We start from the raw sequence: 55392 nt of genomic DNA, 5'->3' as shown, positions 1-55392 counted from the left end.
CGACGGCCTGGCCGACGCCCTTGAGGGCGAAGTCCTGCGCGGTCTGGCCCAGGTTCTTCACGTCGCTGTCGAGCGAGCCGACGACCTCGTTGAACTTCGCGGTCAGGGTGGCCTGGGCCTCCTTGGCCTGCTGCTTCGCCCGCTCGCCCACGGCCTTGGGGTCGGTCTTCTTCAGCTTCTCGAGACGCTCGGGGGCCTCGGTGATGAACTGCCCGATCTTCTCCGCGGCGATGTCCGCGGCGCCGGCGGCGGCGTAGGCCGTGTCGGTGGCGGCGGTGAGGACGTCCTGCTTGGTGATGGCCATGGCGATGGATCTCCCGGATCAGCTGGAGGGTTTGCTGGCTTCGTCCGTCGAGAGCCCGTTCTCCTTGCGGAAGGACTCGTAGATCTGCAGCAGCACCTGCTTCTGCTGCTCGTTGATCGAGGGGTCGGCGAGGATCACACTGCGGACCTCCGCCTCGTCCCGGTCCCGCTCATCGAGGATCCCGGCCTGCACGTACAAGGTCTCGGCGGAGATCCGCAGCGCCTTCGCGAGCTGCTGCAGGATCTCGGCGCTCGGCTTGCGCAGGCCGCGCTCGATCTGGCTGAGATACGGGTTGGACACTCCGGCGGCATCGGCGAGCTGCCGCAAGGTGAGCTGCGCGTTGCGCCGCTGCTCGCGCAGATACTCGCCGAGGTTGCCGACGTTGAGTGATGCCATGCCCTCGATGCTGCCGCACGTTGCTAACTTTTGCAAGCACCTGCTTGCAAAAGTGCGCGCCGGGGGTGCGGGGCGGGCCCGCCGACGGGTCCGCCGACGGGCTGGCCGGGGAGCCTGATCTTGCCTGGTGGTGGGCTGTTACGCTGCCCGGCGATCGCGGAACCGGCCGCGGACTGGCCGGGGGTCGGCGACAACGAGAAGGAGCAGTCGCTGATCACCGTGCTGATCCTGAAGATGACGGCCGAGCGCAGTAAGGCGCGGGCCGTCCCGGCCGGGGCCTTCATGCCCCGCGTCCCACTCACCACGAACGCCCAACCGGCGGCGCGCGTCCGAGCTTTCGCGGCCCTCGCTCACGATGCCCGGCAGGGCAGGATCCTGCCCCGGGCCCGCCTGTCCCGCGCACGCACCGCCCCCGGAGCCGCCTCATGAGCGACCGCACCCGCGAGGAGCCCCCACCGATACCCGAGGCGCCGCCTGCGGCGGATGACGCCCCGGACCCGACGGCGTCGGTCGACGATTCCCCGCAGCCAACTGCCGACGCTGCGCCTCCGGCTGATGAGGCCTCAAACCCTGATGAGGGCTCAGAGGCGGCGGCGCCGGAGGGCGCTCCCGCGCCGTCCGCGGCTGAGGCGGGGGCGGAGGCTGAGGAGACGGCTGAGGAGGGGGCTGTTCCGGAGCGGGCCGAGGCCGTAGAGCCGTCTGCGGAGGCTTCGGCGGATGATGCTCCGGATCCGACGGCGACGGTTGACGATGCGCCGGAGCCGTCTGCGTCGACGGACGTTCCGGAGCGGGCTGCCGACGCTGAGCCTCCGGCTGATGAGGCGCCGGAGCCGCTGACTGATGCTTCCGGGTCGGCCGATGATGCCCCGGATCCGGCTGCGGACGGTCCGGAGTCGGCTGAGGCCGGCGCGGAGGCTGAGGAGGAGGCTGTTCCGGAGCGGGCCGAGGCCGCAGAGTCGTCTGCGGAGGCTTCGGCGGATGATGCTCCGGATCCGACGGCGACAGCCGATGACGCTTCGGAGCAGGCGGCACCGGCCGACGAGACCTCGGAGTCGGCTGATGAGGCGCGGGAGTCGCCTGAGGACGTTTCGGAGGATGACGCTCCGGACCCGGCGGCGTCGGTTGACGATGCTCCGGAACCGAAGGCGCAAGACGCTCAGGACCTCACCGCGTCGGCTGAGAGCGAGGCCGAGTCGGCCGAAGCGTCCAAGGCCGAGGCTCCGCGGGTGGCTGAGGATGAAGCCGAACAGTACGACAACCAGGCGCTACGCGACGGCCCCCACTACCAGGAGGAGCTCGACAACCAGTTGGCGGCACGCGGCCTGGACGCCTCCGAGCACGACAAGCTCCGGCTCAGCCGGACCAACGAGCTGAGCGACGCGCAGGCCCGCGAGGTCGTCGGGGTCCGTGACACGATCAAGCTCGACGAGGGTCGTATGGTGACTAAGGTAATCCCACCCGAAACCATGCAGGCCTACCTGAAAAACGCCACAAAGCTCGGCAAATACGACTTCAACCCCGGCGAGTTCCGCGGCTGCATCGCGCGCGGCTGTGACACCGCCGACCTGCGTAGCATGGATCAACTGCGTGATGGGCTTGCGCTTGACGATGGCGGGGCCGGCTGGAGCGCCGTCCCTCAGGGTGCGTCCGAGGCGTACCAGCTGCGCTTCCCGGCACCGCACGACATACGTGCCGCCCCGTCCTTCGGTGCTGTCGGCGACCAAGGGCGGGCCAACCACGTCGCCGACATGGCCGGCCTGGGTGAGGGACAGGTCATGGGAGACCCGTTCCTTGGCACCGGCTATACCGGCGGGGGTGTCCCGGAGTGGACCGCCGAGCCCACCGGCCTCCCCCATCATGCTGAAATCTGGCGTATGCACGCTGACGGTACCGAAGGGGCCATCGGTTTCTTCGACAAGAACGAAGGGCTGTGGAAAAAGATATGACTGACGCTGGGGTTTCCCCCTTCCCGGTCAAGGGCGAGGTCGCCGTCTTCCACGGGGAGCTCTACCCGGCCCGTGCCGCCGTTGGGTTTTGGCCGTGTGTCGAGCTGCTGCCCGAGCCCGGGCGCCCCGCACCCGAAGGGGTCGCGCCGCGTGAGGCCGCCAACGGTTCGGTGGGGTATCCGGTTGCGCCGGAGCGCCTGGAAGCCTGGTATGCCGTGACGTGGACGTTCCGCTGGCGCGGCGAGCTCTTCGAGTGCACCGCCGCCACGCCCACCACGCTCGAGGGCGACTACCTCGGCTCCGACGAACACTTCGCCAATGAGCATCTCAAGCGTCTGTTCACCGACTACTACGGCGTCTTCCTGCGCGACGAGGTCACCGATCTGGCGGAGCACCATGAGGATCTGCTGCAGCCGCTGCACGCCCTGGTGCGGCGTCTGGACGAGGCTGACCATTTCCGCCCCAAGACCTACGCGGTCCACCGCGGCCGGACGTATCCGGCCGCTGACGAAGCCGACGCGTCGGGCCTCATCGCTCTGACCACCGGGGACGACCGGCCCGAGGATCTCATCGCCGATCCCCGGGACCCGGGCGGCGAGCGCTTCCTGGCGGCCCCGGAGCAGTTGGACGCCTGGTACCGGACCCACTGGACTTTCCGGTCGGAGGGCGAACCCTTCGACGTCCTCGGGACGGTGGACGGCATGCTCAAGGCTGTCTACACCGGCGGTAGCTGGGGCTTCGCGAACAGCCGGCAGCTGACCCCGGAGAAGGGCCCCGACGGAGCGCCCAGGTTCACGGTCAAGGTGGACCTCGACGGCGTCACCGACCTCGAACAGCACCGCACCGACCTACTGGCCGACAAGTAGCGCGAACGCTCCGGCGCTATGCCGCCGGAGCCACCGCGGCCGCCGCTGCCGCTGTCTCCTCAGCCTCCGCCTCCAGCAAGGCGATCCGCTCCTTGCCCCAGGCGTTCAGCGGGGCCAGGGCCGCGTTCAGGGCGCGGCCGCGCTCGGTCAGCGAGTACTCCACCTTCGGCGGCACCTGGTCGTAGACCTCGCGGTGGACGATGCCGTCGGCTTCCATTTCGCGGAGCTGCTGGGCCAGCACCTTCTCGCTGATGCCCGGCAGCAGCCGCTTGGTCTCGCCGAAGCGTCGCGCGCCGGAGTCCAGCGCCCACAGAACGAGCACCTTCCACTTGCCGTCGATGACGTCGATGGCGGCGTCGATCCCGCACTGGTACGGACGTTGCATCTTCCATCCTCCCCTGTCGATCCGGCCGTTCCGGCTGTCCGGCCGCCCTTCAGGCTAAGCGGCGCGCCGCGGCCGTGATTCCCGAATCAACCCCATCCGGGGGTATCTCACGGGCGTTCGCCGGGAGGAGGGTGATGGAGCGCGCCCGCTCGGCACGACATGCCTGCCACCGGCCCCAACGGGGGTAGGGCCGGGGGCAGGAGTTCGTGTGTGCGGCGCCGGTCAGGCGCCGTACGGGCGGGCGGCGCGCGCCTCCCGCAGGGACAGGGCCCACCAGGTCAGCTGGTCCAGCATGACCTTCGCGGCGCCGGCGGCCTGCTCGCCCGCCTCCGCGTCCAGGTGCCGGCCGTCGGCGTCGAACTTGCCCCAGGGGCTGTGGAGGCTGACCTGCTCGCGGATGGGCACGGCGTGCAGCTCGGTGAAGACCGGGCGCAGGTGCTCGACCGCGCGCAGGCCGCCGGCCAGGCCGCCGTACGAGACGAAGGCGACGGGCTTGGCGCGCCACTGCGTGTAGTGCCAGTCGATGAGGGTCTTCAGGGACGCCGGGTAGCTGTGGTTGTACTCGGGCGTGAGGACGACGTACGCGTCGGCCTGCTCCAGCCGGGGCGTCACCTCGGCGAGCGCCGCGGCGTCCTCGGCGTTCGGCTCGCTGCTGAGCGTGGCCGGCAGCGGGTGGAGGGCCAGGTCGATGAGGTCGACCTCCATGCCGCCGTGGCGGGCGGCCTGCTCGGTGAACCACTTGGCGGCGGTGGAGCCGAAGCGGCCTTCGCGGGTGGAACCGACGATGACGGCGAGGCGGTAGGTGCTCTCGGACACGATGGGACCTTCTGGGAGTCGTGGGCGGTGGAAGGCGGGTGGTGGGAGTGGTGGTTGGCCCACGAGCCGTTCCGTTGAGGGAAGTCTGGAACCTCAACGCAGCTTGAGGTCAAGGGCGATGAGGCCCGCCGAGCGGTTTGCCGGGTAAGTCCCCTTTTGAATGTCACCTTCCGTCGGAACGCCGCCATCCGGCCAGAGAGGGAGCACTCGAATCAGAGAGGGAGAACTCAGAAGATGTCGGCGCACCAGGGCCGCCGCCCCGTGCGCAGCAGCGCGTCCGCCCGGCCCGCCGCACCGGGCCGCTCCTCCGCCACCCGGCCGAGCGCCGCGAGCCGCACGGCCGACTCGCCGCCCAGGAAGAGGCTGCCCAGCACGGCGGCCGGCAGCGTCAGGTCGGCCGGCCGCGTCGTACGGGTGCAGGTGGCGCCGTCGGGCCCGGCGTCCAGCAGGAAGCGGCCGGCGGCCGGACCGGACGAGCCGGACCGGCCGCCCCCGACCGAGCCGGACGAGGGGCCGGGGCCCGCCGGGTCCGTGACGTCCAGGACGAGCGAGCCGCCCACGGCGTACGTGCGCGACCGCAGCAACGCCGGTACGTCCAGCGGCCGCAGCCACAGCAGGTCCGCGTCCATGACCACGCGCGCGGCCCGCGGGTCCGGGAGCAGGTCCGGCAGGAGGTCGTCCGGCGCGCGGTAGCCGGTGCGCACGCTGGTGATCCAGTCCACGGACAGCAGGAACAGCCACAGCGCGCGCTCGGCGGCGGGGGAGACCGCTACGAGATCCAGCACGGTCGCCGTCTGGTGCGGCAGCTTGGCCTCCCACCTGTCGTCCGCGGTGAAGACGAGCAGGCCGTCGACGGTGCCCTCCGCCGACCGGTGGACCACGGCGAACGGCTCGGTCCAGGGAGCGTCGTCCATCGGGAGCGCGCCGGTGTTCCGCCGCCACCACACGTCCGTGCGGTCGACGAGGCCGTGGCGTACGGCCCGGACCCGCTCGTACAGTGCGGGGCCGAGCTCGCGCAGCTCGGAGACGTCCACGTAGTCGACGCGCCCGCCGTCGCCCGGGCCCGCGTGCCGCGGGTCCACGCCCGAGCGGGCCACGTCCACCTCCCACTCGGTCACCCGGGTGGCCGGGCCGAAGCCGAAGCGGCCGTAGATCGGGTACTCGGCGGCGATCAGCGTCGCCGCGGCGTCACCGCGCTCCGCGGCTTCCCGCAGGTCGCGGTCGATCATGCGGCTGAGCAGGCCGCGGCGGCGGTGCGTGGCCGAGACGCTCACGTTGCTGACGGCGTTCGCGGTCACCGACGCGCCGCCGGGGACGCTGATCCGCTGCGTGAAGCTGCGGTACGTGGCCACGCAGCGGCCGGCGTCGAACGCGCCCTGGGCGCGCGAGAGGTCCATGAGCTCGCGGCGGAACGCCAGCTCCGTCCTGCCCGGGGTGGGCGGCAGGACGTAGCCGGTGCGCCGGGCGCGCACCCAGTTGGGCAGGTCGTCTTCGGTGATCGTGCGGACGTCGAGGTTCATGGCCGCGACGCTAGGCGCGCGACCGCCGCGCCCGCATATGGATTTCCGCAGGCCGCAGGCCGCAGGGCCCGCCGCGGCACGCGCGGAGGGGGCTGCGGCACGCGAGGAAGATGCCGCGTCACGCCAGGAGGTCGTCCACCTGCGCTTCCCCCTCGCGGTACCGGCGGGCGATCTCGGCGCTGCAGTCGTCCGCCGTCCGCTGCAGCTGCTGGCGCCGCACCGACACCTGCCGCTCGTACGCGGCCAGGCGGTCCATGGCCGCGTGCAGCTCGCCGTCCGTCCGAGCGCCCAGGTCCGACAGCTCCACCTCCGACAGCATGTCCTCGGCCAGCCGCCGGTACTCCTCGCTGTGCGGCGTGCCCACGGTCACGTGGCGGGCGGACGAGCGGTGGTCCGAGGGGGCGTCCGCGAGGATCTCCGACAGCCGGTCCACGACGAGCCGGGCCATGACCGGGGAACCCGGCGAGGAACGGCGCGCCAGCTCGGCCCGGAGGATGTCGATCCGGCCCTGGAGCAGCCGCCGCACGTAGCTGAGGTCCGCCTCGTCCCGCTGCGCGTCCCGGCGCAGGGCGCGCAGCTCCACCAGGCTCAGCTCGCCGAGGCCGCGGCCGGGGACGTCCGCCTGCCGGCCGGAGCGCTGGCTCGGCGGCCGGGGCTGCAGGCTGTCGGCTGCCTTGAGCATGGGGCCGTCCTCAATGGGTGTGGTCATGCGCGTCTTCCGTTTCCCCTCGGGCGGTGTGCGGCTGCGGTGTGCGACCGCATCACATGTGCCCGCACAAGGCACCGCCTGCACGCATCGTGCCACTGGGTGAGGCCCGGGCGCAGGGTCTCCGCACCCGAACGGCCCTGGATGGACGCAAGGCATCATGGTCCGTATGCGTGCAGTGGTGCAGAGGGTGGACGGGGCGCGGGTCGTCGTCGACGGCGAGACCGTCGGAGAGATCATCGGACAGGGGCTGTGCGTCCTCGTCGGGGTGACGCACGACGACACCCCGGCGAAGGCGGAGCAGCTCGCCCGGAAGCTGTGGTCCGTACGGATCCTCGAGGACGAGAAGTCGTGTTCGGATGTGGGGGCGCCGCTGCTCGTGATCTCGCAGTTCACTCTCTACGGTGACGCCCGGAAGGGGCGGCGGCCGACGTGGAACGCGGCGGCCCCCGGCGGGGTGGCGGAGCCGTTGGTCGACGCCGTCGTCGCGCACCTTCGCGCGCTCGGCGCGCAGGTGGAGACGGGCCGCTTCGGCGCGGACATGAAGGTGTCCTTGACGAACAACGGCCCGTTCACGGTGCTGGTCGAGGTCTGAGGCGGTCTCGGCACCGCCGGGCAGGTCGTGGACGGTTTCGCGCCGCTGCGGCGGAGGGGAATTCCCCTGACCCGGCCCCGGGGACCCTGAACCGCCGCCGTGGCGATCAGCCACCGCGGCGCAGCCCGGCGGTGCCGGACCGGGCTCAGGCCGTACGCCTGCGAACCCCGCCGGACGGCGCTACGGCTCGACCACGACCTCCTGCGTCGCCGCCGTCTTCTCGCCCACCAGGAGCGCCGCGTCCACCGGGACGTTCCGCTTGACCAGGGCCAGGGCGATCGGGCCCAACTCGTGGTGGCGGGCCGAGGTCGTCACGAAGCCCAGCTGGCGGCCCTCCGGGCCGTCGGAGGCCAGCCGCACGGCGGAACCGTGGGGCGGCAGGGACACCTCGCTGCCGTCGAGGTGGAGGAAGACCAGCCGCCGCGGCGGCTTCCCCAGGTTGTGGACGCGGGCCACGGTCTCCTGGCCGCGGTAGCAGCCCTTCTGGAGGTGGACGGCGACGCCGATCAGGCCGAGCTCGTGCGGAATGGTCCGGTGGTCGGTCTCCAGGCCGAGCCGGGGGCGGTGCGCCTCCACGCGGAGCGCCTCGTGGGCGAGGACGCCCGCGGCGGGGCCGTGCGCCGCCGCGAACGGCTCCAGCAGCGCGCGCGGCAGGAAGAGGTCCCGTCCGTGCGCCGTCTCGCGCGCCAGGGCGCCCTCGGGTGCTTCCGCGATCGAACCCGCGGGCAGGTACACCACGGCGTAGTCGTCCGTACGGTCGGCGACCTCGACCTGGTAGAAGAACTTCATGCTCTCCAGGTACGCGATGAGCTCGCCCTGGGTCCCGGGCTCGACGTGGGCCCAGACGGTCTCCCCGTCGTCCACGAGGTACAGCGCGTGCTCGATGTGGCCGTGGGCGGAGAGGACCAGCGCTTCCGTGGCCTGCCCGGGGGGCAGGTCGCTGACGTGCTGGGTGAGCAGGAGGTGCAGCCAGCTCAGCCGGTCGGGCCCGGTGACGGTGACGACCCCGCGGTGCGAGAGGTCGACGAAACCGGACCCTCCGGCGAGCGCGCGCTGCTCGCGGAAGAGATCGCCGTAGTGCGCGGCGACCCCTTCGTCGGGGGCTTCGGCGGCGACGGCGCCGGGCAGCGACAGCAGCGGGCTGGCTTTCGATTCACGCGGCATGCGGTCAAGCCTACGGCGCGGCCGGCGGCTCCTTCGAGGCGAGCCCGGCGGTGCACTCCCGGCACCGGCCGAAGATCGCGAAGTGCTTCATGTCGGTCTCGAAGCCGAACTCCGCGCGGAGCCGGTCGGTGAACTCCGCGGCCACGGACAGGTCGGCCTCGACGACGCCCGTGCAGTCCCGGCAGACCAGGTGTATGTGGTGGTGCCGGTCGGCGAGGTGGTAGGTCGGGGCGCCGTGCCCGAGGTGGGCGTGGCTGACCAGGCCCAGCTCCTCCAGCAGCTCCAGGGTCCGGTAGACCGTGGAGATGTTCACGCCGCCGGCCGTGCGCCGGACCTCGGTGAGAATGTCGTCCGGCGTCGCGTGCTCCAGCCGGTCGACCGCCTCCAGGACGAGCTGGCGCTGCGGCGTCAGCCGGTATCCGCGCCTACGGAGGTTGCTCTGCCAGTCGGTGTCCACCACCCCACCAGTCTAGGCAGCGTCACCGTTCCCGGACCCCCCTTGGTCACTGCTCCCGGACCCCCTTGAGATAGCGGGCGAGCGCGGCGATGGCGGCGGGGTTGCGGGGGCTCTCGACGAGGTCGACGTAGTCGAGGACGAAGATGCGGTCGTTCTTGACGGCCGAGACGTCCGCGAGCGGCGGGAACGACTTCAGGAACTGCTTCTTCTGCTCGGCCGTCACGTCGCCGTAGTTGTTGATGACGATGACGTCGGGGTTGCGCTCGACGACGGTCTCCCAGCCCACCGAGGGCCAGGTGTCCTTCACGTCCTTCATCACGTGGTCGCCGCCGGCCTTGGTGATGATGTCGTGCGGGCCGGCGAAGGCGCCGGAGGTGACCGCCTTGTCGCGGCCGTCGTCGTAGAGGAAGACCGTGGGCCGCGCGCCGTCCTCCGGCACGCCCGCCTGAGCCTCGGCGACCTTCTTCTTGAAGTCCGCGACGAGCTTCGCCGCCCGGTCCTCCACGTCGAAGACCTTCCCGAGCGTGGTGAGGTCCGTGTAGAGGGCCTCCAGGGGCGGCATGACGCCGCGCGCCTTGCCCGCGCCGCCGTTGCGGCAGGACTCGGTGAGGACGTACGAGCCGACGCCGAGCTTCTTCAGCGCGTCGGGCGTGAAGCCCCGGCCCTCGGCGAAGCCGTAGTTCCAGCCGGCGAAGACCAGGTCGGCCTTCGCGTCCAGCACGAGCTCCTTGGTGATCTCCTTCTTGGACAGCCACTTCACCTTCTCGTAGCCGTCCTTCCACGGCACGGACTCGCGGTCGGCGCGGTAGTCCGGGGCCACGTAGCCGGCCATGCGGTCCTCCAGGCCGAGCGCGAACATGATCTCGGCGATGCCGACGTCGTTGGTGACGACGCGCTGCGGCGCCTTGTCGTACGTCGTCTTCACCCCGCAGTTCTCGATGGTCACGGGGTAGTGGCCGGAGGCTTTCCTTCCGGAGGCCTTCCCGTCGGCGTCGGCGTCGGCGTCCGCGCGCTCGGCGACCTTCGCCCCGCAGCCGGTGGCCAGGGCGAGGACGGCGAGGAGGGCGACGGCGGTACGGGCGGTGCGCAGGGCAGCCATGCGGGGTCCTTACGAAGTGGGCAGGCGGTCGAACAGCAGGCGCGTCGCGCCGGTCTCCGGGTGCGGCACGCGGTGCGCCCGCACGCCGAACACGCCGGCGAGCAGCTCGGCGGTCAGCACCTCGTCCGGCGGCCCGGACGCGACGATGCGCCCGCCGCGGATGACGTACAGCTCGTCGCAGTGCGTGGCGGCCAGGTCGATGTCGTGCAGGGCGGCCAGGACCGTCAGGCCCGCGTCCCGCACCAGCGCCAGCACCTCCAGCTGCTGGGCGATGTCCAGGTGGTTGGTGGGCTCGTCCAGGACCAGCACCTTCGGCTCCTGGGCCAGCGCACGGGCGATCAGCACGCGCTGCTTCTCGCCGCCGGACAGCGTGGGGAAGCCGCGCCCGGCCAGGTGGCCCGCGCCGACGCGCTCCAGCGCGGCCGCGCACACCTCGGTGTCGCGGGCCGTGACCCGGGTGCCGGAGCGCTGGTGCGGCAGCCGGCCCATGGCGACGACCTCGCCCGCCGTGAAGTCGAACTCGCTCGCCGACTCCTGCGGCAGGGCCGCCAGCCTGCGGGCGCCCTCCCGGGCGCCCAGGGCGTGGAAGTCGTCGCCGTCCAGGCGGACGGTGCCGGCGGCGGGCCGCAGCGCGCGGTAGACGCAGCGCAGGAGCGTGGACTTGCCGCTGCCGTTGGGGCCGATGAGGCCCACGAACCGGCCGCTTCCGGCGCGCAGGCGGATGTCCGACACCAGCCGGGCGCCCGCGATCTCGACCGACAGGTCCTCGATGTCCACCTGCATCAGGCGCCTCCGAAGGCGTGTCCGGGGGTGTATCCGAGGGTGCGGGCGTCCATCCGCATCAGGCACCCCCGAAGCTGTACCGGCGCCGCCGCATCAGCAGCACGAAGCAGGGCACGCCGATGAGGGCGGTCAGGACGCCGACGGGCAGCTCCACGGGCGCCAGCACCAGCCGGGAGGCGATGTCGACCCACACCAGCAGCACGGCGCCCAGCAGCGGGGCGACGGCCAGCACGCGCCGGTGGTCGGCGCCGACGAGCATCCGGGTGACGTGCGGGACCATCAGGCCGACGAAGCCGATCGCGCCGCTGACGGCGACGACGGCGCCGGTCACGGCCGCCGCCAGGACGAACAGCCCGCGGCGCATCCGGTCCGGGTCCACGCCCAGCGCGGCGGCCGTCTCGTCGCCCATGGCCAGCGCGTTGAGGCTGCGCGCCGACCACAGCAGCGCGCCGATGCCGGCCAGCACGACCGCGGCGGCGACCGGCAGGGACGCCCAGGTGGCGCCGCCCAGGCTGCCGAGCAGCCACATCATGGCCGAGCGGGCGGCCTCGCCGCGCTCCGCCGTGAAGATCATCAGGGTGGTGACGGCGGAGAACCCGTAGTACATCGCCGAGCCGGTGAGGACCAGCCGCAGCGGCGTCAGGCCCTGCGGGGTGCGCGCCGCCAGGTAGACCAGCACCATCGCGGCGAGCGCCGAGACGAACGCCGCCCCGGACAGCGCCCAGACCCCCAGCGAGGCCAGCGCGCCGAACAGCAGGACGGCGTTCGCGCCGATCGCGGCGCCCGAGGAGATGCCCAGCACGAACGGGTCGGCGAGGGCGTTGCGGACCATGGCCTGCACGGCCACGCCGACGGCGGAGAGCCCCGCGCCGACGACGGCGGCCAGCAGGGCGCGCGGGAAGCGCAGCTCCCACACGATGGTGTACGCGGAGACCTCGCCGGGCGAGATCGTCCCGCCGGTGAGCCCCGCCCGCAGGAAGCGCAGCGTCTCGGTCCACGTGACGCCCGCGGCGCCGAGGCCCGTGCCGCACAGCACGGACACGAGGAGCGCGGCCGTCAGGACGGCCAGCAGGGGCGGCAGCCGCAGCCGCGGTGCGCCCGGCGGGCGGCTCGGGGCGGACGGGCCGGCCGCCCCGGGGGCGCGGGGCGGGGGAAGGGTGGTGGCCACGCGGTACGCCTTCGCGTCGGGCCGTGTCTCTCTGCGCACCCGCACCGGCGGCCACCGGTGTAGGTACCAAGGAGTGTCCCGGCGCGGCGCTGCCGCGGGGCCCTCCCCTCGCAGTCCACGGCGAGTTGTGCGGGGAGCGTGCGCGCCGTGGGCGATCGGGCTTACGGAAAAGGCCCCGAAGGGCCTTTCCGCCTACCGTTGCGGGTCAGCGCCGGACTTCGACCGGCTTCCCCCACGGGGCGCTGTGGAGCGGTGGAGCGGGCGGCTCAGCCGGTGTAGGGCGTGCCGTCCGGGTTGTAGAAGGCGACGCCGTCGGGAGCGTCCTCCGGCAGGCTCGCGGCCCACTCCTGGAGGCTCTTCTGGTCGGCGATCTTCTTCAGGTGCGCCGACATGTAGGGGCGCAGCGGCACCTCGGGGGTGGCCTTCTCGCCGACCCACATCAGGTCGCCCTTGACGTAGCCGTACAGGCGCTTGCCGCCGCTGTACGGGCCGGAGGCGCCGGTGCGCGCGACCGCGTCCGTGGCCAGGTCGATCTGCGGCTTCTGGTCGGCCAGCTCGCCGTACCAGACCTCCGCGACGCCCGCGTCGCGGATCATGACGATCTCGACCTTGCGGTCCTTGTCGATCCGCCAGTAGCCGCTCTCGGTCTCCAGCGGGCGCACCATCTTGCCCTCGCCGTCGAGCACCCAGCTGTGCGACGTGTACTCCAGGAAGTCACGGCCGTCGTGGCTGAAGACGACCTCCTGCCCGAAGTTGCACTTCTCGGCACCCGGGAAGTCGGCGACGCCCGCACCTTCCCACTTACCGAGGAGGAAGGCGAGGGGGACGAGGTCCGGGTGGAGGTCGGACGGAATCTCGATCATGGGCTCAGACGATCTGTGCGAGGACGGGTAACTGGTCGGGTCAGCGCTGGCCCTGGTACAGCTTCTTCCAGGTCAGACCGGCGAACGCGAGAACGCCGACGGCGACCAGGACGAGCAGGGTGGTGAAGACTGCCTCAAGCACGAGCGCGCTCCTCGTCGGGAGTGAGGGTGTGTACGGACCGCTGACGAGTCTAGTCGGCCCCGATCCGCACGGCGCTGTGAGGTGGATCGTGGCCGCCCGCCCTTGCGGTGGCGGGGCTAGAGTGCCTGGCATGGCCAAGAAGCTGGTGATCAAGGTGACGGCGGGCGCGGACGCCCCCGAGCGGTGCTCTCAGGCGTTCACGGTGGCGGCCGTCGCCGTCGCGAGCGGGGTCGAGGTCTCGCTGTGGCTGACCGGCGAGTCCTCGTGGTTCGCGCTGCCGGGGCGGGCGGCGGAGTTCGAGCTGCCGCACGCGGCGCCCCTGCCGGACCTCATCGAGGGCATCAAGGCCGGGGGCGGGATGATCACGGTGTGCACGCAGTGCGCGGCGCGCCGCGACATCGAGGAGAAGGACCTGATCGAGGGCGCGCGGATCGCCGGCGCGCAGGTCTTCGTCAGCGAGGCCATGGCGGACGGCGTGCAGGCGCTCGTGTACTGAGGCGTGCCGTTACGGGGCGGGCTAGTACTTCTTCTTGCCGTCGAGCTCGTCCCACCACTCGTCCGACTTGGGGTCGCCGGAGGGGTCGTCCCACCAGCGGTCGTCGGGCCCCCGCCGGTTGGCGACGATGGCGGCGACGGGCGGGATGACCATGGCGAAGAGGCACATGCCCACCGCCGCGGGCACGGACCACAGGCGCACGACGGCCCACGCCAGGACGAACAGTCCGATGCAGACGCCCATCATGGCGAAGTACAGATGACGCCGCCGCGCGTACACAGCTCCACGGTACGGCGGCGGCACGGAGGGCCGCACCCCCCAAGGCGTCCAACCCGGGGTGCGGCCCTCCGGCCGTCGGCGGCGTCCTGCGACGCATGTCTTCAGACGGGACGGCGACTGTCTTCAGACGGGGACGGCGACCTCAGACGGCGATGGCGACCTCGGCCAGGCCGCCCTGCTGCACCACGACCTTGCGGTCGGCGGTCGCGCCGGGCACCAGCGCGCGCACCGTCCACGTGCCCTCCGCCGCGTAGAAGCGGAACTGCCCGGTCGCGGACGTGGGCACCTCGGCGGTGAACTCGTTGGTCTCGTTCAGCAGGCGCACGTAACCGGTGACGGGCTCGCCGTCGCGGGTCACCGAACCCTGGATCGTGGTCTCACCGGGCTTGGCGGACCGGGCGTCGGGGCCGCCGGCCTTTGCTCCACACATAAGCGTTCCTTCTGTTGCCTGTTGCAGGGATGCCTGTTGCAGGGGGAGGCGGGGTCAGTTCGCGCCGAGCTCGATCGGCACGCCGACGAGGGAGCCGTACTCGGTCCAGGAGCCGTCGTAGTTCCTGACGTTCCGCCGGCCGAGGAGCTCGTGCAGGACGAACCAGGTGTGCGCGGAGCGCTCGCCGATGCGGCAGTAGGCGATGGTGTCCTTCGACAGGTCCACGCCCGCGCCCTCGTAGAGCGCCTTCAGCTCCTCGTCGGACTTGAAGGTGCCGTCGTCGTTGGCCGACTTCGACCACGGGATGTTGCGCGCGGTCGGCACGTGGCCGGGGCGCTGCGACTGCTCCTGGGGGAGGTGCGCCGGGGCGAGCAGCTTGCCGCTGAACTCGTCGGGGGAGCGGACGTCGACGAGGTTGAGCTCGCCGATCGCGGCCACGACGTCGTCGCGGAAGGCGCGGATGGAGGCGTCCTGCGGCTGGGCGCGGTACTCGGTGCGGGGGCGCTGCGGCACCTCGGCGACCAGGTCGCGGGAGTCGAGCTCCCACTTCTTGCGGCCGCCGTCGAGGAGCTTCACGTCCCGGTGGCCGTAGAGCTTGAAGTACCAGTAGGCGTACGCGGCGAACCAGTTGTTGTTGCCGCCGTAGAGGACGACGGTGTCGTCGTTCGCGATGCCCTTCGCGGAGAGGAGCTCCTCGAAGCCGGCCTGGTCCACGAAGTCGCGGCGGACGGGGTCCTGGAGGTCCGTCTTCCAGTCGATGCGGACGGCGGTCTTGATGTGGTTCTTGTCGTACGCGGACGTGTCCTCGTCGACCTCGACGATGACGGTCTTCGGGTCACCTGCGTCGATGCGGGCCTGTACCCAGTCGGCGTCCACCAGGACGTCACTGCGGCTCATGCTGTTCTCCTCCGGGGCAGTTGCGGATGTGCGCAAGCGCTTGCTGGGCGCGCGGCGATGGGGAGCGCGCGGCGCTGCGCAGCGGGTGGGATGGGAGACGAGACGGGGGAGAGGCTTCCCGTAAGGGAGAAGGGGAACGCTTCCCGTCAGACATGACGACAGAGCATGGCGGCGACGCGGCACAGGTCGACTGCCCGCCGCTTCGTGAGGTCCGCCTGGTGCTTCACTGAATCGCCCTTCGACATGCTGTTGCCGGCACTCGGTCCGGCTGGGGGTCCGGGGGTTATCCCCCGGAGTGATGCAGCATGCCCACGATCGTAGGGACGGGGAGTTGGCGTGTCACCGGAGTGTTGGATAGTGAGACGGGATCTTCCGGATATTGGGATGCGAGGGGGTGGGGTGGCGGCCGGGCACTGCCCTTGAGTGCCGGCGCCGTGGGGAAGTCTGCCCTCCGGACAGCCCCGTCTCGATGCGTGGACGTCCTGCCGGGTCAGCCGGCCAGGTTGATGTTCGAGCCGGTCAGCGTGATGTCGACGCCGTCCTGCGTCGCCACGACCTTGTCCAGCTTCAGGCCCTTCGGCAGGCCGCTGATGCGCCGGTCGAAGTCCGTCTTCTGCCGGATCGCGCGCTCCAGGCCGGGGAAGGCCTTGGCCTCCTCGGGGATCTGGTCCGCCCGCACCCGTACGGTGTCGCCGTTCACGACCGTGACCGTGGAGATGACGCTGCGCTCGATGGGCATCCCCGCGAGCTGCACCTTGCCGGTGACCTTGACCTGGCTCTTGCCGGCAGTGCCCTGACCGCCGAAACCGACCTTCACGGTCGGGTCGTTGGTGGCCTTGGTGAGGTCGTCGTACGAGAGGTGCGCCGTGCCCGTCGCCCTGGTCGCGACGGCGGAGCTGAAGCTGCTGTCGATCTTCACGTCCTGCAGCTTGGCGTCGAAGCCCGACACCCGGATCGACTGCCCGCCGGAGCTCGCGGTCGCGCCGTCCAGCTTGACCTCGACCTCCTCCAGGGTGGAGTCGGCGATCTGCGTGAGGAAGGGGAATCCCTTGATGGAGACCTCGGGCGTGCCCGTCAGCCCCTGACTGCTGCGGATCTTCTCGGCGGCCTGGTCCTCGGCGAAGTACACCGCCAGGCGGTCGGCGCCCACGAAGAGGGCCCCCAATATCACCGCGATGATCAGGGTGATGCGTATCGCGCGCATGCGGTTTCTCCAGCTCCCCCGGGTCCCGGTCAGGCCCCTGCACTGACCTTGCAATGCCATGGAGCCTAACCGGACCACCGGGAGGGGCGGGAAGAACGAGCGGCGGCGGCTCAGCCGAGGACGCGGCCCAGGACGTAGACCGCGGGGGCCGCGGCCGCCAGGGGCAGGGCCACGCCCGCCGTCATGTGCACGAACCGCGACGGGTAGTCGTAGCTCGCGACGCGCAGGCCGATCAGCGCGCAGGCGCCGGCGGCGAGGCCCAGCAGGGCGGCGGAGGTGCCCAGGTCCGTCAGGCCGGCGGTGGCGAGGCCCGAGCCCGCTGCCGCGAGCAGCGCCACGACGGGCGCGGCCAGGGACGGCAGCGGCAGTGCGCGCGCCAGCGCGGTCACGGCCACGGCGCTCGCGCCGACCACGACGGCGTCGGAGGACGCGGCCAGGTGCCCGGCCGCGAGGACCGCGAGGGCTGAGGAGGCGGCGGCCGCCGTCAGGCCGTACAGCCGCTCGTCGGGCGAGGCGTGGCTGCGCAGCTGCAGGACGATGACCAGCAGGATCCACACGCCGAGGGTGCCGATGACGACGGTCGGCGCCTGCGAGCGGTCGGTGGCCAGCATGCCGATGTCGGCGGCCACGCCGCCGAGGAAGGCGAGCGCGATGCCCTGCCGGGCGGGCCACATGCCGTTGAGCCGGAACCAGCCCGCGGCCGTCACCGCCTGCAGCAGCACCAGCGGCACCGCCAGCGCGAACTGGCCGAGCGGCGCCGTGAGCGCGAGCAGCGCGGCGAGCGCCGCCGTCACCAGGGCGGGCTTGAGGCCCGGCGAGAGGATCTGCGCCCGGCCTTCGGCCTTCGCCTTCTCGGCGGCCGTCATCGGGCGCTCGCTGCCGCCGCCCCGGCCGTCGCCATCGCCGTTGCCGGGCTCGGCGAGGGGTGCGGGCTCGTGCACCGGCGCGGGCACGACCGCGGCCGCCGCGCGCGGCACGACGTCGGACGCGGCCGGGCGCTCCTCGGGCAGCGGGCTGCCGGCGGACCAGGACGTGCCGTGGGAGCGGTCCTCCGCCTGCGGTACGGGCGGCTGCTGCCACGTGCCCGTGTCCCACGTCGGCGTCTGCCAGGTCTGCGTGACCGGCTCGTCGTGCGCGGAGAAGCCCTGCCCGCCGTTGGTCGGCCACTGGTACTGCTGCGGCTGAGGCTGCTGGTGCTGCGGCTGGTGCTGCTGGGCGTACGCGTCGTAGGCGCCGTACGAGTCACCGTACGAGCCGTGTCCCTGCGACGGGGCCTGCGGCTGCTGCGCCTGCTGCTGAGGCTGATGCTGCTGCTGATGTTGCGCGTGCTGCTGGTGCTGGTGCTGCGCGTGCTGCTGCTGGTCGTACGAGCCGTACGCCCCGTCCTGCTGCCCGTAGGACTGCGCGTCATAGCGCTGTGTCCGGGCGTCGTAGGCGTCGTACGAGTCGTACGGGTCCTGCGGGTCGTACGTATGGTGCGGCTGATTGCTCATGCTGCCGGGGTCACCCTCCTGCGAAGGGCGGGAGCACCTCTACGGTGCCGCCCTCGGCCAGTTGGACCGTTGCGTGGTCACGGGTGCCGACCGGGGCGCCGTCCACGAGGAACGAGCAGCGCGTCAGCACCCGGGCGAAGTCGGGGCGCTCCGCGTGCCGGCGGCGGGCCGCCTCCAGCGCCTGCGCGAGCGTCCGCGCAGCGTACGGCTCCTCCGCCGTGCCGGCGGCGGCCTTCGCCGCGGCCCAGTACCGGATGGTGCCCACCGGGCCCGGCTGCCCCGGCTGCCCCGGCAGGGCCGGTTTGACCGGGTGTGCCGGTTGTGTCGTCGCCACGGCGACCCCTTTCCTTCTTCTGCCGCCTCCCATGATGACGGGTGCCGCACGAGCGGAACGCCGCCCGTGCAAATACGGAGGCCGCACGGCGAGGCGCTCGCTTAGGCTGCCGAGTGTGCTGGTCCGACTATCACGGGCATATCTGAGGCCCTACTCCACTTCGATCGCGCTGATCGTGCTGCTGCAGCTCGTCCAGACGCTTGCCACGCTCTACCTACCCTCCCTCAACGCCGACATCGTCGACAACGGTGTCGTGAAGGGTGACACCGGCTACATCCTGTCCCTCGGTGGCGGGATGCTCGCGGTCACCCTGGCCCAGATCGTCTGCGCGATCGGTGCGACGTACTTCGGCGCCCGGACCGCGATGGCGGTCGGGCGCGATCTGCGCGCCGCCGTCTTCGACCGCGTGCAGTCCTTCTCCGCGCGCGAGATGGGGCACTTCGGTGCGCCCTCGCTGATCACCCGCACCACGAACGACGTGCAGCAGATCCAGCTGCTCGTCCTGATGGCGTTCACGCTGATGGTGTCCGCGCCGATCATGTGCGTGGGCGGCATCCTGATGGCGCTCGACCAGGACGTGCCGCTGTCCGCCCTGCTGCTCGTCATCGTGCCCGTCCTCGGCGTGATCGTCTCGCTGATCATCTGGCGGATGCGGCCGATCTTCCGCGGTGTGCAGGACCGCATCGACACCGTCAACCGGGTGCTGCGCGAGCAGATCACCGGCATCCGCGTCATCCGCGCCTTCGTCCGCGACACCCACGAGCGGGAACGTTTCGACGGTGCGAACGCCGAGCTCATGGACGTCTCGCTGAAGGCCGGCCGGCTGATGTCGCTGATGTTCCCGTCCGTGATGCTGGTGGTGAACCTCTCCTCCATCGCCGTGCTCTGGTTCGGCGGTCACCGCATCGAGAGCGGCGACATGGAGATCGGCGCGCTGACGGCCTTCCTCAGCTACCTGATGCAGATCCTGATGGCCGTCATGATGGCCACCTTCATGTTCATGATGGTGCCGCGCGCCGAGGTCTGCGCCGAGCGCGTCCAGGAGGTCCTCGCCACCGACTCCAGCGTGGTGCCGCCGGCGAACCCGGTCACCGCGCTGCGCGGCGGCGGGCACCTGGAGCTCAGCGGTGTCGAGTTCCGCTACCCGGGCGCGGAGGAGCCGGTCCTCAAGGACATCTCGCTCGTGGCCCGGCCCGGTGAGATCACGGCCGTCATCGGCTCCACCGGCAGCGGCAAGTCCACGCTGCTGGGGCTGATCCCGAGGCTCTTCGACGCGACCGCCGGAACGGTCACCGTCGGGGGCGTCGACGTCCGCGAGCTCGACCCCGCCCGCTCCGCCGAGGCCGTCGGGCTCGTCCCGCAGAAGCCCTACCTCTTCTCCGGGACCATCGCCTCCAACCTCCGCTACGGGCGCCCCGACGCGACCGACGAGGAGCTGTGGGCGGCGCTGGAGACCGCGCAGGCCCGCGACTTCGTCGAGGGCATGGACGGCGGCCTGGAGGCGCCGATCGCGCAGGGCGGCACCAACGTCTCCGGCGGGCAGCGGCAGCGCCTCGCCATAGCCCGCGCCCTGGTCCGCAAGCCGGACATCTATCTCTTCGACGACTCCTTCTCCGCCCTCGACTACGCCACCGACGCCCGGCTGCGGGCCGCGCTGGCCCGCGAGACGGGGAACGCCACGGTCGTCATCGTCGCCCAGCGCGTCTCCACGATTCGCGACGCCGACCGCATCGTCGTCCTGGACGAGGGCCGCGTCGTCGGCACCGGCACCCACGGCGAGCTGATGGCCGGCAACGAGACCTACCGGGAGATCGTGCTCTCCCAGCTCACCGAGGAGGAGGCGGCGTGACGACCCCGGAGAAACCGGCTTCCCCGGGCGGGGAGGCGGCCGCGGGCGGCGGGCCCGCGGGCGGCAAGCCCGGCGCACCGACCCCCGGCGCACCCGCTCGCCGCGGGCCCGCCCCCGCCACCGGCATCGCCCGCTTCATGGGCGGTCAGCCCACCGAGCGGTCCATGGACTTCGCCGGGTCCGCCAAGCGGCTGCTCGGCACCCTCAGACCCGAGCGGTCCCTGATCACCGTCGCGCTCGTCCTGTGCGTCGCGAGCGTCACCCTGTCGGTCCTCGGACCGAAGATCCTCGGCCGGGCCACCGACCTGATCTTCGCGGGGGTCATAGGCAACAAGTTCCCCGACGGCATCACCAAGGCCGAGGCCGTCGAGCAGATGCGGCGGCAGGGCAACGGCACCGTCGCCGACCTGCTCGGCTCCGTCGACTTCACCCCCGGCCGGGGCATCGACTTCGACGCCGTGGGCGAAGTGCTGCTGTGGGTCCTGCTGATCTACGTCGGCGCGTCCCTGTTCGGGCTCGTCCAGGCGCGGATCGCCACCACCGTCGTGCAGCGCGCCGTCTTCCGGCTGCGCCGCCGCGTCGAGGAGAAGCTCGGCCGGCTGCCGCTCAGCTACTTCGACAAGCAGCCGCGCGGCGAGGTCCTCTCCCGTGCCACGAACGACATCGACAACATCGCCCAGACGCTCCAGCAGACCATGAGCCAGATCGTCACCTCGCTGCTGACGATCGCCGGCGTGCTGGCCGTCATGTTCTGGATCTCCTGGCTGCTCGCCCTGGTGGCGCTGGTCACCGTCCCGGTGTCCGTCGTCGTCGCCACGAAGATCGGCAAGCGGGCGCAGCCGCAGTTCGTCGCCCAGTGGAAGACCACCGGCAAGCTCAACGCCCACATCGAAGAGATGTACACCGGGCACGCGCTGGTGAAGGTCTTCGGCCGCGAGAAGGAGTCCGCGGAGATCTTCCGCAAGGAGAACGAGGACCTCTTCCAGGCCGGCTTCAAGGCCCAGTTCATCTCGGGCGTCATCCAGCCCGCGATGATGTTCATCGGCAACCTCAACTACGTGCTCGTCGCCGTCGTCGGCGGCCTGCGGGTCGCCTCCGGCGCGCTGTCCATCGGTGACGTGCAGGCCTTCGTGCAGTACTCGCGCCAGTTCAGCCAGCCGCTCACCCAGGTGGCCTCCATGGCCAACCTCGTGCAGTCCGGCGTCGCCTCCGCCGAGCGCGTCTTCGAGCTGCTCGACGCCGAGGAGCAGTCCGCCGACCCGGCGGACGCCCCGAAGCCGGACCGGGTGCGCGGCGAGGTCGCCTTCGAGCAGGTCTCCTTCCGCTACGAGCCCGACAAGCCCCTCATCGAGGACCTGTCGCTGACCGTGCGGCCCGGCCAGACCGTGGCCATCGTCGGCCCCACCGGCGCCGGCAAGACCACGCTGGTCAACCTGCTCATGCGGTTCTACGAGGTGGGCGGCGGCCGCATCACCCTCGACGGGACCGACATCGCCGCCATGTCGCGCGAGGAGCTCCGCTCCCACATCGGCATGGTGCTCCAGGACACCTGGCTCTTCGGCGGCACGATCGCGGACAACATCGCCTACGGGGCGCCCGCCGGCACCTCCATGGAGAAGATCGTCGCGGCGGCGAAGGCCACGCACGTCGACCGCTTCGTGCGGACCCTTCCCGACGGCTACGACACCGTCATCGACGACGAGGGCTCCAACGTCAGCGTCGGCGAGAAGCAGCTCATCACCATCGCGCGGGCGTTCCTGGCCGAGCCGGAGATCCTCGTCCTCGACGAGGCGACCAGCTCCGTCGACACCCGTACGGAGGTCCTCATCCAGCAGGCGATGGGCCGCCTGCGCACGGGCCGCACGAGCTTCGTGATCGCGCACCGGCTCTCCACGATCCGGGACGCGGACGTCATCCTCGTGATGGAGTCCGGCCGGATCGTGGAACAGGGCACGCACGACGCGCTGCTGGAGGCGGGGGGCGCGTACGCGCGCCTCTACGAGGCGCAGTTTGCTGAACCGGTGGTCGAAGCCTGAGCGGTTCCGGCACCGCCGGACGCCGCCGCGGTGGTTGCGCGCCGCGGCGGCGGTCGTGAGAGGCGGAGCCTCTCGGAATCTTTTCCGCCGCCGCGGCGCTCAGCCGCGACGGAGGAGACCGGCGGTGCCGGGCCGGCCGCAGGTCCGGCTAAGCCCGCCGACCCGCAGGGTCAGTCGCGGGTGCACACCCAGTGGGCGATCCGTTCCAGCAGCTCAGCCCGCGCAGCGGACTCCGCATGGCCGAAGCCCCGTTCGATCCACAGTTCCGTGGACCGCGGATCGCCCGCGCCCGCGAGGGCGTACGGGTGGTCGAGCGGGAAGTACGCGTCCCGGTCGCCGTGCACGATCAGCAGCGGCCGGGGCGCGATCAGCGGGACGGCCTCGACGGGGGAGAGCGGGACGGGGTCCCAGTCCTCCGCCTGGACCCGCGTCCCCAGCCCGTAGCGCGCGATCAGCCGCCCCGCGGGGCGTGAGATCGCCCAGTGCAGACGCCGCATGGGTGCGGTACCGCGGTAGTACCAGCGTGCGGGCGCACTGACGGCCACGACCGTGTCGGAATGTGCGTCCGTGCGCCCTCCGTGCTCCCCGTGCCCGGCAGCCCCCTCGCGGCCGTAGAGCGCGGCGTGCCGCAGGGCCACCGAGCCGCCCATCGAAAAGCCGACGGTGGCCACGCGCTCGTGTCCGAGGGAGCGTGCCCAGCGCACGGCCGCGGCCAGGTCCAGGACCTCGCGGTCGCCGACGGAGGAGCGGCCGCCGGAGCCTCCGTGGCCCCGGAAGGAGAACGTGATCACGGCCGCACGCTGGGCGAACACCCGCGCCGCCCGGCGCAGGCCGGGCCGGTCGAGGGCGCCGGTGAAGCCGTGCGCGAGCACCACCGCGGGGGTGTCCGGCGGGGGGATCCGCGAGCCCGCGCGGGGTTCGTAGGCCGCTTCCACCCGGACTCCGTCGGCTGTCAAGAGCGCGATGCGATGACCACTCGAAGTGATCGACGGAACACAAGGTCGTGCAAAATCGTCCGGACCTCGGAAAGTCATGTGGGTTATTCTGCTGGGCAGAGAGGATCCGGGCAGAGTAGCCCCCGGGTCCTTTTGTGCATTCATGAGCTGAACACGTGCTGAACTCGTGCCCTCGACAGGCGCAAGGGACACACGCAACCGTACGAAGCAGTGCCGCACTCTCCCCCAGAGCAAGGCCTGGGTGGTACCCCTTCGCAGGGACCGAGGAGGAACCGACGTCATGGGCGAGCGAAGCGCGCGGGTCCGCGAGGACCGTACGACCAGTGAGGCGGGTGGCAGCCGATGAGTTCCCTGCTGCTCCTGACCAATGCCCTCCAGCCCTCCACGGAGGTCCTGCCGGCGCTCGGCCTCCTCCTCCACAGCGTGCGGGTGGCTCCCGCCGAGGGCCCGGCCCTGGTGGACACCCCCGGGGCCGACGTCATACTGATCGACGGCCGCCGCGACCTTCCGCACGTGCGCAGCCTCTGCCAGCTGCTGCGCTCCACGGGCCCGGGCTGCCCGCTGATCCTCGTCGTCACCGAGGGCGGCCTCGCGGCCGTCACCGCCGACTGGGGCGTGGACGACGTCCTCCTCGACACCGCGGGCCCCGCCGAGGTCGAGGCGCGGCTGCGGCTGGCGATGGGCCGCCAGCAGATCTCGACGGACGACAGCCCGATGGAGATCCGCACGGGCGACCTCTCCGTGGACGAGGCCACGTACAGCGCGAAGCTCAAGGGCCGGGTGCTGGACCTCACGTTCAAGGAGTTCGAGCTGCTGAAGTACCTCGCCCAGCATCCGGGGCGGGTCTTCACCCGGGCCCAGCTGCTGCAGGAGGTCTGGGGCTACGACTACTTCGGCGGTACGCGCACGGTGGACGTGCACGTGCGGCGGCTGCGGGCGAAGCTCGGGCCCGAGCACGAGTCCCTCATCGGCACCGTCCGTAATGTCGGCTATCGGTTCGTGGTGCCGGAGAAGATCGACAACCCCGGGGAGGGCAAGCCCAAGGACTCCGCCAAGGCGCAGCGGGCGAAGGAGCCGGAGGCCGCGGAGAGCGGGGCCGCTCGCCCGGCCGAGCGGTGAGTGGACCCGCGTAGACTGCCGCGCGTGGCCAAGGTGACGCGGGACGATGTGGCGAGACTGGCGGGGACGTCGACCGCGGTGGTCAGCTACGTCATCAACAACGGGCCGAGGCCGGTGGCCCCGGCCACGCGGGAGCGCGTGCTGGCCGCGATCAAGGAGCTGGGGTACCGGCCGGACCGGGTCGCCCAGGCGATGGCGTCCCGCCGCACGGACCTCATAGGCCTGATCGTCCCGGACGCCCGCCAGCCGTTCTTCGCCGAGATGGCGCACGCCGTCGAACAGGCCGCGGCCGAGCGCGGGAAGATGGTGCTCGTCGGGAACTCCGACTACCTGGACGAGCGCGAAGTGCACTACCTGCGCGCGTTCCTCGGCATGCGGGTCTCCGGCCTCATCCTCATCAGCCAGGGCCCCAGCGAGCACGCGGCCGCCGAGATCGACGCCTGGGACGCCCGGGTGGTCCTCATGCACCGCCGGCCCGACGCGATCGACGACGTCGCCGTCGTCACCGACGACATCGGCGGCGCCCAGCTCGCCACCCGCCACCTGCTGGAGCACGGCCACCCCTACGTCGCCTGCCTCGGCGGCACCGAGCGCACCCCGACCATCGGCGACCCCGTCACCGACCACGTCGAGGGCTGGCGCCGGGCCATGCGCGAGGCGGGGAAGTCCATCGAGGGCCGCCTCTTCCCGGCCCCGTACAACCGCTACGAGGCCTACAAGGTCGCCCTGGAGCTGCTCTCCGGCCCCGACCGCCCCCCGGCCCTGCTCTGCGCCACGGACGACCAGGCCATCGGCGTGCTGCGCGCGGCGCGCGAGCTGCGCATCGACGTGCCGGGCGAGCTGGCGGTCGCCGGCTTCGACGACGTCAAGGAAGCCGCCCTGACCGACCCGCCGCTGACCACGGTCGCCTCCGACCGGCAGGCCATGGCCCGTTCGGCCGTGGACCTCGTCCTGGACGACTCGCTCCGGGTGACGGGCACGCGCCGCGAGCGGCTCAAGCAGTTCCCGTCGGCGCTGGTGGTGCGGCGGTCCTGCGGCTGCGGCGGCGACTGACGCCTCACCTCGTGTGGAGGACTTCGCGGGCCTGGTCGGCGGCGCGGGCGAGGCTCTCTGAGACGAAGTCGAGGAAGCGGGCGATGTTCTCCAGGCGGGCGGCGGCCGGGGTGCCGTGGCCGAGGACGGTCACGCCCTGCCGCGCGGTCTCGGCGACGTGGAGGGTGCCGCGGACGCTGGCCATCATGGACTGGTACCAGACGTCGTCGTCGACGATGTAGCGCTCGCGGCGGCGTTCGTCGCGCTCCCGGCGGACGAGGCCCTGGCTCTCCAGGAACGCGACCGCCTTGGAGATGGACGCCGGGCTGACCCGGAGGCGCTGGACGAGCTCGGACGCGGTGAGGCTGCCCGCGTCGCTGGTGCAGAGGCAGGCCAGCACCCGGGCCATCATCTTGGGCGTGCCCGACTGCATGAGGACGGTGGTGAACGTCTCCTCGTACTCGCGCACCGCCTCGGGGTCGCGTCCGTGGGGCTGCGGGAGCGCCTGCGGCTCCCGGGGCGCGGCCTGCCTGCTCCGCTGGGCGCGGCGTTCGGTGGCGCGGTGGGCCAGGTCGGCGCGGTACGCGGTGGGGCCGCCGTTGCGCATGACCTCGCGCGTGACCGTCGAGGTCGGGCGGTCGAGGCGGCGGGCGATCTCGGCGTAGGCGAGGCCGTCGGCCAGCCCCAGCGCGATCTGCTGGCGTTCCTGCTGGGTGAGCCTGCCTCCCGGCATTGCGGTCTCCTTCGTCGTGCGGTGCGCGGCCGTTCCCGCCCCCGTGGCGCCAGGATAGCGTTCACCCTCAGTTCATTGCAACGCTCAGAGTGGCGTTTGTTGCGTTACCTTTCAATCTGTTGCAACGATTTCCCGGCTTTGACCTGCAGATATGGGAATTCTCTGCAACGAGTTCATTGCCGAACCTGCGAACGCAACGTAGCGTTTCTGTCATCGGAAACGACGCGCACAACGACACGCACAAGGAGTGCACGATGCAGAAGTTCGCCGCCACCGCCCCCGTCTCCGCCGTCCTGGACATCCCCGCCGGGCGCGTCCAGCTCATCGCCGCCGACCGCTCCGACGCCACCGTCGAGGTCCTGCCGGCCGACCCCTCCAAGGGTCGCGACGTCCAGGCCGCCGAGCGGACCACCGTCTCCTACGCCGACGGCGTCCTGCGGATCGGGACCCCGGCCGCGAAGAACCAGTACTTCGGCCCCTCCGGAGCCGTCGAGGTCACGGTCCAGCTGCCCGCCGGTTCCCGCGTCGAGGCCAGGACCGCCGCCTCCGAGCTCCGCGGCGTCGGCCGCCTCGGCGACGTCACCTTCGAGGGCGCCTACCGCCGGATCAAGATCGACGAGGTCGGGAGCCTCCGCCTCACCGCGACCGACGGCGACGTCGAGGTCGGCCGGCTCAACGGCCCGGCGGAGATCAGCACCGCGAGGGGCGACATCCGGATCGCCGAGGCCGTGCGCGGCACGGTGGTGCTCTGCACCCAGTCCGGCGACATCTCCGTCACCGCCGCGCCCGGCGTCGCGGCCGTCCTGGACGCCGGCACCTCCTACGGCCGCATCAGCAACGCCCTCAAGAACGACGGCACCGCCGAGCTCGACATCCGCGCCACCACGTCCCACGGCGACATCACCGCCCGCAGCCTGTAGCTCCCGTGAACCCCGTACCGGCCGTTCACGCCCGGTCGCCCGGTGCCGGCCAAGTCCAACCGCGACCCGGAGCAGCCGGCGTGACGGCCCGTGAACCCGCCGCCGGGACCCTGGCTCTCCGTCAGCTCTCCGTCCGGTACATCAGGTCCGTCTCGTGGATCTGGAAGCCCAGCCCCTCGTACACCGCCACCGCCGCCGCGTTGTCGGCGTCCACGTACAGCATCGCGGTCGGCAGGCCCTGGGCCGCCAGGTGGCGGAGGCCGAGCGTGGTGAGGGACTTGCCGAGGCCGCCGCCCTGCGCGCCGGGGGCGACGCCCAGGACGTAGACCTCGCCGAGGCCCTCCTCGGCGTGGACCTTCGTCCAGTGGAAGCCGATGACGCGGCCGTCCTTCTCGGCGAGGAAGAAGCCCTTGGGGTCGAACCAGTCGGCGGCCTTGCGGTCGTCGAGGTCCCGCTGGACGAGCGAGCCCTGTTCGGGGTGGTGGGCGAAGGCCGCCGCGTTCACGGCGAGCCACTCGGCGTCGTCCTCGCCGGGCCGGAAGGTCCGTACGGTCACGCCCGGCGGGAGCACCGGCTCGGGCAGGACGAGGTCGTGCAGGGGGCGGCGCATCTGGCGGAGCTCGCGGAAGAGGCTCATGCCCAGCACCTGCGCGAGGTGCCGCGCCGCCGGGTGCCCGCCGTGCGCCCACACCCGCAGCCGCTTGCCCGACTCGTGGAGCAGCGCGGAGCCGAGCGCCCGCCCGTGCCCGCGGCCCCGGTGCGAGGGGTGCACGACGAGCTCGCCCGCCGGCGCCTCGACGGGGTCGCTGTCCTCCAGCTGGCCGTAGCCCACGAGCAGTCCGTCGTTCGTCCGCAGCAGCACGTGCCGGACGCCGGCCCGGCGCCCCTTCAACTGCAGCCGGCCCTGCTCGGAGACGGCCGGCTGCCCGTCGGTCTCCGCCGCCTCGGCGATCAGCTGCAGCACGTCCTGCGCCGGCCCGGGCGCGAGTTCGTCCAGGACCTCGATCGACCGCTGCCCGTTCGCGTTGTTCGTGACGTCGCTCATGGACCCGAGCCTACGACGCGGGTGACGCCGAATCGTCACAGCCAACCCTGCTGACGGTCTACGCGGGTTGATCTAGGCTGCGGCCGACCACTCCACCCATCTCTCGCACGCAAACGTGCACAAAGGGGAACACATGCACGCGACGCCGCCGCGCAAGCGCCTGGCGAGACGGCTGACCGCGTCCGCCGCCGCCCTCGTCGCCACCGCCGGTGTCCTGGCCACCGCCGCCCCCGCCGGGGCCGCGGCCGCGTCCTCCGGGCGCGGGCACGGCCACGGCCGCACCGTGGACGTCCAGTTGCTGTCCTTCAACGACCTCCACGGCAACCTGGAGCCCCCGCAGGGCTCCTCCGGCACGGTGACGGAGACGCAGGCCGACGGGACGACGAAGGTCATACCGGCCGGCGGCGTGGAGTACCTGGCCTCCTCCCTGCGCACGGCGCGCAAGGGCCACGAGTACTCGATCACCGCGGCGGCCGGCGACATGATCGGTGCGAGCCCGCTGATGACCGGCCTCTTCCACGACGAGCCGACCATCGAGGCGCTCAACAAGCTGAAGCTCGACGTCACCTCCGTGGGCAACCACGAGTTCGACGAGGGCCGCGCCGAGCTGACGCGCATGCAGCGCGGCGGCTGCCACCCGAAGGAGGGCTGCTTCGAGAAGGGCAAGAAGTTCCGGGGCGCCGACTTCCCCTACCTCGCCGCGAACGTCACCGACGAGAAGACCGGCAAGCCCATCCTCAAGCCCTACACGGTCTGGGAGCACAAGGGCGTCAAGGTCGGCTTCATCGGCGTGACGACGAAGGACACGCCGAACGTCGTGACGGCGGAGGGCGTCAAGGGCCTGAAGTTCGCCGACGAGGTCGAGACGATCAACAAGTACGCCAAGGAGCTCGACCGCCAAGGCGTGAAGTCCATCGTCGCGCTGATCCACGAGGGCGGCATGCCGGCCTCCGGCGCGTACAACTACGACTGCGACACCCCGGGTGCGGGCGCGGGCATCTCCGGCGCCATCGTCGACATCGCCAAGAAGGTGACCCCGAAGGTCGACGCCCTCGTCACCGGCCACACCCACCAGGCCTACGCCTGCACGATCCCCGACCCGTCGGGCGCCCCGCGCACGGTCACCTCGGCGGCCTCCTTCGGCCGGCTGTACACGGACACGACCCTGACGTACGACCGCCGGACCAAGGACATCGTCCGGACGACCGTCAAGAGCCCGCGCACCGGCAACCACGTCGTCGACCGCACGCAGCCGAAGGCCGCGGACATGACCGCGCTCATCGACCGCTGGAAGAAGCTCGCCGCGCCCATCGCCGACAAGCCCGTCGGCTACATCACCGCCGACATCAACGGCCGCGGCTCCGAGGCGTACGAGAAGCCGCTCGGCGACGTCATCACCGACGCCCAGCTGGAGGCCCTCGCCCCGGCCGACAAGGGCGGCGCCCAGATCGCGTTCATGAACCCCGGCGGCATCCGCTCCGACCTGGCCTTCAAGGCGTCGGGCAACGAGGGCGACGGCGTCGTGACGTACGGCGAGGCGTTCACCGTCCAGCCCTTCACCAACATGATGCAGACGAAGGACCTGACCGGCGCGCAGCTCCTCGCGGTGCTGCAGCAGCAGGTCAGCGGCCCGAACACGGACCAGCCGAAGATCCTGCAGATCAGCAAGGGCCTCACGTACACCCTGGACCTGACGAAGAAGGGCGCCGACCGCGTCGTGGCCTCGTCGGTCAAGCTCAACGGCACCGCCATCGACCCGGCGAAGACCTACCGCGTCGCGGGCAACGAGTTCCTGATGGGCGGCGGCGACGGCTTCCCCGCCTTCAAGGAGGGCACGAACAAGCGCGTCGGCGCGTCCGACCTGGACGTCTTCAACGCCTACCTGGCGGCCCACTCCTCGAAGGCCGCCCCGCTGGCCCCGCCGGCGGCGGACCGCATCACGGTCGTGAAGTAACCCGCGGGAACCGGCCCGGCAGGGTGGAGGACGGCCCCGGAGCGCGCCGGGGCCGTCCGCTCCGTCAGGAGGCCACGGCCCTTATGGCCGACGCCACGGCCCTTGTGACTACTGACGCCACGGCCCTTACGACTGCTGCCGGATGATGTCCTCCAGGGACCCCTCGGGGACCTCACCGGCCGGCGTCAGCTTGTCCACCGCCTGCGGCAGCGCCTGCGCGAGCGCGTCCGCCGCCTCCTCCGGGGTCACGCCCGCCTGCTGCGCCACGTGATCGAGCGCCTGGTACGGCAGGGCCTGCGCGACCTCCGGCCCGCTGACCTCCTGGTTCGCCCCTTTGCCGACCCACGAGTCGGTCTTCTCCCCGAGGCCGCCCTCCTTGAGGGTGTCCAGCAGCGCGCCGAGCGGATTGCTGCCCGCGCCGTGCGTGCCGGCGCCGCCGAGCGAGGTGAGCAGCGCGCCCAGCAGGCTGCCGCCCTTGCCGCCCTCCCCGCCGCCGAGCAGCCCGCCCAGCAGGCTCCCCAGGTCATTGCCCATCGCCGCCGCCTCCTCGATCACTCGGTACGAGACCCTTACCCCCGGATGCCCGGCCCGGAGCACGATTCACCCGTTCACCCGCCCCCGGGTCACTTGCCCTCCAGCCCGCGGACGATGCCCAGGATCAGGTCCCGGGACGGCGCCTCGCCGAGGGCCACGGACTCCATGCGGTCGAGGACCATGCGGTAGCGGTCCAACTGGGCGGCGGCGTCCACCAGTTCCGAGCCGTGCTCGCGGTCGACGTGCACCGTGTCCAGCTGCGGCACCGGGCCGACCGCGAACAGCGTCGACTGCCCGGAGCCGGGGAACGCGCCCGCGTCGAAGGGGATCACCAGCACCCTGATGTGCTCCCGCTCGCTCATGCCGAGGATGTGCCGCAGCTGCGCCCGCGCGACCGGGGGCCCGCCGAAGCGCATCCGCAGCGCGGCCTCGTGGACGATGGCCGTGTACGGGGTGGGCCGCTCGCGGTAGAGGACGGCCTGCCGTTTGATGCGGTGCGAGACGCGGTGCTCGATCTCCGGCGGACTCAGCGGCGGCACCACCTGGCGGAAGATCTCGCGGCAGTGCTCGGCCGTCTGCAGCAGCCCGGGCAGGTGGGCGACGTACGAGGCGCGCAGGGCCACGGCGTGGTGCTCCAGTTCGGCGAGGTCCAGCAGCCCGGCCGGGAGGATCTCGCGGTACTCCTCCCACCAGCCGCGCTTGCGCTCGCCGGCCATGTCGATGAGGGCGGTGACGAGGGCCTCGTCGGAGCAGGAGTAGTTGCGCGCGAGGGCGCGCAGGCGCTCGGCGCTCACTCCGTAGCGGCTCGCCTCGATGTTGCTGATCTGGGCCTGGTTGGTGCCGAGCAGCCGTCCGGCCTCGGTCGACGTGAGCCCCGCGCGCTCGCGCAGCTTGCGCAGCTCGGCACCGAGCCGGAGCTGACGCGCCGTCGGACTGTTCCTCACCGGCATCCGCCCCGCCTCTCCCGCGCGTCACCCACACGGGTGCTTACTGAAGTAGTTCTGCCGACGCCGCTAAATACCTTTGGCCGGACGGCGTACGGTGGTGAGCCGCGCCACTCACCTGCTCGCCCCGCCTCGCTCGTCAGAGGAGCCAGCATGGCCACGGTATCGCCGCAGACCCCTTGGTCGTACGCGCTCGACCTGCCCGACGACCCGCGGTCCGCCACCGTCGCGCAATCCGCCGTCCACGCCGTCCTGGAGGCGTACGCCCTGGAGGAACTGGCCGAGGAAACCGCGGGGTTGGTAGCTGAGCTGCTCGCCCCGGGCCGGGCGGGCTACCGGGCCTCCGGAGCGCCCGCGTCGCTGCGGCTCACGCATGTGCCGCCGCTCGGGGTGAGGATCACGGTGTCGTACGGCCGGGGGCGGGAGGTCACCACGGTCGCGTGGTCGTCCCGGTTTCGCGGAGCGCATGACATGCCGACCACGCTAGATGGCCGGCTTGCCCCCGCAGGGGCGAAGGATCCGGGAACTGCCGGAAAAGGTGGTGACCGCACCGGTATTGACGGTCAAGGCCGCTCAATGGGTGCGTAATCGCGTGTTCATCGGGACTTCATGGAACGTGCCCGCAAAAGTGAAGGCTCAAAAATCAATCTACCTTGCAAAAACATGACAGAGGGCCAGGTCACACCCTGATCCATTGAACAGACCGCACGGTATGTGTTTGTGTGGGCAACGGCTGCCGTGCCGCGGAGGGGAGCACGGCGGCCTCGCCGACCCGAGGAAACCGTACGGTCATGCAGTCCGCCATGAATGCCGCCATGAAGTCCGCCCTGGCATCCCGGGCGCTCGGCAGCGCCGCGTACTACGTGATCTCGCCGTTCCTCGCCATCTGGCTGCACGGCACGCTCGGGATCCCCGTCGGGATCGCGGCGGCCGCGGTCGGCGTCCACCTGCTGAGCATGCGGGCCGGCGCGGTCTACATGCAGTTCGTCGTCGTGCGCTTCCGGCTCCGGGTCGTCCTCGTGGGCGGATACCTGGTGGCGGGCGCGGTCATGCTCGTGCCCGCCGCGCTGCGCCTCGACGACGCCGCGTCCTGGCTCGTGGTCCTGGCCGTGAACGGCACCGCCGTCTCCTGCGCCAACGTCGGCACCAAGGCGCTCATCGCCAACGGGTGCGACGAGACCACGCGCCTCGCGGCGTTCGGCCGGCTGAACGCGGCGATCAACGGCGGTGCGGCCCTCGGACCCGTGGTCGGAGGCTGGCTGATGTCCGCCACCGGCCGCGCGTTCCCGCTGATCCCCGCCGGGGTGTTCGCCGTGGCGGCCGTGCTCGCCGCCCGCGCGCCGGGCGACGTGACGGCGGCCCCGCCGGAGAAGGGCGCGGCACGCTTCGGACTGCCCAGCAGGCAGGTGCTGCTGTGGTCGTGCGTGACGGCGACGCTGTGGCTCGCGTACGCGCAGTTCGCCAACGTGCTGCCGATGTACGTCGGGACGTCCGTCTCGCCGCGCGTCATCAGCATGCTGTTCCTCGTCAACGCGATCCTGATCGTGCTGTTCCAGGGCGTCGTCGCCCGGCGCATGCAGAGCCTCGCCGGACGCCGCGGCGACCGGGCCGTCATCGCACTCGGCATGGTGCTGCTGGCGGCCGGGCTCGTGCTGTTCGTGCCCGGGCGGGGACCGGCCTGGCCCGTCGTCTTCGTGGGCGCGGCCGTGTTCACGTTCTCCGAGCTCGTCTGGTCGCCCGCGGCGGACAGCATCATGGCCCGCAAGGCCGAGGGGAACAGCTTCGCCGCGTTCGGCTTCGCCGGGCTGGTGTGGGGCGTCGCCGAGTCCGCGGGCGGGGCCGTCGGCACGGCCGTGGCGGGCGGCTCGGACAGCGCGTGGACCGGCGGGGCGCCGTTCCTCGTGGCGGCGGCGCTCACGTTGCTGACGGCGGTGGCGGTTGCCGTGGCCCCGGGCCGCCGCACCCCCCTTCCCCAGGGCCGGACCGGCATCACCGTCCGGCCCCGCCCCACCGATGAAACCGATCGAGCCGATCGTGCCGATCACACCGACCCCGTCAAGAAATGAGACCGGCACCATGGCCGATCGAGCAGACCACATCGTCATCGTCGAAGCCCTCACCAGCGGCACCGGCCTGCGCCTCGTCGAGGCGGCGGTCCGCCGCGCCGCCCGCGTCACCTTCGTCACCCGCGACAAGGGCCGCTACGCGAACGACCCGCTCCGCCACCTCCTGGACTCGGGCCCGGTCGAGGTCCACGTCCGCGAGACGCGCTCCACGGAGGAGCTGACCGAGCTCTTCCAGGAGCTGTGGGACGGCGGCGAGTTCACGCTGATCGCCCCCAACGAGCAGTACCTGCTGCCCGCCGCCACCGCGGCCGAGAAGCTCGGCATACCGTTCCTGCCCACGGCCTCCGTGCTGCTGACCCAGGACAAGCACGCCTTCCGGCAGGCCTGCGCGGCCGAGTCCGTCCCGGCGCCGCGCAGCACCGCCGCCCCGGACGTCGAGCGCGCCCTCGCCGCGGCCGAGGCCACCGGCTACCCCGTCGTCCTCAAGCCCTCCATCGGCACCGGCAGCTACGGCGTCGTCTCGGCCGCGGACGCCGACGAGCTGCGCTGGCACTTCCCCGAGGTGCGCGACGAGTCCGACGGGCAGGGCGGCGTGCCGCTCGTCGAGGAGTTCCTCGTCGGCCCGGTGGTCAGCGCCGAGGTGCTCTACTCCGGCGGCGTCCCGCACGTCCTCGGCATCAGCGACCGCATCATGAGCGAGCTGCCGTACTTCATGGAGCTCGCCATCCGCTTCCCCGTCGACCTCTCCCCGGAGGCCCACGAGCGGATCGAGCGGATCTGCGCCGACCTGGCCCGCCTCATGTCCTACGAGAACGGCCCCGCGCACATCGAGTTCGCGCTCACCGCGGACGGCCCCAAGGTCGTCGAGTTCAACCCGCGCTTCGCGGGCCGCAACGTCTCCACGATGGTGTCCGCCGCGCTCGACTGGAACGTCTTCGACGGCGTCATCGCCTCCTACCTCGGCGAGCCCGTCAACGCCCCCGCGCCCGTCGGCGCCGCCGCCGAACAGGCCCTCTACGCCAAGCGCGGCGGCCGCTTCGAGGACGTCGCGGGCCGCGAACTGGCCGACCGGGTGCCCGGCCTCCGCGACATCCGCATCACCGCGCGCGCCGGCGACGTCCTGCCGGACGCCAAGGACCAGCGGAGCGAGTACGGAACGCTCTGGTGCACCGGCGCCACTGCCGACGAGGCGGGCATCCGCGCGGCGTCGGCGGCGGGGTACCTGCGGCCGGTCTTCGGCGACTAGCGCCTTGCCGGCGGTTCCGGGGTGCCCGCCGGTTCAGGCGGTCCCGGACACCGCCGGACCCTCGCCGTCGCGGTGCAGCGCCGCGACGGCGGGAGGAAGTCACCCTCGTGGCCTCATGCTCCCGTCGCATTCCTGACGGGTCGTTCTGCCGGCGCCCACCCCCGCGCCGTCACTCACAGTAACCGCCATCTCGCACGACGAAATGAGTACGTACGTGAGCACCTCCCAGCGCCCCCTCGTCGACCTCTACAGCGACACCATCACGCTCCCGACCGCCGCCATGCGCACCTTCATGGCCGAGGCCCCGGTCGGTGACGAGCAGAAGGGGGAGGACCCCAGCGTCAACGAACTCACCGCCATGGCCGCCGAGCTGCTCGGCAAGGAAGCCGCCGTCTTCCTGCCCTCCGGCACCATGTGCAACGAGATCGCGCTGGCCGTCCACTCCCGGCCCGGCGACGAGATCCTCGCCGACGCGACCGCGCACATCATCAACTACGAGGTCGGCGGCCCGGCCGCCCTGAGCGGCATCAACGTCCGTGCGCTGGAGGGTGATCGCGGCGTGTTCACGGCCGAGCAGTTCCGCGCGGCGATCCGCACGCCCAGCCGCTACGCGCCCGCGACGACCGGTGTCGTCATCGAGCAGACCTCCAACGCGGGCGGTGGCACGGTCTGGCCGCTGGAGCGCATCGAGGAGATCACGGCCATAGCCCGCGAGCGGGGCATGTGGGCCCACATGGACGGAGCGAGGCTGCTCAACGCCTCTGTCGCCAGCGGCGTCGACGCTCGCACCTACGCGTCGCACTTCGACTCGGTCTTCATCGACCTGAGCAAGGGCCTCGGCGCGCCGGTCGGCGGACTCCTCGCCGGCACGCAGGAGTTCATCGACAGCGCGTGGCGGCTCAAGCAGCGCTGGGGCGGCGCCATGCGCCAGGCGGGCGTCATCGCCTCGGCGGGCGTCTACGCGCTCCGCCACCACGTGGACCGGCTGGCCGACGACCACGCCAACGCCCGCCTCCTCGCGACGGAGCTCGCGAAGATCGAGGGCCTGGAGGTGCACCCGGAGCACGTGGAGACGAACATCGTCCTCTTCGACGTGTCCGCCACGGGCCTGACGGCGGCGGAGTTCGGGGCGCGCACGATCGAGGAGCACGGCGTACGGGTGTCGGTCTTCGGCCCGACGACGGTCCGCGTCGTCACTCACCTGGACGTGACCGCGGAGCAGATCCCCACGGCCGTGAAGGCGATAGCGGAGGTCACGGCGAGCGCGCTCGCGGCCTAGCGACGACAGAGTCCTACAGCGCCGGCGGAGTCCTACAGCGCAGGCGGAGCCGTCGGCGCGCCCGGGAGGCGGACGGACGCGATCGTTCCGCCTCCCTGCGCCGGCCGTAGCGCCACCTCGCCACCCGCCTGCCGCACCGTACGGGCGACGATCGACAGCCCCAGCCCGCTGCCGGGCATGCTGCGGGCGGACGGGGACCGCCAGAAGCGGTCGAAGACATGCGGAAGCTCCTCCGGCGCGATGCCGGGCCCGTGATCGCGAACGGTGAGCTCGCCGGTGGACGACAGAGCCACCTCCACGGTGCCGCCGGGCGGACTGAACTTCACGGCGTTGTCGAGCAGGTTGACCAGGGCACGTTCGAGCGCGGCCGGCTCGGCCCGCACGTACCAGCTCTCCAGCCGCACCTGGAACGACAGCCCCGCCCCCCGCAGCCGGGCCCGCTCGACGGCCCGTTCGGCGGCCTCGTGCAGGGCGATGACCTGTACGGGCTCGGTGCCGGGCCCCGCGTCGGGCCGGGAGAGCTCCTGCAGGTCGCCGATGAGGGCGGCCAGCTCGGCCATCTGGGCCCGGACGCTGGCGAGGAGCTCCTTGCGGTCCTCGGGCGGGATGGCGCGCCCGGTCTCCTCGCTGCGCACCAGCAGGTCGATGTTGGTGCGCAGTGAGGTGAGCGGGGTCCGCAGCTCGTGCCCGGCGTCGGCGATGAGCTGCTGCTGCCGGTCGCGGGAGGAGGCCAGGGCCGCCGTCATGGCGTTGAAGGAGCGCGACAGGCGGGCGATCTCGTCCTCGCCCTCGACGGGGATGCGGACCGCGAGGTCCTCCGTGCGGGCGATGTGCTCGACGGCGCCGGTGAGCCGGTCGACGGGCCGGAGCCCGGCGCGGGCGATCCCCGCGCCGGCGGTGGCGGCGAGGAGGACGCCGACGCCGGCGGTGACGGCGAGGACGGCGGCGAGGGCGTTGAGGGGCCGGTCGATCTCGCCGAGGGGCTGGGCGATGGAGACGGCGGTGCCGCGCAGGGGCCCGGGCGAGGTGGCGACCCGCATTTCCGTGCCGTCCTGGGCCACCGCGTCGTGCAGGGCCTGCGCCTGCTGCCGCTGGGCGACCAGCAGGTCGTCGGGCTCGACCTTGATGGGCGACTTGCCGATCGTGGAGCAGACGAACCCGTCGCCGGTGATGATCTGCACGGTGTAGGGCCGGAAGAGGGTGGAGGGCCCGGTGGGCACGGACCCGCAGTTGCTCAGGAGCGCCTTCACGGTGGCGTCGTCGGCGCGGACGCTCGTCAGGGTGGTGTCCCGCTGGTGTTCGAGCTCCTGCCGGGTGACGAGCCAGCAGGCGACGGCCGCGACGGCGACGGCGACGGCGACGGCGGCGGCGGTCAGCAGGGCCAGGCGGGAGCGGAGCGGGAGCCGCTGGAATCCGGCGATCATTCGGTGCCGTCCGCGCGCAGGACGTAGCCCACGCCGCGCACGGTGTGGACGAGGCGCGGCTCGCCGCCGGCCTCGGTCTTGCGGCGCAGGTACATGACGTACACGTCGAGGGAGTTGGAGGACGGCTCGAACTCGAAGCCCCAGACGGCCTTGAGGATCTGTTCGCGGGTGAGGACCTGCCGGGGGTGGGCGAGGAACAGCTCCAGGAGCGTGAACTCCGTACGGGTCAGCTCGACGGCCCGGTCGCCGCGCGTGACCTCGCGCGTGTCGAGGTTCATGCGCAGGTCGGCGAAGGAGAGGGTGGCGGAGGCGGCGGGCGCGGCCGTGGCGTAGGCGCTGCGGCGCAGCAGGGCGCGGATGCGGGCGAGCAGCTCGTCGAGCTCGAAGGGCTTGACGAGGTAGTCGTCGGCACCGGCGTCGAGGCCGGTGACGCGGTCGCCGACGGTGTCGCGGGCGGTCAGCATGAGGATGGGCACGGTGACGCCGGAGGCGCGCAGGCGGCGGGCGGCGGTGAGGCCGTCCATGCGGGGCATGAGGACGTCCAGCACGATCAGCTCCGGGTCGTACGAGGCGACCTTCGTGACCGCGTCGAGCCCGTCGACGGCCAGCTCGGTGGCGTACCCCTCGAAGGCGAGGCTGCGGCGCAGGGCCTCGCGGACGGCGGGCTCGTCGTCCACGATCAGGATGCGGGCGGGCTGGTCGCCGTGCTCGGCGGGGCTCATCGGCGGTACCTCACGGGTGCGGTCTTGCTGCGGTCAGGGCGCTTCTCGGCCTTCAGCGTCGCACGGCCGCGCGCTCAGCCGTCGCCGCCACCCGCCCGCAGCTTGGCCAGGTCGGCCTTGACGGTGTCGACGGGGATCGCGAAGCCGAGGCCGACGCTGCCCGCGGAGTCGCCGGTGCCGCCGCCGGAACCGGGTGCGTACATGGCCGAGTTGATGCCGATGATCTCGCCGTTCATGTTGATCAGGGCGCCGCCGGAGTTGCCGGGGTTGAGGGAGGCGTCCGTCTGGATGGCCTTGTAGGTGGTGCGGGAGGAGCCGGTGTCGCCGTTGTACTGGTTGCCGCCGAACTCGAAGGGCCACTGGGGGACGCCGCGCTCGCGCTGCTGCCCGCCGCGCCCCTCTTCCTTGGAGACGGTCACGTCGCGGTTGAGGGCGGAGACGATGCCACTGGTGACGGTGCCGGTGAGGCCTTCGGGGGAGCCGATCGCGACGACCTCGTCGCCGACCTTGACGCTGCCGGAGCTCCCCAGGGAGGCCGCCTTCAGGCCGCTCGCGCCCTGCACCTTGATCAGGGCGAGGTCCTTGCCGGGGTCGGTGCCGACGACCTTGGCGGTCTTCTTGCTGCCGTCGCTGAAGGCGACCTGCACGGTGTCGGCGCCCGCGACGACGTGGTTGTTGGTGATGATCTCGCCGTCGCCGGTGATGACGACGCCGGAGCCGGTGGACTGCCCGCTGGTGGTCGAGGCCTTGATCTCCACGATGCTCGGGCTGACGGCCTTCGCGACGGCGGCGACGCCGCCCGCGCTCTTGGAGGACGCGTTCTGGACGGGCGTGGAGTGGCTGGTGCTGCCGCCCCGGTCGGTGAGCTCGCCCACGAGGGCGGCCGATCCGCCGCCGACGAGCGCGGCGACGATCGCCACGGCGGCGAGCAGCGTTCCGGCGCTGCGGGCGCGGGGGGCGCCGCGACGCCCGGGCTCCGGGGCCCCCGGCTGCGGCTCGGAGAACCCGGCGTACCGGCTCCCGCCACCGTCACCACCCCCGGCCCCGTCCCCGGGCCAGACGGTCACACCACTGGCCGTGGTGACCGGCTGCTGCGGCGGGTACGCGGGAGGCTGCGGGTACGCGTAGGGCTGCTGCGGCTGGGGCTCCTGGGCGCCGTAAGGGCGGCGAGTGTCGTCCGTCATGCCGACGACTCTGCGGCCCGTACATGAGAACTGTCTGAGGGAGCACTGAAAAGGGGCCGAGAAGTCTGTTCGGTCGGTATAAGGACCGCGGGCGGCGCGGGCGGCCGGGGCCGCCCGCGGCAAGCAGGGAAAGCTATTCGTACCAGGTCAGCGGGACCACCGGATTGATCGGCCGCGCCGCGGGCCGCGGGGAGTGGTTCCCCCGGACCTTTGCGCTCAGCTGCTCCGCTTCCGTCGCGGGCCGTACGACCTCCGGGGCGGCTTCCCACTCGCACCCGCCGAGCGGCGGACGAAGCTGGAGCCGCGGGCCCTCGTGGCCCATCACCTGGCCGACTTTGCCCCAGCGGGTGTCCACCACGAACGTGCCCGTCCGGGGCGTTTGATCGGCGGAGTGATCAGAGGTGGTCATCGGCGCACCTCGCAGCCGTGGGGCCGGGTGAAGAGGTCGTGCATTGCTGGTGCTCCTTGTCGGTATCGGCCATGCCCGCGAAGCGATTGCGCGGTCCCGAGCACTTGCACCGTAGAGGCGCTATAACGGTGCGTGGGCACGCGGATTGCGTGCGTTGCGGACCTGATTCGCGAGGGCCGGATGGATACGAGGGGCATCGGTCGGCGCATCGCCTACTGGCGTGGTCGCAGAAACCTGACGCAGACCGACTTCGGCGCGCTCATGGGCCAGTCACGCCGCTGGGTGCAAGATCTCGAAGGCGGTCAGCGGCAGCAGGACCCGAGGCTGTCGGTGGTGGAGCGCGCGGCCCAAGTGCTGCGAGTCCCGCTGGAGCTCTTGTTGTCCGATGAGGCCGTCGGTGGTGGCGCGTGCGCCGACGCGGAGGAGATCGAGGCGATCAGAGAGGTTCTCCAACGCCACGATGTCATCACCGGCACCTGCGCGGACGACGGGCGGGAGCCGTTGCCTGTTGAGGTGCTGCGCCGGAACCTGGCCTACGGCCGCGCGGCGTTTCAATCGGGGCACTTCGCGAGTCTGGGGCGTCTGGTTCCGGAGCTTCTGGCCGACGCGAACCTCGCAGCTGCTCGGTATGAAGGCAGTGAGCAACTCGCCGCCTACGGCGTGCTGTCACTGTCGCTGGAGCTGGCCGAGGCCGTAGCCGTAAAGTACGGCGACGGAGCCCTGGCGTGGCTGGCCGGACATCAGGCGGTCGCAGCGGCCGAACGGTCAGGTGCGCCGGTCCTCATGGCCTCGGCGGCACGGCACCTCGCAGATGCAATGACCCACCACGGGCAAGCACGAGCGGCCGCCGCGTTCGCGGTGGCCGCGGCCGGCCGGTTGGAGGCAGAACTCCTCGTCCGGGGACCGGATGGGCTGAGTGTGCTCGGCATGCTGTACCTCAAAGCGGCGATGGCGCTCGCCGCGGCCGGTGAATCCGCCGACCGCGACTCCGCATCGGCAGCTGTGGCTGTTCCCTCGTTGCTCGACCAGGCAGATGAACTTGCCGCGCAGCTCGGCAACGACGGCAACGCCGTCTGGACCGCTTTCGGGCCGACCAACGTCCGCCTCTACCGGGTCGCCGCGCACGTCCGTCTGTCCCAGGGGGCCGAAGCGGTGGCCGTTGCGCACGGCATCCCCGGTCCGGCTCGGGCAGCTCTTCCGCGTGAGCGCCGTGCCCACCATCTCGCCGACCTCGCCCGCGGCTACACTCAGGCCGGCCGTCGGGAAGAGGCGGTGAACACGCTTCTGGAGGCGGAGCAGGAGGCGCCCGAGGAGGTCCGCTGCCGACCGCTCTCCCATGCGCTCGTCGAGGATCTGCGGCTCCTCGGCGCCGGTGCGGCCGAGGGGCGCTTGCGAGCGCTGGCCGGACGTTGTGGACTGCCGGAATGACGAATCGGACGCTCTATCTGATCGCTTGTGCCGCCCCGCCCGCCCGGCGTCTCGACGTCGCCATCCGGGCCGCCCAGGCCGCCGGCTGGGATGTCTGCCTGATCCTCACTCCCTCTGCCCACCGGTGGATCACGGAAGACGCCCACGGGGAATTCGAACGGCTCTGTGAGCTGACCGGCCACCCCATCCGCCACCAGTACAAGTTGCCTTCGCAAGAGGATGTCCTGCCTGCGCCCGACGCGTTGCTCGTCGCTCCGCTGACCGCCAACACCTTCAACAAGTGGGCAGCCGGAATCAGCGACACCCTGGCTTTGGGCCTCATCACCGAGGGGATTGGGCTCGGCCTCCCCATCGTTGCGCTTCCGCACTGGAACGATGCCCAAGGGCGGCACCCTGCCGTCGCTCGTAACGTCGAGACACTGCGGGCGGCCGGTGTCACCGTGCTTCTCGGCGACGGCGGCTTCGTCCCCCACAAGCCGAAGCAGGGAAACCTCGATGCCTACCCGTGGCAGGCTGCCATCGATGCACTTCCGGCCTAGCTGCCCGGCAGGGGCGTCAGCAGCGCGCAGCGTAAGGGATGGGCGAAGCAGGACGCCCCGACCAGCAGTGTGATTCACCCGGTGGGGGCGGTAGTTGGCCGCAGTGGCGTGTCCGTATGCGTTTGCGGGCTACGGTGCGCGCATCGGGTTGCTTCGTACGGAAGCGAGGCGGCTCCCGATGGTGCTGACAGCACCAACACGGGCTCGTGCCCGCAGAGAGATCTGGACCGTTTCTAGAGATGCTCAAGCATGGCATCTGGGGCGGTGTCAGTACCTCACCGTTTATGAGGGAGGTGTGGCCGCGTGAAGCTCAGGTACCAGTTCAGGCTGTACCCGGGCACCCCGCAGAGGATCGAGCTGGCGAAGGCGTTCGGGTGCGCCCGCGTCGTCTGGAATGACGCACTGCGTATCCGTCAGGACGCCTACGCGCAGGGCAAGCCCCTACCCTCAGTCGTAGCGCTGGCCAAGCGGGTCATCACCGAGGCGAAGAAGACTAAGGAACGGGCCTGGCTCGGCGAAGTGTCGGCGGTCATACTCCAGTCTTCCCTTCGGGATCTCCAGACCGCGTACAGCAACTTCTTCGCTTCGAAGAAGGGAACCCGTAAGGGGCCGAAGATCGGTCCGCCGCGCTTCAAGCGGAAGACCAGCCGCCAGGCCGTGCGGTTTACCAAAGCAGCTCGCTTCTCCGTCACCGAGGGCGGCAGGCTCCGGCTCCCGAAGATCGGCGACGTTGAGGTCCGCTGGTCCCGAGAACTGCCCTCCGCCCCGTCGACGGTTACGGTCATCAAGGATGCCGCAGGAAGATACTTCGCCTCGTTCGTCGTAGAGGCCGAAGATAAGCCGCTGCCCGAGCTGGACCGGGAGGGGACCGATACCGGGATCGACCTTGGTCTCTCCTCCTACGCTGTGCTGCGCGGACGGAAGGTCGCATCCCCGAAGTTCTTCCGGCGTCAGGAGAAGAAGCTCAAGCGCGCTCAGCGCAAGCTCAGCCGATGCCAGGAAGGCTCCAACAACCGGCGCAAAGCCAAGCTCGCCGTAGCCAAGATCCATGCTCGCATTGCTGACCAGCGACGTGACTTCATCGAGCAGGAAACCACCAAGATTACGCGTGAGAGCCAAGCCGTGTATCTGGAGGACCTGGCGGTGAGGGGTATGGCCAAGAGTTTCGGCAAGTCCTTGCACGATCAGTCGTGGGGCAGGTTCGCCCGCACCCTCGAAGCCAAGTGCGCGAGGTACGGGCGCACATTCGTCAAGGTCGGCAGGTGGTTCCCCTCCACCCAGTTGTGCTCTGCGTGCGGGGCGCTCACCGGCCCGAAGGGAAAGGCCGGACTGCGGATACGCGCCTGGACGTGTGAATGCGGCACCATCCACGACCGAGACCAGAACGCCGAGTACAACCTCCGCCTTGAAGGGCGGCGCATCGTGGCCGAGGGGCGTCCGGACACGTAAAACGCCTGTGGAGCCCACGTAAGACCTGGCAAACCGGGCGGTGGGTGATGAAGCAGGAACCACCTACGATCGCCGCCAAACAATGGCGGTCCGGTGGGACCTCACGTTCACGTGGGGGAGCGTCAACCCTCCTGCGTCCTTCTTCACGCGCAGGTATTGAACGAGATCCTCCGCCGTCCCCGGCTGTCCTCCGACGTTGTCTGATGCCTGGCCTGGCAGTTGTCGCTGCCCGACGGCACGGACGAGCCGCTGCCGTAAGGGACGGCGGGTTGCCGACGGGCGGTTTACCGGCCGCCGGTGAGCCGACCGGTCGGGCCGTCGGCCGTTCCCCAGAAGACAACAACGGTGAGAACAACTGCCACCCTCCCTCCCCGGCGGCGGAGGAGACGGCCGAGGGGGCGGCCGAGGAGCGAGGAGCCCGCGCGCTGGCCGCGGTGGTCCGGAACGAGCGGCGGCTGAGATTGTCGGCGCCGGACGTGGCCCGGCTGGCGCCGCTGGCGGGGGAGTGGTTGCGGCGGGGCGTGCCGATGACGGAGTTCCGGGAGGCGCTGACCGCCCATCTCCCGCAGGTGGTGCACCACCCGGCGGGCCTGGTCCGGGACCGGTTGCTCCGTAAGATGCCGCAGGCCCCGACGTTCGCCGAGCAGCGTGCCTCGATGCCTCAGGGCGCCGGGGCGGCGCCGTCCCGGGTGGCCGGGATGCGGGAGTGCGCAGGCGATCACGTCCAGCCGAGGCTGTTCCGGCCCGAGGCGGACGAGATCTTGTGCCGGGAGTGCTGCCGCGCCTCGGCCGACACGGGGGACCCCGCGGTCGCGGCGGCGCTCCGGGGCGCGGGCGCCGTGCGGGCGGCTCTGCGCGGGGGTGGTGCTCCGGCAGTGAGGGGGTGAACGTGAGTGAGCGGCCGAGCGGCCCCCACGGCCCGTTGATCCCGATGCCGGAGCTGACGCCCGACGCCCTGTGGGCCGCGGTCTCCGAGATCGCCCCCAGCCGCGTCCCCGCCCTGACGCGGCACTTGTTCGAGGCCGCCACCGACGCCCAGAAGACCGGCAGCCTTGCCCCGCTGCGGGCCTTCGCCCACTCCTGGGCCATCTTCGTTGCCGTCGAGCGTCACCCCGAGCGCGCTGCCAGGCTCCGCGAACTGGAGCGGATCGTGGATGCGGGAGAAGCTGACCCCGCCGCTGTGCTTGCCGAGATCCAATCCATCCGTGAGACGGCCGAGACGGAGGCCGGGCTGTGAACGACGGGAGCGTGCGTACGGGGACTCCGGCCTCCCCGTACGCCGCGCAGGGCTCCGTTTGACAGGTCACCGCCCCGTCCCGCACCCTTTCACTAGTCAAGTAGTGAAAGGGGCCCGCGTGGTCGAGTTCCGCATCGACCGGCGCAGCGGGGTCGCCACGTACCTGCAGATCGTCCAGCAGGTCAAACAGGCCCTCCGGCTGGGGCTGCTCGCGCCCGGGGACAAGCTGCCCACGGCCAAGGAGGTCGTCGCGGCCACGGCGATCAACCCCAACACCGTCCTGAAGGCCTACCGCGAGCTCGACCGCGAGGGGCTCGTCGAGGCGCGGCCGGGGCTCGGGACGTTCGTGCGGCGGTCGCTGGCCCGGCCGCAGGCCGCCGCCGGGTCGCCGCTGCGGGCCGAGCTCGCGGACTGGATGCACCGCGCCCGCGAGGCCGGCCTCGACCGGGAGGACGTGGCCGCGCTGCTCGCCTCCGTCCTGGAGGAGGGGTTCGGCGGGCCCGCGGAAGCGACGTAGCGCGCGGCGGCGTACGGACGGACGACCGGCGTGGCGACCGCAGCGTAGGCAGAACGTGCGGCGTAGGCAGAACGTAGGGGGAGTGGATGACCGGCCTGACGTTTCAACCCGAGCGGACCGCCCTGGAGGCCGTGGGCCTCGGCGTGCGGTTCCGGCGCCGCTGGGCGCTGCGGGACTGTTCCTTCCGGCTGCCCGCGGGCCGCGTCTGCGCGCTCGTCGGGCCCAACGGCGCCGGCAAGTCCACGCTGCTGTCGCTCGCCGCGGGGCTGCGCCGCCCCACCGAGGGCTCCCTCACCGTCTTCGGCGGCCGCCCGGGCGCCGCGGACGTGCGCCCGCGCGTCGCCTACCTCTCCCAGGACAAGCCGCTCTACCCGCGGTTCACGATCGCCGACACCCTCCGCATGGGCCGCGAGCTGAACCCCGGCCGCTGGGACCAGGCCGCCGCCGAGCGCACCGTCGCCGACGGCGGGCTGTCGTCCGGGGCCCGCATCGGCGACCTCTCCGGCGGCCAGCGCACCCGCGTGGCCCTCGCCCTCGCCTTCGGCAAGCGCCCCGAAGTCCTGCTGCTGGACGAGCCGATGGCCGACCTCGACCCGCTCGCGCGGCACGAGATGACGGCGGCCCTCATGGGCCAGGCCGCCGAGCACGCCACCACCGTCGTGATCGCCTCCCACGTCCTCGCCGAGCTCGAAGGGGTCTGCGACTACCTGCTGCTGATAGCCGACGGCCGGGTCCGGCTCGCGGGCGAGGTCGAGGACCTGCTCGCCGCCCACACCGTCCTCGTGGGCCGCCACGAAGGGCCGGGCCTGCCGCGGGAGTTCGCCATGCACACCGTTGTCGAGGCCCGCGCCACGGGGCGGCAGCTGACCGCCCTCGTGCGGCCCGACGGCCCGGTCGCCGGGCAGTGGAAGGCCGCCGAGCCCTCCCTGGAAGAGCTCCTCCTCGCCCACCTGCGCGCCCCCGGCGCGCCCCCGCTCCTCGCCCCCAGCGCCGAACCGCGCCGGTACCGGGCGGCGGCGTGAGCGCCACGACCGTCAGCCGTACTGCCGCCGGCTCCGCCCCGCGCCCGCCCCGGACCCTCGGCACCGCCTGGGTCGTCTGGCGCCGGCACCGCATCGCCGCCTGGACCGCCCTCGCCGTCCTCGCCGCGCTCTGCGCCGAACTGGTCTGGCTGCGCGGCGCGATGACGGAGTACGTCGCGGCACACGGCCTGGCCGCCCCCTGCGCCACCGAGGGCGACTGCGCGGCGCACGCGGCCGCCGTCGAGGAATTCGGGCTCCGCTACGGCGGCTTCCTCGGCGGCAACGCCCTCCTGCTGGAGTTCCTGCCGCTCTTCGCCGGCATGTTCGTGGCCGGTCCCGTGATCGCGCGCGAGCTGGAGAGCGGCACGTACAAGGTGGCGTGGACGCAGTCCGTCTCGCCGCTGCGCTGGTTCGCCGCGAAGCTCGGGCTGCCGGTCGCCGCCCTGCTCGTGGGGGCCTCGGTGCTGTCCGCGGTGTTCCTGTGGACCTGGCGGTCCGTGGGGCACCTCGACCACGGCCGGCTGGTGGACGGCACGCACTGGTACGAGGCGTTCGACGCGCTCGGCCCCGCGCCCGTCACGAACGTGCTGTTCGGCGCCGCGCTCGGGGCGCTCGCCGGCCTGCTGCTCAGGCGCACGCTGCCGGCCATGGCCGTCACGGCCTTCGCGTGCGTGCTGCTGTACTGGCCGCTGACCGCCGTCCGCCCGTACCTGGCGGATCCGGTGACCACGACCCGGATGTCGTACCTGGAGACCCGGCCGTTCGCCGGCAAGGACTCCTGGGAGTACGAGCGCGGGGCGATCACCGTGTCGGGCACGCGCCTGCCCGACACGGACTGTCACCTGGCCCCCGTACCCACCGACTGCCTCGCCCGGCACGGTGCCGACGGGTACTACCTCGACTACCATCCGCCCGCCCACTTCCAGCGCCTGGAACTGGCCCAGGCGGGTCTCGTGGCCGCCGCGGCGGTCGTGTGCGCGGCGGGGGCGCTGTGGCGGATGCGGCGGCTCTGCCCCTGACGCGGGGCCCCTGGGCCTTTGACGCGGGGCCCTGACGTGGCGGCTCCGCCCCTGACGCTCCGGCGCCGGTGGTGGAGCCCCGCGATGCCCCCGCGATGCCCCCGCAATGCCCCCGCGATCCGCCGCACAGGACGCCCACACGCCATGTGGACGTTACCCATGATTCAACCGCGGTTGCGAGCCTTGCGGAATGCAGCCCGCTGTGCCACCCGCCGTGCCACCCGCACCCGCTCGAAGGCTCCGCGCCGCCCCCGACGCGCCCGCCGTCGACGCGCCCGGCCCGCCCCCGGCGCGGCACCATGGGAACATGACCCAGTCGTCCCGCGCACAGGCCCATGACCAGCAGCACGGCGACCGCAGCGACGACGTCACCGGCCGCCGCGCCCGCAACGGCCGCAACGGCCGCACCGACTCCGGCGAGCGCCTCGCCGAGGCCTACGGCAACCCGCAGCCTTCCGTCGGCTCCATCGCCGCGCACCGGCCCTACGCCGTCGCGGGCCCCGCCGCCTCCCCGGGCCTGGAGCCCGACCTGGACGCCGACCTCGGTCCGTACCCGTACGGCCACGACGTGTACGACGACGACGGCTACGGCCACGACGGTTACGGGCACGACGGCTACGGCTCCCGCACGGCCCGCGAGCCCGGCCGGGGAGACGGCGACGACGACGCCCAGGCCGACGGGCCCCTCCCGCAGGGCCGCTTCCTGGACCGCGAGCGCAGCTGGCTGGCGTTCAACGAGCGGGTCCTGGAGCTGGCGGAGGATCCGGCCACGCCCCTCCTCGAACGCGCCAACTTCCTCGCGATCTTCGCGAGCAACCTGGACGAGTTCTTCATGGTGCGCGTCGCCGGACTCAAGCGCCGCATCGCCACCGGCGTGGCCACCCGCTCCGCGTCCGGGCTGCAGCCCCGCGAGGTGCTGGAGCTGATCTGGACCCGCTCCCGCGAGCTCATGGCCCGGCACGCCGCCTGCTACCAGCAGGACGTCGCCCCCGCGCTCGCCGAGGAGGGCATCCACCTCATCCGCTGGAACGAGCTGACCGACAAGGAGCAGGGCCGCCTCTTCACCCTCTTCCGGCAGCAGATCTTCCCCGTGCTGACGCCGCTGGCCGTCGACCCCGCGCACCCCTTCCCGTACATCTCGGGGCTGTCCCTCAACCTGGCCGTGGTCGTCCGCAACCCGGTCAGCGGGCACGACCACTTCGCCCGGGTGAAGGTGCCGCCGATCCTCTCCCGCTTCCTGGAGGCGTCCCCGCAGCGCTACGTCCCCCTGGAGGACGTGATCGCCGCGCACCTGGAGGAGCTCTTCCCCGGCATGGAGGTGCTCGCGCACCACATGTTCCGCGTGACGCGCAACGAGGACCTGGAGGTCGAGGAGGACGACGCCGAGAACCTGCTGCAGGCACTGGAGAAGGAGCTCATGCGGCGCCGCTTCGGCCCGCCCGTGCGGCTGGAGGTCGAGGAGACCATCGACCCGTACGTGCTCGACCTCCTCGTCCGCGAGCTGAAGATCTCCGACGCCGAGGTCTACCCGCTGCCCGGCCCGCTCGACCTCACGGCGCTCTTCCGCATCGCCGCCCTGGACCGGCCCGAGCTCAAGTACCCCAAGTTCGTCGCCGGCACCCACCGCGACCTCGCCGAGGTCGAGTCGGCCTCCGCGCCCGACATCTTCGCGGCCCTGCGCGAGCGCGACGTGCTCCTGCACCACCCGTACGACTCGTTCTCCACCTCCGTGCAGGCGTTCCTGGAGCAGGCCGCCGCCGACCCGGACGTCCTCGCCATCAAGCAGACGCTCTACCGCACCTCGGGCGACTCGCCCATCGTCGACGCCCTGATAGACGCGGCCGAGTCGGGCAAGCAGGTGCTCGTCCTCGTCGAGATCAAGGCGCGCTTCGACGAGCAGGCCAACATCAAGTGGGCGCGCAAGCTGGAGGAGGCGGGCTGCCACGTCGTCTACGGGCTGGTGGGCCTGAAGACGCACTGCAAGCTGTCCCTGGTCGTGCGGCAGGAGGGCGACACCCTGCGCCGCTACTCGCACGTCGGCACCGGCAACTACCACCCCAAGACCGCCCGGCTGTACGAGGACCTCGGCCTGCTCACCGCCGACCCGCAGGTCGGCGCCGACCTCTCCGACCTCTTCAACCGGCTGTCCGGCTACTCGCGCCGCGAGACCTACCGGCGGCTGCTCGTCGCCCCCAGATCGCTGCGGGACGGGCTCGTCGCCCGGATCGCCAAGGAGGTCGCGCACCACGACGCCGGGCGGCCCGCCTCCATCCGCATCAAGGTCAACTCGATGGTCGACGAGACGATCATCGACGCCCTCTACCGGGCCGCCCGCGCGGGCGTGCCCGTCGACGTGTGGGTGCGCGGCATCTGCGCCCTGCGGCCCGGCGTGCCCGGCCTCTCGGAGAACATCCGCGTCCGCAGCGTCCTCGGCCGCTTCCTGGAGCACTCGCGGGTCTTCGCCTTCGGCAACGGCGGCGAGCCCGAGGTGTGGCTCGGCAGCGCCGACATGATGCACCGCAACCTCGACCGGCGCATCGAGACGCTCGTCCGCGTCACCGACCCCGCGCACCGGGCCTCGCTCAGCCGCCTCCTGGAGGCCGGCATGTCCGACACCACCGCCTCCTGGCACCTCGGCCCCGACGGCGGCTGGACGCGGCACGCGACGGACGGCGACGGGCAGCCGCTGCGGAACGTCCAGGAGATGCTCATAGACGCCCGGAGGCGGCGGCGTGGCTCAGCGACCCCATGACCCGGCGCCCGCGGACACGGATACGGACACGGATTCGGATACGAGTCCGGACACGGGCGCGGGCGCGGGTACGAGGACGAGCAGCACGAGGACGAGCAGTACGTGCACGGGCAGTACGAGCACGGGTACGAGCAGCACGAGCACGGACATCGGCGCGCTTGCCGCGCTCACGGACACCGCCGCCGGGGGGCAGGACACGATGACGACGAAGTACCCGGCCGTGCGCACCGCCGCCGGTCCGGCCGGCACCGGCGGTACCGCTGGTTCCACCGGTCCCGCCGGTTCCGCGGGCTCCGCCGACACGGCGACCGCCGGCGACATCCTGGCCGGCTACCTGCACGGCCAGGCGGTGGAGTTCCTGCGCAGCCTGCGCCTGCACGGCGAGAGCGGCTCCGACGCCGACGAGGCGGGCGAGGCGGCCCGGCTGCTGCGCCGCTCCGCCCGGCGCATCGCCGGCGCCCTCTACGTCTACCGCCCGCTGACGGACACCGACTGGACCGACCAGATCCGCACGGAGCTGGTGTGGCTGTCGGAGCTGCTGGGCCGGGAGCACGCCTACGCGGCGCGGCTCGCCCGGCTGCGGGGGGCGCTGCACCGGCTGTCCGGGGCGGAGGGCGGCGGGGGAGCGGGCAGCGGCCTGACGGTCGGGGCCGCCCGGGCCGGCGCCCTGCTGGAGCGGCAGCTCACGCTCGCCCGGACGCGCGCCCACTCCGCGGCCCTGCAGGCGCTCGGCACCTCGCGCTTCCACGCCGTCGCCGACGCCGCGGCCCTGCTCGCCTCCGAGGTGCCCCTCGACCCCGGCGCGCGCGGCCTTCCCGCCCGCGAGGCCCTGCCCCGGCTCGCCGAGCAGACCCAGCGGCGGCTGGCCGAGGCCGTCGACGCGCTCCCGCTGTCCGTCGCGGGCCACCCGTACAACGCCGAGGCCCTCGCCCACGGCCTGGCCGCCGCCCCGAGCCCCGACGGGCCGCCCGCCGAGGGGCGGCAGGACGCGCCCTGGCACCAGGTCCGGCGGCTCGTACGGCTGCGGCGGTACGCCCAGGAAGTGCTCGACGAGCATCTGCAGACCGAAGCCGAGCCCTCCCTGTCCGTACGCCTGCTCGGCGCCGGCCAGGCCCTCGACCGGCACCGCGAGGCCGCCGAGGCCGCCGCGGCCGCCGCCGCGGCCGCCCGCACCCCCCGCATCGCCCCGGCCACCGCCTACGCCCTCGGCATCCTCCATGCCGACCAGCGGCACGAGGTGGAGGCGGCGCGCTTCGCCTTCGGCCGGATCTGGCAGCGGGTCACGGTGGCGGCGCCGTCATGACGGCGGAGGGGCCGCTGTACGCGGCGGGCTGCGTGCTGTGGCGGCCGGGGCGCGGCGGTGACCTGGAGATCGCCCTGGTTCATCGACCGAAATATGATGATTGGTCCCATCCGAAGGGCAAGCTCAAGCGCGGCGAGGGCGCGCTGGGCGGCGCCCTGCGCGAGGTCCGCGAGGAGACGGGCATGGAGTGCGAGCCGGGCGCGGCGCTCCCCACCGCGTTCTACGTGGCGGCGGGCCGGCCGAAGGAAGTGCGCTACTGGGCGGCGCGGGCCACGGGCGGCGCGTTCGTGCCGAGCAAGGAGGTCGACCGCATGGCGTGGCTGCCGCCGGAGGAGGCGAGGGAACGGCTGACGGAGGAGCGCGACAAGGAACTGCTGGACACGTTCCTTGCTACCCGCGCGGCGCGAGGGACTCCCACGTCACCGTGACCTCGCCCTGACGCCACCGCCGCGGCCCGTCCACCACCGGCCAGTCCGCCCGCAGCGCGGACACCGTGCGGATCCACCGCTGCCGGGAGCTCAGCGCGGCGTACGGCGCGGCGGCCGCCCACGCCCGGTCGAAGTCGCGCAGGAACGCGTGCACCGGCTCGCCGGGGACGTTGCGGTGGATGAGCGCCTTCGGAAGGCGCTCGGCCAGGTCGGACGGGGTGTGCAGGGAGCCGAGCCGGGTCGCGAAGGTGACCGTGCGCGGGCCCTCGGGGCCGATCGCGACCCACACGTGCCGCCGCCCTATCTCGTCGCACGTGCCTTCCACGAGCAGCCCGTCCGGCGCGAGCCGCGCCCGCAGCCGGTCCCAGACGGCGGTGACGTCGTCCTCGTCGTACTGGCGCAGCACGTTCGCCGCCCGTATCAGCGCGGGCCGCCGCCCGCCGTCGAGCGGTACCTCGAAGCCGCCGTGCCGGAAGGACAGGCCGTCCCGCGCGTACGGCTGCGCGCCCGCGACGCGCGCGGGCTCTATCTCTATGCCGACGACCGACGCGTCCGCCCGCACCGTGCGCAGCCGTCCGAGCAGCTCGACCGCGGTCCACGGCGCGGCGCCGTAGCCGAGGTCGACGGCGACCGGGTCGGTGCTGCGGCGCAGCGCGGGCCCGTGGGCGTCGGCCATCCAGCGGTCCATGCGGCGCAGCCGGTTCGGGTTGGTCGTACCCCGGGTCACCGCACCGACGGGGCGGCTGGGCTGAGAAGGGGTGCGTACGGCCATGCCTTCGAGCGTAAGCGCTGCTCAGCGCTGCCGGTGCCGCGCGGGGGCGGGCAGGGCGAGGGCCGGGGCACTCCGACGAGGGCTGGGTCACTCTTTGGCAAAGCGGAAATGCGACTCCGTCCGGCGGCGTTGCACCGTTGACAAGGTGACACACCGCACACACGCCCCGCACACACACCCCTCACGCTGACGGAGGACACGCACGGTGAGCCAGTACGCATCCAGGCTCGGCGCCCGCCGCGGCCGCGCGCTCGGCAACCTCGCGGGCACCCCGCTGCGGCGCCTCGGCGCCTCCCGCAAGCCCCGCCGCATCGCGATGCTCAGCGTTCACACCTCGCCGCTCCACCAGCCCGGCACCGGCGACGCCGGCGGGATGAACGTGTACATCGTGGAGCTGGCCAAGCGGCTCGCCGCGATCAACATCGAGGTCGAGATCTTCACGCGCGCCACCACCGGCGCCCTCCCGCCCGCCGTCGAGCTGGCGCCCGGCGTCCTCGTCCGGCACATCGACGCGGGCCCGTACGAGGGGCTGGCCAAGGAGGAGCTGCCCGCGCAGCTGTGCGCTTTCACGCACGGCGTGATGCAGGCGTGGGCCGGCCACCGGCCCGGCCACTACGACCTCGTCCACTCCCACTACTGGCTCTCCGGCCACGTCGGCTGGCTCGCCGCCGAGCGCTGGGGCGTCCCCCTCGTCCACGCCATGCACACCATGGCCAAGGTCAAGAACGCCGCCCTGGCCGCGGGCGACACGCCCGAGCCCGACACGCGCGTCATCGGCGAGACCCAGATCGTGCGCGCCGCGGACCGGCTCATCGCCAACACCGAGGGCGAGGCGCAGGAACTCGTCCACCACTACGACGCCGACCCCGGGAAGGTCGCCGTCGTCCACCCGGGCGTCAACCTCGACCGCTTCCGCCCCGCCGAGGGGCGGGCGGCGGCCCGCGAGCGGCTCGGCCTGCCCGCCGACGCCCTCGTCCCGCTCTTCGCCGGCCGCATCCAGCCCCTCAAGGCCCCCGACGTGCTGCTGAGGGCGGTCGCCGAGCTCCTCGACCGGCAGCCGGCGCTGCGCTCGCGCATCGTGGTGCCGGTGGTCGGCGGCCCCAGCGGCAGCGGCATGGCCAAGCCCGAGGGGCTGCAGAAGCTCGCCGCCCGGCTGGGCATCGCCGACGTCGTCCGCTTCCGCCCGCCCGTCGGCCAGGAACAGCTCGCCGACTGGTACCGGGCCGCGTCCGTCCTGGTCATGCCGTCTCACAGCGAGTCGTTCGGCCTGGTCGCCGCCGAGGCCCAGGCCTGCGGCACGCCCGTCCTCGCGGCGTCCGTCGGCGGCCTGCCGGTGGCCGTGCGGGACGGCGAGAGCGGCTTCCTCGTCGACGGCCACGACCCCGCCGACTACGCCGCCGTACTGGGCCGCTTCGCCGACGAGCCGGGCCTGGCCGGGCGGATGGGCGAGGCCGCGGCCCGCCACGCGCGGCGCTTCGGCTGGGGCACGGCCGCGGCCGCCACGGCCGAGGTGTACACCGAGGCGATGGCGGAGCGGCGGCGTCGCCTACGCTCGTCGCATGTCTGACGCGAAACCCGACGCGAAACCCGACGCGAAACCCGACGCGAAATCCGTCATCGAGCAGACGTTCCGCGAGGCCGGGCTCGAATGGGAGAGCCCGGCCGACGGCACGTACGTGGTGAAGCTGCCCGGCACGCGCAAGCTCTCCACGACCGTCTCCCTGGTCGTCGGGAAGCACTCGCTCTCCGTCAACGCCTTCGTCGTGCGCTGCCCCGACGAGAACCACGAGGGGGTGCACCGCTGGCTCCTGGAGCGCAACACCCGGCTGTACGGGCTGGCTTACGCGCTCGACCAGCTGGGTGACGTCTACCTCGTCGGCCGGCTGCCGCTGTCCGCGGTGACCCCGGACGAGATCGACCGGCTCCTCGGCACGGTGCTGGAGAACGCCGACGGCAGCTTCAACACGCTGCTGGAAATGGGCTTCGCGAGCGCCATCCGCAAGGAGTACGCGTGGCGGACGGCCCGCGGGGAATCGACCCGGAACCTGGAGGCGTTCGCCCGCTTGACGTCGAGTCAGCGGGAGGGGGAGGACGGGGGAGGACCCACGGGATCGTGACCCGGCTGGCTGATCGGCTGATCGGCTGACCGGGGCGGCCCGCAGGGAGTTCCTCCCGCCGCAACGGCGAGACACCAGAACGGCGCAGCCCGGCGGTGCCGAACCGCGCCGTGGTGACGGGCGTTCCTTCCGACGGCCCGCCGGGGGCACTTCGGCAGTCCGGCGGTGCCGAACCGCGCCGCCCTCCCGGCCGGCCAGGGCCTACGCCGGCGCCCCCGCCGAGGGCCGTACGCCGGCCTCCTCCGGAGCGGCCTCCTCCGGAGCGGCCTCCGCCGTCTCCGCCCCCGCCTCCGTCGCGAGACCCGTCGCCGGAACCCTCCGCATCAGGAGCCAGTACCCGCCCGCAGTGATCGTCCCCACCACCGCGCACCCCGCCCACAACGCGTCCGCGCCGAAGCGGTCGATGACCGTGCCGCCCGCGACGGGCGCGATCAGCGAGGCGGTCGCCCAGGACAGGGTGTACATGCCCTGGTAGCGGCCGCGGCCGTGGACCGGCGAGAGGCGGGCGACCAGGCCCATCTGGATGGGCGAGTTGATGATCTCCGCGAGCGTCCACACGCAGACGGTCAGCATGTACACCGCGAGCGAGCCGGCGAAGGCGGTGAGCCCGAAGCCGTAGCCGCCGAGGAGGGCCGCGAGGACCATCAGCATCCGCTGGTCCCGGTGCTCGATGAAGCGGGTGACGGGGATCTGGACGGCGACGATGAGGATGCCGTTGACGGCGATGGCCATGCCGAAGTCCTTGGTGGAGAACCCGGCGTCGGCCATGGCCACCGGCAGGGCGACCTGGGACTGCAGGAAGACCACGGCGAGGAGGAAGGACAGGCCGACCACGGCCATGAAGCGCCCGTCGCGCAGCACGGTGCCCATGCTGACGGCCGGCTCGGCGCCCTTCGCGCCGCCGTCCGCCGCCGCGGCGTCCGGCCGCGACTCGGGCAGCTTCACGAAGACCAGCACCGCGCAGAGCATCGTCATCGCGGCTTCGCCGAGGAAGCCGATCAGGTAGCTGTACTC

The 55392-nt window shown here is 72.3% G+C and carries 58 protein-coding genes (2 of these 58 cut by a window edge); 28 read left to right on the top strand and 30 right to left on the bottom strand.

Annotation, left to right across the window (positions count from 1 at the left end; translation table 11 throughout):
- A protein-coding gene (locus B7P34_RS05165) for a hypothetical protein (RefSeq protein ID WP_106674584.1) crosses the window boundary here: on the bottom strand, positions 1-304 show its 5' portion. 263 nt of this gene lie to the left of the window's left edge; only the first 304 of its 567 coding nucleotides appear in the window; its start codon is at positions 302-304; the stop codon falls past the left edge of the window.
- Between the two features lie 18 nt (positions 305-322).
- Positions 323-700: a helix-turn-helix domain-containing protein gene (locus tag B7P34_RS05160; RefSeq protein ID WP_106674583.1), complete on the bottom strand. Its 378-nt coding sequence runs from the start codon at positions 698-700 to the stop codon at positions 323-325.
- A 120-nt stretch (positions 701-820) separates the two neighbouring features.
- Here B7P34_RS05160 and B7P34_RS05155 point away from each other — a divergent pair, with 120 nt between their 5' ends.
- The 3 genes from B7P34_RS05155 to B7P34_RS05140 are packed head-to-tail and all read left to right on the top strand — an operon-like array spanning position 821 to position 3512.
- The gene (locus tag B7P34_RS05155) at positions 821-1129 is read left to right on the top strand and encodes a hypothetical protein (RefSeq protein WP_106674582.1); all 309 of its coding nucleotides are present in this window, start codon (positions 821-823) and stop codon (positions 1127-1129) included.
- The gene (locus B7P34_RS37250; protein ID WP_189382471.1) at positions 1126-2646 is read left to right on the top strand and encodes a hypothetical protein; all 1521 of its coding nucleotides are present in this window, start codon (positions 1126-1128) and stop codon (positions 2644-2646) included. The genes B7P34_RS05155 and B7P34_RS37250 overlap by 4 nt, the downstream gene beginning before the upstream one ends.
- Positions 2643-3512 carry a hypothetical protein gene (locus B7P34_RS05140; RefSeq protein WP_146166732.1) on the top strand — a complete coding sequence of 290 codons (870 nt, stop codon included), beginning with the start codon at positions 2643-2645 and terminating at the stop codon, positions 3510-3512. The genes B7P34_RS37250 and B7P34_RS05140 overlap by 4 nt, the downstream gene beginning before the upstream one ends.
- A gap of 16 nt (positions 3513-3528) precedes the next feature.
- Here the strand turns inward: B7P34_RS05140 and B7P34_RS05135 are convergent, their stop codons facing one another.
- The 4 genes from B7P34_RS05135 to B7P34_RS05120 form a co-directional block, all read right to left on the bottom strand.
- Positions 3529-3897, bottom strand: coding sequence for a winged helix-turn-helix transcriptional regulator (locus B7P34_RS05135; protein WP_106674578.1), 369 nt, complete (start codon positions 3895-3897; stop codon positions 3529-3531).
- A 222-nt stretch (positions 3898-4119) separates the two neighbouring features.
- The gene (locus tag B7P34_RS05130) at positions 4120-4713 is read right to left on the bottom strand and encodes an NADPH-dependent FMN reductase (RefSeq protein ID WP_106674577.1); all 594 of its coding nucleotides are present in this window, start codon (positions 4711-4713) and stop codon (positions 4120-4122) included.
- A gap of 227 nt (positions 4714-4940) precedes the next feature.
- Positions 4941-6233, bottom strand: a complete 1293-nt coding sequence (locus B7P34_RS05125) for a GNAT family N-acetyltransferase (protein ID WP_106674576.1) — start codon at positions 6231-6233, stop codon at positions 4941-4943.
- 118 nt (positions 6234-6351) lie between these two features.
- On the bottom strand, positions 6352-6942 hold the full coding sequence (locus B7P34_RS05120; RefSeq protein ID WP_223267511.1) for an RsiG family protein: 591 nt from the start codon (positions 6940-6942) through the stop codon (positions 6352-6354).
- 166 nt (positions 6943-7108) lie between these two features.
- Between B7P34_RS05120 and dtd the strand changes: the two genes are divergently transcribed.
- Positions 7109-7534 carry a D-aminoacyl-tRNA deacylase gene (gene dtd, locus B7P34_RS05115; RefSeq protein ID WP_106674575.1) on the top strand — a complete coding sequence of 142 codons (426 nt, stop codon included), beginning with the start codon at positions 7109-7111 and terminating at the stop codon, positions 7532-7534.
- Between the two features lie 180 nt (positions 7535-7714).
- Here the strand turns inward: dtd and ygfZ are convergent, their stop codons facing one another.
- The 6 genes from ygfZ to B7P34_RS05085 form a co-directional block, all read right to left on the bottom strand.
- Positions 7715-8698: a CAF17-like 4Fe-4S cluster assembly/insertion protein YgfZ gene (ygfZ, locus tag B7P34_RS05110; RefSeq protein ID WP_106674574.1), complete on the bottom strand. Its 984-nt coding sequence runs from the start codon at positions 8696-8698 to the stop codon at positions 7715-7717.
- A 10-nt stretch (positions 8699-8708) separates the two neighbouring features.
- Positions 8709-9158 (bottom strand): Fur family transcriptional regulator, encoded by a 450-nt coding sequence (locus tag B7P34_RS05105; RefSeq protein ID WP_106674573.1) that lies wholly within the window; start codon positions 9156-9158, stop codon positions 8709-8711.
- A 43-nt stretch (positions 9159-9201) separates the two neighbouring features.
- Positions 9202-10254 carry an ABC transporter substrate-binding protein gene (locus B7P34_RS05100; protein WP_106674572.1) on the bottom strand — a complete coding sequence of 351 codons (1053 nt, stop codon included), beginning with the start codon at positions 10252-10254 and terminating at the stop codon, positions 9202-9204.
- Between the two features lie 9 nt (positions 10255-10263).
- A complete protein-coding gene (locus B7P34_RS05095) occupies positions 10264-11037 on the bottom strand; it encodes an ABC transporter ATP-binding protein (RefSeq protein ID WP_106674571.1) in 774 nt (257 codons plus the stop codon).
- 58 nt (positions 11038-11095) lie between these two features.
- A complete protein-coding gene (locus B7P34_RS05090) occupies positions 11096-12205 on the bottom strand; it encodes a FecCD family ABC transporter permease (protein ID WP_106674606.1) in 1110 nt (369 codons plus the stop codon).
- 266 nt (positions 12206-12471) lie between these two features.
- A complete protein-coding gene (locus B7P34_RS05085) occupies positions 12472-13068 on the bottom strand; it encodes an FABP family protein (RefSeq protein WP_106674570.1) in 597 nt (198 codons plus the stop codon).
- A gap of 272 nt (positions 13069-13340) precedes the next feature.
- Here B7P34_RS05085 and B7P34_RS05080 point away from each other — a divergent pair, with 272 nt between their 5' ends.
- On the top strand, positions 13341-13706 hold the full coding sequence (locus B7P34_RS05080) for a DsrE family protein (protein ID WP_106674569.1): 366 nt from the start codon (positions 13341-13343) through the stop codon (positions 13704-13706).
- Between the two features lie 21 nt (positions 13707-13727).
- On the opposite strand, the gene B7P34_RS05075 is transcribed toward B7P34_RS05080, so the two are convergent.
- From B7P34_RS05075 to B7P34_RS05045, 6 genes are all read right to left on the bottom strand, one after another.
- Complete coding sequence (locus tag B7P34_RS05075; protein ID WP_106674568.1) at positions 13728-13985, bottom strand: DUF3099 domain-containing protein; 258 nt, start codon at positions 13983-13985, stop codon at positions 13728-13730.
- Between the two features lie 142 nt (positions 13986-14127).
- Positions 14128-14415 carry a DUF1416 domain-containing protein gene (locus B7P34_RS05070; protein WP_106674567.1) on the bottom strand — a complete coding sequence of 96 codons (288 nt, stop codon included), beginning with the start codon at positions 14413-14415 and terminating at the stop codon, positions 14128-14130.
- A gap of 54 nt (positions 14416-14469) precedes the next feature.
- Complete coding sequence (locus tag B7P34_RS05065) at positions 14470-15312, bottom strand: sulfurtransferase (protein ID WP_106674566.1); 843 nt, start codon at positions 15310-15312, stop codon at positions 14470-14472.
- Between the two features lie 490 nt (positions 15313-15802).
- Positions 15803-16516, bottom strand: a complete 714-nt coding sequence (locus tag B7P34_RS05055; protein WP_106674565.1) for an LmeA family phospholipid-binding protein — start codon at positions 16514-16516, stop codon at positions 15803-15805.
- A 110-nt stretch (positions 16517-16626) separates the two neighbouring features.
- Positions 16627-18009: a hypothetical protein gene (locus B7P34_RS05050; RefSeq protein ID WP_106674564.1), complete on the bottom strand. Its 1383-nt coding sequence runs from the start codon at positions 18007-18009 to the stop codon at positions 16627-16629.
- Positions 18010-18019: 10 nt separating this feature from the next.
- Complete coding sequence (locus B7P34_RS05045) at positions 18020-18274, bottom strand: MoaD/ThiS family protein (RefSeq protein ID WP_043189483.1); 255 nt, start codon at positions 18272-18274, stop codon at positions 18020-18022.
- Positions 18275-18458: 184 nt separating this feature from the next.
- Between B7P34_RS05045 and B7P34_RS05040 the strand changes: the two genes are divergently transcribed.
- Entirely contained in the window at positions 18459-20192 is a 1734-nt protein-coding gene (locus B7P34_RS05040; RefSeq protein ID WP_106674562.1) for an ABC transporter ATP-binding protein, read from the top strand.
- Positions 20189-22228 carry an ABC transporter ATP-binding protein gene (locus B7P34_RS05035; RefSeq protein ID WP_106674561.1) on the top strand — a complete coding sequence of 680 codons (2040 nt, stop codon included), beginning with the start codon at positions 20189-20191 and terminating at the stop codon, positions 22226-22228. The genes B7P34_RS05040 and B7P34_RS05035 overlap by 4 nt, the downstream gene beginning before the upstream one ends.
- 170 nt (positions 22229-22398) lie before the next feature.
- Here B7P34_RS05035 and B7P34_RS05030 read toward each other — a convergent pair whose 3' ends face one another.
- Positions 22399-23184: an alpha/beta hydrolase family protein gene (locus B7P34_RS05030; protein ID WP_223267510.1), complete on the bottom strand. Its 786-nt coding sequence runs from the start codon at positions 23182-23184 to the stop codon at positions 22399-22401.
- A 342-nt stretch (positions 23185-23526) separates the two neighbouring features.
- Between B7P34_RS05030 and B7P34_RS05025 the strand changes: the two genes are divergently transcribed.
- Entirely contained in the window at positions 23527-24303 is a 777-nt protein-coding gene (locus B7P34_RS05025) for a response regulator transcription factor (protein ID WP_106674559.1), read from the top strand.
- 24 nt (positions 24304-24327) lie between these two features.
- Positions 24328-25356: a LacI family DNA-binding transcriptional regulator gene (locus B7P34_RS05020; protein ID WP_106674558.1), complete on the top strand. Its 1029-nt coding sequence runs from the start codon at positions 24328-24330 to the stop codon at positions 25354-25356.
- Positions 25357-25360: 4 nt separating this feature from the next.
- Here B7P34_RS05020 and B7P34_RS05015 read toward each other — a convergent pair whose 3' ends face one another.
- Positions 25361-26068, bottom strand: coding sequence for a GbsR/MarR family transcriptional regulator (locus B7P34_RS05015; protein ID WP_106674557.1), 708 nt, complete (start codon positions 26066-26068; stop codon positions 25361-25363).
- A gap of 254 nt (positions 26069-26322) precedes the next feature.
- Between B7P34_RS05015 and B7P34_RS05010 the strand changes: the two genes are divergently transcribed.
- Positions 26323-26988, top strand: a complete 666-nt coding sequence (locus B7P34_RS05010; protein WP_106674556.1) for a DUF4097 family beta strand repeat-containing protein — start codon at positions 26323-26325, stop codon at positions 26986-26988.
- 121 nt (positions 26989-27109) lie between these two features.
- Here the strand turns inward: B7P34_RS05010 and mshD are convergent, their stop codons facing one another.
- Positions 27110-28033 carry a mycothiol synthase gene (gene mshD / locus B7P34_RS05005; protein ID WP_106674555.1) on the bottom strand — a complete coding sequence of 308 codons (924 nt, stop codon included), beginning with the start codon at positions 28031-28033 and terminating at the stop codon, positions 27110-27112.
- Positions 28034-28166: 133 nt separating this feature from the next.
- On the opposite strand from mshD, the gene B7P34_RS05000 reads away from it, so the two are divergent.
- On the top strand, positions 28167-29987 hold the full coding sequence (locus B7P34_RS05000; protein ID WP_106674554.1) for a bifunctional metallophosphatase/5'-nucleotidase: 1821 nt from the start codon (positions 28167-28169) through the stop codon (positions 29985-29987).
- Positions 29988-30113: 126 nt separating this feature from the next.
- On the opposite strand, the gene B7P34_RS04995 is transcribed toward B7P34_RS05000, so the two are convergent.
- Complete coding sequence (locus tag B7P34_RS04995) at positions 30114-30521, bottom strand: YidB family protein (RefSeq protein ID WP_106674553.1); 408 nt, start codon at positions 30519-30521, stop codon at positions 30114-30116.
- Positions 30522-30610: 89 nt separating this feature from the next.
- Complete coding sequence (locus B7P34_RS04990) at positions 30611-31465, bottom strand: helix-turn-helix domain-containing protein (protein ID WP_223267509.1); 855 nt, start codon at positions 31463-31465, stop codon at positions 30611-30613.
- A gap of 153 nt (positions 31466-31618) precedes the next feature.
- On the opposite strand from B7P34_RS04990, the gene B7P34_RS04985 reads away from it, so the two are divergent.
- The 4 genes from B7P34_RS04985 to B7P34_RS04970 all read left to right on the top strand — a co-directional run bounded on the left by B7P34_RS04985 (position 31619) and on the right by B7P34_RS04970 (position 36056).
- The gene (locus tag B7P34_RS04985) at positions 31619-32053 is read left to right on the top strand and encodes a hypothetical protein (RefSeq protein WP_106674551.1); all 435 of its coding nucleotides are present in this window, start codon (positions 31619-31621) and stop codon (positions 32051-32053) included.
- A 203-nt stretch (positions 32054-32256) separates the two neighbouring features.
- Entirely contained in the window at positions 32257-33531 is a 1275-nt protein-coding gene (locus tag B7P34_RS04980) for an MFS transporter (protein ID WP_106674550.1), read from the top strand.
- Positions 33532-33541: 10 nt separating this feature from the next.
- Positions 33542-34777, top strand: a complete 1236-nt coding sequence (locus B7P34_RS04975; RefSeq protein WP_189382469.1) for an ATP-grasp domain-containing protein — start codon at positions 33542-33544, stop codon at positions 34775-34777.
- 214 nt (positions 34778-34991) lie between these two features.
- On the top strand, positions 34992-36056 hold the full coding sequence (locus B7P34_RS04970; protein WP_223267508.1) for a threonine aldolase family protein: 1065 nt from the start codon (positions 34992-34994) through the stop codon (positions 36054-36056).
- Positions 36057-36088: 32 nt separating this feature from the next.
- Here B7P34_RS04970 and B7P34_RS04965 read toward each other — a convergent pair whose 3' ends face one another.
- From B7P34_RS04965 to B7P34_RS04950, 4 genes are all read right to left on the bottom strand, one after another.
- Complete coding sequence (locus tag B7P34_RS04965) at positions 36089-37480, bottom strand: sensor histidine kinase (protein WP_106674547.1); 1392 nt, start codon at positions 37478-37480, stop codon at positions 36089-36091.
- The gene (locus B7P34_RS04960; protein WP_106674546.1) at positions 37477-38202 is read right to left on the bottom strand and encodes a response regulator transcription factor; all 726 of its coding nucleotides are present in this window, start codon (positions 38200-38202) and stop codon (positions 37477-37479) included. The genes B7P34_RS04965 and B7P34_RS04960 overlap by 4 nt, the downstream gene beginning before the upstream one ends.
- 74 nt (positions 38203-38276) lie before the next feature.
- Positions 38277-39386: a S1C family serine protease gene (locus B7P34_RS04955; RefSeq protein ID WP_106674545.1), complete on the bottom strand. Its 1110-nt coding sequence runs from the start codon at positions 39384-39386 to the stop codon at positions 38277-38279.
- A gap of 133 nt (positions 39387-39519) precedes the next feature.
- On the bottom strand, positions 39520-39795 hold the full coding sequence (locus B7P34_RS04950) for a hypothetical protein (protein WP_223267507.1): 276 nt from the start codon (positions 39793-39795) through the stop codon (positions 39520-39522).
- Between the two features lie 132 nt (positions 39796-39927).
- Here B7P34_RS04950 and B7P34_RS04945 point away from each other — a divergent pair, with 132 nt between their 5' ends.
- From B7P34_RS04945 to B7P34_RS04900, 9 genes are all read left to right on the top strand, one after another.
- A complete protein-coding gene (locus B7P34_RS04945) occupies positions 39928-41223 on the top strand; it encodes a helix-turn-helix domain-containing protein (RefSeq protein ID WP_223267506.1) in 1296 nt (431 codons plus the stop codon).
- On the top strand, positions 41220-41762 hold the full coding sequence (locus tag B7P34_RS04940) for a flavoprotein (RefSeq protein ID WP_106674544.1): 543 nt from the start codon (positions 41220-41222) through the stop codon (positions 41760-41762). Before B7P34_RS04945 ends, B7P34_RS04940 begins: the two co-directional genes overlap by 4 nt.
- Positions 41763-42065: 303 nt before the next feature.
- On the top strand, positions 42066-43211 hold the full coding sequence (locus tag B7P34_RS04935) for an RNA-guided endonuclease InsQ/TnpB family protein (RefSeq protein ID WP_106674543.1): 1146 nt from the start codon (positions 42066-42068) through the stop codon (positions 43209-43211).
- Positions 43212-43480: 269 nt separating this feature from the next.
- Complete coding sequence (locus B7P34_RS37245) at positions 43481-44098, top strand: hypothetical protein (RefSeq protein WP_189382467.1); 618 nt, start codon at positions 43481-43483, stop codon at positions 44096-44098.
- A gap of 2 nt (positions 44099-44100) precedes the next feature.
- A complete protein-coding gene (locus B7P34_RS04920) occupies positions 44101-44448 on the top strand; it encodes a hypothetical protein (RefSeq protein WP_106674540.1) in 348 nt (115 codons plus the stop codon).
- A gap of 118 nt (positions 44449-44566) precedes the next feature.
- On the top strand, positions 44567-44965 hold the full coding sequence (locus B7P34_RS04915) for a GntR family transcriptional regulator (protein WP_106674539.1): 399 nt from the start codon (positions 44567-44569) through the stop codon (positions 44963-44965).
- Between the two features lie 86 nt (positions 44966-45051).
- Entirely contained in the window at positions 45052-45987 is a 936-nt protein-coding gene (locus B7P34_RS04910; RefSeq protein WP_106674538.1) for an ABC transporter ATP-binding protein, read from the top strand.
- Complete coding sequence (locus B7P34_RS04905) at positions 45984-47006, top strand: hypothetical protein (protein WP_106674537.1); 1023 nt, start codon at positions 45984-45986, stop codon at positions 47004-47006. The genes B7P34_RS04910 and B7P34_RS04905 overlap by 4 nt, the downstream gene beginning before the upstream one ends.
- 307 nt (positions 47007-47313) lie before the next feature.
- Complete coding sequence (locus B7P34_RS04900) at positions 47314-49758, top strand: RNA degradosome polyphosphate kinase (RefSeq protein WP_223267505.1); 2445 nt, start codon at positions 47314-47316, stop codon at positions 49756-49758.
- Here the strand turns inward: B7P34_RS04900 and B7P34_RS04895 are convergent.
- Positions 49744-49929 carry a hypothetical protein gene (locus tag B7P34_RS04895; RefSeq protein ID WP_146166731.1) on the bottom strand — a complete coding sequence of 62 codons (186 nt, stop codon included), beginning with the start codon at positions 49927-49929 and terminating at the stop codon, positions 49744-49746. The genes B7P34_RS04900 and B7P34_RS04895 overlap by 15 nt on opposite strands.
- Before the next feature lie 28 nt (positions 49930-49957).
- Here B7P34_RS04895 and B7P34_RS04890 point away from each other — a divergent pair, with 28 nt between their 5' ends.
- Both B7P34_RS04890 and B7P34_RS04885 read left to right on the top strand, forming a co-directional pair.
- Positions 49958-51061 (top strand): CHAD domain-containing protein, encoded by a 1104-nt coding sequence (locus B7P34_RS04890; protein ID WP_106674535.1) that lies wholly within the window; start codon positions 49958-49960, stop codon positions 51059-51061.
- On the top strand, positions 51058-51489 hold the full coding sequence (locus tag B7P34_RS04885) for an NUDIX hydrolase (RefSeq protein ID WP_106674534.1): 432 nt from the start codon (positions 51058-51060) through the stop codon (positions 51487-51489). Before B7P34_RS04890 ends, B7P34_RS04885 begins: the two co-directional genes overlap by 4 nt.
- On the opposite strand, the gene B7P34_RS04880 is transcribed toward B7P34_RS04885, so the two are convergent.
- Positions 51452-52261 carry an SAM-dependent methyltransferase gene (locus B7P34_RS04880; RefSeq protein ID WP_106674533.1) on the bottom strand — a complete coding sequence of 270 codons (810 nt, stop codon included), beginning with the start codon at positions 52259-52261 and terminating at the stop codon, positions 51452-51454. The genes B7P34_RS04885 and B7P34_RS04880 overlap by 38 nt on opposite strands.
- A 316-nt stretch (positions 52262-52577) precedes the next feature.
- On the opposite strand from B7P34_RS04880, the gene mshA reads away from it, so the two are divergent.
- Together mshA and B7P34_RS04870 are read left to right on the top strand one after the other, a co-directional pair.
- A complete protein-coding gene (gene mshA / locus B7P34_RS04875; protein ID WP_106674604.1) occupies positions 52578-53828 on the top strand; it encodes a D-inositol-3-phosphate glycosyltransferase in 1251 nt (416 codons plus the stop codon).
- Positions 53821-54378 (top strand): YbjN domain-containing protein, encoded by a 558-nt coding sequence (locus B7P34_RS04870; RefSeq protein ID WP_106674532.1) that lies wholly within the window; start codon positions 53821-53823, stop codon positions 54376-54378. Before mshA ends, B7P34_RS04870 begins: the two co-directional genes overlap by 8 nt.
- Positions 54379-54579: 201 nt before the next feature.
- On the opposite strand, the gene B7P34_RS04865 is transcribed toward B7P34_RS04870, so the two are convergent.
- A protein-coding gene (locus B7P34_RS04865) for an MDR family MFS transporter (RefSeq protein ID WP_106674531.1) crosses the window boundary here: on the bottom strand, positions 54580-55392 show its 3' portion. Its footprint extends 375 nt past the window's final position; the window shows 813 of its 1188 coding nt (coding positions 376-1188); the start codon falls outside the window, past its right edge; it ends in the stop codon at positions 54580-54582.

The organism is Streptosporangium nondiastaticum (assembly GCF_003011965.1).
Lineage (GTDB): Bacteria > Actinomycetota > Actinomycetes > Streptomycetales > Streptomycetaceae > Streptomyces > Streptomyces nondiastaticus.
Note: the sequence above shows the minus strand (reverse complement) of the source record. Positions and strands in the feature narration are given on the sequence as shown.

What these genes read in the sequence shown, in the direction of transcription:
- B7P34_RS05010 (WP_106674556.1), top strand. Translation starts at nt 26,323, where the DNA reads ATGCAGAAGTTCGCCGCCACCGCCCCCGTCTCCGCCGTCCTGGACATC.
- B7P34_RS05085 (WP_106674570.1), bottom strand. Translation starts at nt 13,068, where the DNA reads ATGATCGAGATTCCGTCCGACCTCCACCCGGACCTCGTCCCCCTCGCC.
- B7P34_RS04885 (WP_106674534.1), top strand. Translation starts at nt 51,058, where the DNA reads ATGACGGCGGAGGGGCCGCTGTACGCGGCGGGCTGCGTGCTGTGGCGG.
- B7P34_RS05140 (WP_146166732.1), top strand. Translation starts at nt 2,643, where the DNA reads ATGACTGACGCTGGGGTTTCCCCCTTCCCGGTCAAGGGCGAGGTCGCC.
- B7P34_RS05120 (WP_223267511.1), bottom strand. Translation starts at nt 6,942, where the DNA reads ATGACCACACCCATTGAGGACGGCCCCATGCTCAAGGCAGCCGACAGC.
- B7P34_RS37250 (WP_189382471.1), top strand. Translation starts at nt 1,126, where the DNA reads ATGAGCGACCGCACCCGCGAGGAGCCCCCACCGATACCCGAGGCGCCG.
- B7P34_RS05050 (WP_106674564.1), bottom strand. Translation starts at nt 18,009, where the DNA reads ATGAGCAATCAGCCGCACCATACGTACGACCCGCAGGACCCGTACGAC.
- B7P34_RS04985 (WP_106674551.1), top strand. Translation starts at nt 31,619, where the DNA reads ATGGCCACGGTATCGCCGCAGACCCCTTGGTCGTACGCGCTCGACCTG.
- mshA (WP_106674604.1), top strand. Translation starts at nt 52,578, where the DNA reads ATGCTCAGCGTTCACACCTCGCCGCTCCACCAGCCCGGCACCGGCGAC.
- B7P34_RS05070 (WP_106674567.1), bottom strand. Translation starts at nt 14,415, where the DNA reads ATGTGTGGAGCAAAGGCCGGCGGCCCCGACGCCCGGTCCGCCAAGCCC.
- B7P34_RS04900 (WP_223267505.1), top strand. Translation starts at nt 47,314, where the DNA reads ATGACCCAGTCGTCCCGCGCACAGGCCCATGACCAGCAGCACGGCGAC.
- B7P34_RS05135 (WP_106674578.1), bottom strand. Translation starts at nt 3,897, where the DNA reads ATGCAACGTCCGTACCAGTGCGGGATCGACGCCGCCATCGACGTCATC.
- B7P34_RS05160 (WP_106674583.1), bottom strand. Translation starts at nt 700, where the DNA reads ATGGCATCACTCAACGTCGGCAACCTCGGCGAGTATCTGCGCGAGCAG.
- B7P34_RS04890 (WP_106674535.1), top strand. Translation starts at nt 49,958, where the DNA reads ATGACGACGAAGTACCCGGCCGTGCGCACCGCCGCCGGTCCGGCCGGC.
- B7P34_RS04910 (WP_106674538.1), top strand. Translation starts at nt 45,052, where the DNA reads ATGACCGGCCTGACGTTTCAACCCGAGCGGACCGCCCTGGAGGCCGTG.
- B7P34_RS05125 (WP_106674576.1), bottom strand. Translation starts at nt 6,233, where the DNA reads ATGAACCTCGACGTCCGCACGATCACCGAAGACGACCTGCCCAACTGG.
- B7P34_RS04980 (WP_106674550.1), top strand. Translation starts at nt 32,257, where the DNA reads ATGCAGTCCGCCATGAATGCCGCCATGAAGTCCGCCCTGGCATCCCGG.
- mshD (WP_106674555.1), bottom strand. Translation starts at nt 28,033, where the DNA reads ATGAGCGACGTCACGAACAACGCGAACGGGCAGCGGTCGATCGAGGTC.
- B7P34_RS05025 (WP_106674559.1), top strand. Translation starts at nt 23,527, where the DNA reads ATGAGTTCCCTGCTGCTCCTGACCAATGCCCTCCAGCCCTCCACGGAG.
- B7P34_RS04960 (WP_106674546.1), bottom strand. Translation starts at nt 38,202, where the DNA reads ATGAGCCCCGCCGAGCACGGCGACCAGCCCGCCCGCATCCTGATCGTG.
- B7P34_RS05080 (WP_106674569.1), top strand. Translation starts at nt 13,341, where the DNA reads ATGGCCAAGAAGCTGGTGATCAAGGTGACGGCGGGCGCGGACGCCCCC.
- B7P34_RS04955 (WP_106674545.1), bottom strand. Translation starts at nt 39,386, where the DNA reads ATGACGGACGACACTCGCCGCCCTTACGGCGCCCAGGAGCCCCAGCCG.
- B7P34_RS05000 (WP_106674554.1), top strand. Translation starts at nt 28,167, where the DNA reads ATGCACGCGACGCCGCCGCGCAAGCGCCTGGCGAGACGGCTGACCGCG.
- B7P34_RS05015 (WP_106674557.1), bottom strand. Translation starts at nt 26,068, where the DNA reads ATGCCGGGAGGCAGGCTCACCCAGCAGGAACGCCAGCAGATCGCGCTG.
- B7P34_RS05055 (WP_106674565.1), bottom strand. Translation starts at nt 16,516, where the DNA reads ATGCGCGCGATACGCATCACCCTGATCATCGCGGTGATATTGGGGGCC.
- B7P34_RS04995 (WP_106674553.1), bottom strand. Translation starts at nt 30,521, where the DNA reads ATGGGCAATGACCTGGGGAGCCTGCTGGGCGGGCTGCTCGGCGGCGGG.
- ygfZ (WP_106674574.1), bottom strand. Translation starts at nt 8,698, where the DNA reads ATGCCGCGTGAATCGAAAGCCAGCCCGCTGCTGTCGCTGCCCGGCGCC.
- B7P34_RS04880 (WP_106674533.1), bottom strand. Translation starts at nt 52,261, where the DNA reads ATGGCCGTACGCACCCCTTCTCAGCCCAGCCGCCCCGTCGGTGCGGTG.
- B7P34_RS05065 (WP_106674566.1), bottom strand. Translation starts at nt 15,312, where the DNA reads ATGAGCCGCAGTGACGTCCTGGTGGACGCCGACTGGGTACAGGCCCGC.
- B7P34_RS04965 (WP_106674547.1), bottom strand. Translation starts at nt 37,480, where the DNA reads ATGATCGCCGGATTCCAGCGGCTCCCGCTCCGCTCCCGCCTGGCCCTG.
- B7P34_RS04975 (WP_189382469.1), top strand. Translation starts at nt 33,542, where the DNA reads ATGGCCGATCGAGCAGACCACATCGTCATCGTCGAAGCCCTCACCAGC.
- dtd (WP_106674575.1), top strand. Translation starts at nt 7,109, where the DNA reads ATGCGTGCAGTGGTGCAGAGGGTGGACGGGGCGCGGGTCGTCGTCGAC.
- B7P34_RS05095 (WP_106674571.1), bottom strand. Translation starts at nt 11,037, where the DNA reads ATGCAGGTGGACATCGAGGACCTGTCGGTCGAGATCGCGGGCGCCCGG.
- B7P34_RS04950 (WP_223267507.1), bottom strand. Translation starts at nt 39,795, where the DNA reads ATGACCACCTCTGATCACTCCGCCGATCAAACGCCCCGGACGGGCACG.
- B7P34_RS04870 (WP_106674532.1), top strand. Translation starts at nt 53,821, where the DNA reads ATGTCTGACGCGAAACCCGACGCGAAACCCGACGCGAAACCCGACGCG.
- B7P34_RS04940 (WP_106674544.1), top strand. Translation starts at nt 41,220, where the DNA reads ATGACGAATCGGACGCTCTATCTGATCGCTTGTGCCGCCCCGCCCGCC.
- B7P34_RS05100 (WP_106674572.1), bottom strand. Translation starts at nt 10,254, where the DNA reads ATGGCTGCCCTGCGCACCGCCCGTACCGCCGTCGCCCTCCTCGCCGTC.